Annotated in this window: 55 protein-coding genes and 1 tRNA gene (2 of these 56 cut by a window edge); 19 read left to right on the top strand and 37 right to left on the bottom strand. The window is 56.2% G+C overall.

Annotated features, from left to right (window positions below; all coding sequences use genetic code 11):
- From DPF_RS11095 to greA, 20 genes are all read right to left on the bottom strand, one after another.
- A protein-coding gene (locus tag DPF_RS11095; RefSeq protein WP_069859706.1) for an amino acid ABC transporter ATP-binding protein crosses the window boundary here: on the bottom strand, positions 1–34 show its start. Its footprint begins 701 nt before the window's first position; the window shows 34 of its 735 coding nt (coding positions 1–34); the start codon lies at positions 32–34; its stop codon lies beyond the left edge, outside the window.
- 16 nt (positions 35–50) lie between these two features.
- Positions 51–710: an amino acid ABC transporter permease gene (locus tag DPF_RS11090; protein ID WP_069859705.1), complete on the bottom strand. Its 660-nt coding sequence runs from the start codon at positions 708–710 to the stop codon at positions 51–53.
- Positions 711–714: 4 nt separating this feature from the next.
- Complete coding sequence (locus tag DPF_RS11085; RefSeq protein WP_069859704.1) at positions 715–1374, bottom strand: amino acid ABC transporter permease; 660 nt, start codon at positions 1372–1374, stop codon at positions 715–717.
- 75 nt (positions 1375–1449) lie between these two features.
- Positions 1450–2256: a substrate-binding periplasmic protein gene (locus tag DPF_RS11080; RefSeq protein ID WP_069859703.1), complete on the bottom strand. Its 807-nt coding sequence runs from the start codon at positions 2254–2256 to the stop codon at positions 1450–1452.
- An 84-nt stretch (positions 2257–2340) separates the two neighbouring features.
- On the bottom strand, positions 2341–3180 hold the full coding sequence (locus DPF_RS11075; protein WP_083254661.1) for a MurR/RpiR family transcriptional regulator: 840 nt from the start codon (positions 3178–3180) through the stop codon (positions 2341–2343).
- 577 nt (positions 3181–3757) lie between these two features.
- Positions 3758–3833: transfer RNA gene (locus DPF_RS11070), tRNA-Lys, on the bottom strand.
- Positions 3834–3984: 151 nt separating this feature from the next.
- Positions 3985–4791: a metal ABC transporter permease gene (locus DPF_RS11065; RefSeq protein ID WP_069859702.1), complete on the bottom strand. Its 807-nt coding sequence runs from the start codon at positions 4789–4791 to the stop codon at positions 3985–3987.
- Complete coding sequence (locus tag DPF_RS11060) at positions 4784–5593, bottom strand: metal ABC transporter ATP-binding protein (protein ID WP_069859701.1); 810 nt, start codon at positions 5591–5593, stop codon at positions 4784–4786. Before DPF_RS11060 ends, DPF_RS11065 begins: the two co-directional genes overlap by 8 nt.
- The gene (locus DPF_RS11055; protein ID WP_069859820.1) at positions 5590–6483 is read right to left on the bottom strand and encodes a metal ABC transporter solute-binding protein, Zn/Mn family; all 894 of its coding nucleotides are present in this window, start codon (positions 6481–6483) and stop codon (positions 5590–5592) included. The genes DPF_RS11060 and DPF_RS11055 overlap by 4 nt, the downstream gene beginning before the upstream one ends.
- A 123-nt stretch (positions 6484–6606) precedes the next feature.
- The gene (locus tag DPF_RS11050; protein WP_069859700.1) at positions 6607–6816 is read right to left on the bottom strand and encodes a heavy-metal-associated domain-containing protein; all 210 of its coding nucleotides are present in this window, start codon (positions 6814–6816) and stop codon (positions 6607–6609) included.
- A gap of 105 nt (positions 6817–6921) precedes the next feature.
- Positions 6922–8373: a protein adenylyltransferase SelO gene (locus DPF_RS11045; RefSeq protein WP_069859699.1), complete on the bottom strand. Its 1452-nt coding sequence runs from the start codon at positions 8371–8373 to the stop codon at positions 6922–6924.
- A 368-nt stretch (positions 8374–8741) separates the two neighbouring features.
- Entirely contained in the window at positions 8742–9515 is a 774-nt protein-coding gene (gene trpA / locus DPF_RS11040) for a tryptophan synthase subunit alpha (RefSeq protein ID WP_176724246.1), read from the bottom strand.
- Positions 9502–10740 carry a tryptophan synthase subunit beta gene (gene trpB / locus DPF_RS11035; RefSeq protein WP_069859818.1) on the bottom strand — a complete coding sequence of 413 codons (1239 nt, stop codon included), beginning with the start codon at positions 10738–10740 and terminating at the stop codon, positions 9502–9504. The genes trpA and trpB overlap by 14 nt, the downstream gene beginning before the upstream one ends.
- Positions 10741–10924: 184 nt before the next feature.
- Positions 10925–11590, bottom strand: a complete 666-nt coding sequence (locus DPF_RS11030; protein WP_069859698.1) for a phosphoribosylanthranilate isomerase — start codon at positions 11588–11590, stop codon at positions 10925–10927.
- A gap of 192 nt (positions 11591–11782) precedes the next feature.
- On the bottom strand, positions 11783–12550 hold the full coding sequence (locus tag DPF_RS11020) for an indole-3-glycerol-phosphate synthase (RefSeq protein WP_069859696.1): 768 nt from the start codon (positions 12548–12550) through the stop codon (positions 11783–11785).
- On the bottom strand, positions 12540–13541 hold the full coding sequence (gene trpD / locus DPF_RS11015) for an anthranilate phosphoribosyltransferase (protein WP_069859695.1): 1002 nt from the start codon (positions 13539–13541) through the stop codon (positions 12540–12542). The genes DPF_RS11020 and trpD overlap by 11 nt, the downstream gene beginning before the upstream one ends.
- A 107-nt stretch (positions 13542–13648) precedes the next feature.
- Complete coding sequence (locus DPF_RS11010; protein ID WP_069859694.1) at positions 13649–14251, bottom strand: anthranilate synthase component II; 603 nt, start codon at positions 14249–14251, stop codon at positions 13649–13651.
- A complete protein-coding gene (locus tag DPF_RS11005) occupies positions 14226–15638 on the bottom strand; it encodes an anthranilate synthase component I family protein (protein WP_069859693.1) in 1413 nt (470 codons plus the stop codon). The genes DPF_RS11010 and DPF_RS11005 overlap by 26 nt, the downstream gene beginning before the upstream one ends.
- Before the next feature lie 662 nt (positions 15639–16300).
- Positions 16301–17290, bottom strand: coding sequence for an Lcl C-terminal domain-containing protein (locus DPF_RS10995; protein WP_069859691.1), 990 nt, complete (start codon positions 17288–17290; stop codon positions 16301–16303).
- Positions 17291–17578: 288 nt separating this feature from the next.
- Positions 17579–18064: a transcription elongation factor GreA gene (gene greA, locus DPF_RS10990; protein ID WP_069859690.1), complete on the bottom strand. Its 486-nt coding sequence runs from the start codon at positions 18062–18064 to the stop codon at positions 17579–17581.
- Positions 18065–18500: 436 nt separating this feature from the next.
- Here greA and DPF_RS10980 point away from each other — a divergent pair, with 436 nt between their 5' ends.
- Positions 18501–19268 (top strand): SIR2 family NAD-dependent protein deacylase, encoded by a 768-nt coding sequence (locus tag DPF_RS10980; RefSeq protein WP_069859688.1) that lies wholly within the window; start codon positions 18501–18503, stop codon positions 19266–19268.
- Between the two features lie 10 nt (positions 19269–19278).
- Here DPF_RS10980 and DPF_RS10975 read toward each other — a convergent pair whose 3' ends face one another.
- The 4 genes from DPF_RS10975 to mutY form a co-directional block, all read right to left on the bottom strand.
- Positions 19279–19863, bottom strand: coding sequence for a VOC family protein (locus DPF_RS10975; protein ID WP_176724245.1), 585 nt, complete (start codon positions 19861–19863; stop codon positions 19279–19281).
- A gap of 3 nt (positions 19864–19866) precedes the next feature.
- Complete coding sequence (locus tag DPF_RS10970) at positions 19867–20931, bottom strand: hypothetical protein (protein ID WP_069859687.1); 1065 nt, start codon at positions 20929–20931, stop codon at positions 19867–19869.
- A gap of 59 nt (positions 20932–20990) precedes the next feature.
- A complete protein-coding gene (locus tag DPF_RS10965; protein WP_069859686.1) occupies positions 20991–22286 on the bottom strand; it encodes an ATP-dependent 6-phosphofructokinase in 1296 nt (431 codons plus the stop codon).
- Positions 22287–22478: 192 nt separating this feature from the next.
- On the bottom strand, positions 22479–23615 hold the full coding sequence (mutY, locus tag DPF_RS10960; RefSeq protein ID WP_069859685.1) for an A/G-specific adenine glycosylase: 1137 nt from the start codon (positions 23613–23615) through the stop codon (positions 22479–22481).
- 293 nt (positions 23616–23908) lie between these two features.
- On the opposite strand from mutY, the gene DPF_RS10955 reads away from it, so the two are divergent.
- On the top strand, positions 23909–24679 hold the full coding sequence (locus DPF_RS10955) for a YkgJ family cysteine cluster protein (protein ID WP_069859684.1): 771 nt from the start codon (positions 23909–23911) through the stop codon (positions 24677–24679).
- 52 nt (positions 24680–24731) lie between these two features.
- Here the strand turns inward: DPF_RS10955 and DPF_RS10950 are convergent, their stop codons facing one another.
- From DPF_RS10950 to DPF_RS10905, 10 genes are all read right to left on the bottom strand, one after another.
- Positions 24732–25637 (bottom strand): F0F1 ATP synthase subunit gamma, encoded by a 906-nt coding sequence (locus DPF_RS10950; protein WP_069859683.1) that lies wholly within the window; start codon positions 25635–25637, stop codon positions 24732–24734.
- 10 nt (positions 25638–25647) lie between these two features.
- Positions 25648–27195, bottom strand: coding sequence for an alternate F1F0 ATPase, F1 subunit alpha (locus DPF_RS10945; protein WP_069859682.1), 1548 nt, complete (start codon positions 27193–27195; stop codon positions 25648–25650).
- Positions 27192–27941: a F0F1 ATP synthase subunit B family protein gene (locus tag DPF_RS10940; protein WP_069859681.1), complete on the bottom strand. Its 750-nt coding sequence runs from the start codon at positions 27939–27941 to the stop codon at positions 27192–27194. Before DPF_RS10940 ends, DPF_RS10945 begins: the two co-directional genes overlap by 4 nt.
- A 209-nt stretch (positions 27942–28150) precedes the next feature.
- Positions 28151–28426, bottom strand: a complete 276-nt coding sequence (locus DPF_RS10935) for a F0F1 ATP synthase subunit C (RefSeq protein WP_069859680.1) — start codon at positions 28424–28426, stop codon at positions 28151–28153.
- A 20-nt stretch (positions 28427–28446) separates the two neighbouring features.
- Positions 28447–29187 (bottom strand): F0F1 ATP synthase subunit A, encoded by a 741-nt coding sequence (locus tag DPF_RS10930; protein WP_069859679.1) that lies wholly within the window; start codon positions 29185–29187, stop codon positions 28447–28449.
- Entirely contained in the window at positions 29184–29471 is a 288-nt protein-coding gene (locus DPF_RS14125; RefSeq protein WP_069859678.1) for an ATP synthase subunit I, read from the bottom strand. The genes DPF_RS10930 and DPF_RS14125 overlap by 4 nt, the downstream gene beginning before the upstream one ends.
- Entirely contained in the window at positions 29468–29797 is a 330-nt protein-coding gene (locus tag DPF_RS10920; protein ID WP_069859816.1) for an AtpZ/AtpI family protein, read from the bottom strand. The genes DPF_RS14125 and DPF_RS10920 overlap by 4 nt, the downstream gene beginning before the upstream one ends.
- 88 nt (positions 29798–29885) lie before the next feature.
- Complete coding sequence (locus tag DPF_RS10915) at positions 29886–30269, bottom strand: F0F1 ATP synthase subunit epsilon (protein WP_069859815.1); 384 nt, start codon at positions 30267–30269, stop codon at positions 29886–29888.
- Between the two features lie 125 nt (positions 30270–30394).
- On the bottom strand, positions 30395–31762 hold the full coding sequence (gene atpD / locus DPF_RS10910; protein ID WP_069859677.1) for a F0F1 ATP synthase subunit beta: 1368 nt from the start codon (positions 31760–31762) through the stop codon (positions 30395–30397).
- Positions 31763–31963: 201 nt separating this feature from the next.
- On the bottom strand, positions 31964–32833 hold the full coding sequence (locus DPF_RS10905) for a universal stress protein (protein ID WP_069859676.1): 870 nt from the start codon (positions 32831–32833) through the stop codon (positions 31964–31966).
- Positions 32834–33244: 411 nt separating this feature from the next.
- On the opposite strand from DPF_RS10905, the gene DPF_RS10900 reads away from it, so the two are divergent.
- Positions 33245–34582, top strand: coding sequence for a UDP-glucose dehydrogenase family protein (locus tag DPF_RS10900; protein WP_069859814.1), 1338 nt, complete (start codon positions 33245–33247; stop codon positions 34580–34582).
- Between the two features lie 86 nt (positions 34583–34668).
- Here the strand turns inward: DPF_RS10900 and DPF_RS10895 are convergent, their stop codons facing one another.
- Entirely contained in the window at positions 34669–34887 is a 219-nt protein-coding gene (locus DPF_RS10895) for a hypothetical protein (RefSeq protein ID WP_069859675.1), read from the bottom strand.
- A 202-nt stretch (positions 34888–35089) separates the two neighbouring features.
- On the opposite strand from DPF_RS10895, the gene DPF_RS10890 reads away from it, so the two are divergent.
- The 11 genes from DPF_RS10890 (at position 35090) to DPF_RS10840 (ending at position 49349) form a co-directional block, all read left to right on the top strand.
- Positions 35090–35563: a chemotaxis protein CheW gene (locus tag DPF_RS10890; RefSeq protein ID WP_069859674.1), complete on the top strand. Its 474-nt coding sequence runs from the start codon at positions 35090–35092 to the stop codon at positions 35561–35563.
- Between the two features lie 352 nt (positions 35564–35915).
- Positions 35916–39377 carry a transcription-repair coupling factor gene (gene mfd / locus DPF_RS10885; RefSeq protein ID WP_231702171.1) on the top strand — a complete coding sequence of 1154 codons (3462 nt, stop codon included), beginning with the start codon at positions 35916–35918 and terminating at the stop codon, positions 39375–39377.
- Entirely contained in the window at positions 39374–40369 is a 996-nt protein-coding gene (locus tag DPF_RS10880) for a peptidylprolyl isomerase (RefSeq protein ID WP_069859673.1), read from the top strand. Before mfd ends, DPF_RS10880 begins: the two co-directional genes overlap by 4 nt.
- Positions 40370–40451: 82 nt before the next feature.
- Positions 40452–41417 (top strand): SurA N-terminal domain-containing protein, encoded by a 966-nt coding sequence (locus tag DPF_RS10875; protein ID WP_176724244.1) that lies wholly within the window; start codon positions 40452–40454, stop codon positions 41415–41417.
- A 188-nt stretch (positions 41418–41605) separates the two neighbouring features.
- Entirely contained in the window at positions 41606–42643 is a 1038-nt protein-coding gene (locus tag DPF_RS10870; RefSeq protein WP_083254656.1) for a helix-turn-helix domain-containing protein, read from the top strand.
- A gap of 52 nt (positions 42644–42695) precedes the next feature.
- Positions 42696–43442, top strand: coding sequence for a DNA repair protein RecO (gene recO / locus DPF_RS10865; protein WP_069859812.1), 747 nt, complete (start codon positions 42696–42698; stop codon positions 43440–43442).
- A 100-nt stretch (positions 43443–43542) separates the two neighbouring features.
- A complete protein-coding gene (locus DPF_RS10860) occupies positions 43543–44418 on the top strand; it encodes a glycine--tRNA ligase subunit alpha (RefSeq protein WP_069859670.1) in 876 nt (291 codons plus the stop codon).
- A gap of 27 nt (positions 44419–44445) precedes the next feature.
- Positions 44446–46536: a glycine--tRNA ligase subunit beta gene (glyS, locus tag DPF_RS10855; protein WP_069859669.1), complete on the top strand. Its 2091-nt coding sequence runs from the start codon at positions 44446–44448 to the stop codon at positions 46534–46536.
- A 231-nt stretch (positions 46537–46767) separates the two neighbouring features.
- Positions 46768–47031 (top strand): 30S ribosomal protein S20, encoded by a 264-nt coding sequence (gene rpsT, locus DPF_RS10850; protein ID WP_069859668.1) that lies wholly within the window; start codon positions 46768–46770, stop codon positions 47029–47031.
- A gap of 232 nt (positions 47032–47263) precedes the next feature.
- Positions 47264–48622: a TrkH family potassium uptake protein gene (locus tag DPF_RS10845; protein WP_069859667.1), complete on the top strand. Its 1359-nt coding sequence runs from the start codon at positions 47264–47266 to the stop codon at positions 48620–48622.
- Positions 48623–48704: 82 nt separating this feature from the next.
- Complete coding sequence (locus DPF_RS10840) at positions 48705–49349, top strand: potassium channel family protein (protein ID WP_069859666.1); 645 nt, start codon at positions 48705–48707, stop codon at positions 49347–49349.
- A 301-nt stretch (positions 49350–49650) separates the two neighbouring features.
- On the opposite strand, the gene DPF_RS10835 is transcribed toward DPF_RS10840, so the two are convergent.
- On the bottom strand, positions 49651–50493 hold the full coding sequence (locus DPF_RS10835) for a menaquinone biosynthetic enzyme MqnA/MqnD family protein (protein WP_176724243.1): 843 nt from the start codon (positions 50491–50493) through the stop codon (positions 49651–49653).
- A gap of 112 nt (positions 50494–50605) precedes the next feature.
- Positions 50606–51277 carry an adenylate kinase gene (locus DPF_RS10830; RefSeq protein WP_069859665.1) on the bottom strand — a complete coding sequence of 224 codons (672 nt, stop codon included), beginning with the start codon at positions 51275–51277 and terminating at the stop codon, positions 50606–50608.
- A gap of 430 nt (positions 51278–51707) precedes the next feature.
- On the opposite strand from DPF_RS10830, the gene DPF_RS10825 reads away from it, so the two are divergent.
- The 5 genes from DPF_RS10825 to cas4 form a co-directional block, all read left to right on the top strand.
- Positions 51708–53891 carry a CRISPR-associated helicase/endonuclease Cas3 gene (locus DPF_RS10825; protein ID WP_069859664.1) on the top strand — a complete coding sequence of 728 codons (2184 nt, stop codon included), beginning with the start codon at positions 51708–51710 and terminating at the stop codon, positions 53889–53891.
- Positions 53892–53904: 13 nt separating this feature from the next.
- Positions 53905–54573, top strand: a complete 669-nt coding sequence (gene cas5c / locus DPF_RS10820; protein ID WP_069859663.1) for a type I-C CRISPR-associated protein Cas5c — start codon at positions 53905–53907, stop codon at positions 54571–54573.
- On the top strand, positions 54570–56339 hold the full coding sequence (gene cas8c / locus DPF_RS10815; RefSeq protein ID WP_069859662.1) for a type I-C CRISPR-associated protein Cas8c/Csd1: 1770 nt from the start codon (positions 54570–54572) through the stop codon (positions 56337–56339). The genes cas5c and cas8c overlap by 4 nt, the downstream gene beginning before the upstream one ends.
- Positions 56340–56341: 2 nt before the next feature.
- Positions 56342–57214 carry a type I-C CRISPR-associated protein Cas7/Csd2 gene (gene cas7c / locus DPF_RS10810; protein WP_069859661.1) on the top strand — a complete coding sequence of 291 codons (873 nt, stop codon included), beginning with the start codon at positions 56342–56344 and terminating at the stop codon, positions 57212–57214.
- A gap of 74 nt (positions 57215–57288) precedes the next feature.
- On the top strand, positions 57289–57671 hold the 5' portion of the coding sequence (cas4, locus tag DPF_RS10805; protein ID WP_069859660.1) for a CRISPR-associated protein Cas4. It continues 244 nt past the right edge of the window; 383 of the gene's 627 nt are visible here — the first part of the coding sequence; it begins with the start codon at positions 57289–57291; its stop codon lies beyond the right edge, outside the window.

The following is a 57671-nucleotide window of genomic DNA, read 5'->3' as shown; positions in this document are numbered from 1 at the left end:
TTTTATGCAGATCGTGAACAGATACTATGGGCATGATAGGATCCTTGAAACTAGGTTGTCTTGTGTTTGAGCCGTTTTTCCAGATTCGCGGAAAGATGGAGAATGGGGTAGCAGAGCGCAATGTAGAAGACGGACAGGACCGCAAAGGTGATGAGCGGTTCCAGGTTGGACTGCATCTGGACCCGGGCCACGCGGGTCAACTCCGTCAGGGCGATGACGGAAACCACGGACGTGTCCTTGATATGCAGGACGATCTGCCCGGAAAGGGGAGGCAGGGTCAGCCTGATGGCCTGGGGAATGATGACGTACCGCATGCGCTGATAGGTGGTCATGGCCAGGACCTTGGCCGCTTCGTGCTGGACCTTGGGGATGGACTGGAGGGCGCTGCGGATGATTTCCGAGACATAGGCGCCCGAATGCAACGACAGGGCCAGGATACCCGTTGTCAGGGCCGAAAGCCTGAGGCCAAAGAACGGCAGCACGTAGAACAGGAAGAACAGGATCATGAGGAAGGGCAGCCCGCGCATGAAATCCACATAGACACGAAGAAGCTGGGAAAGAACCGGTATCCTGAGAAATCGTACCAGACCGGTGATGGTTCCCAGGAGAATGGCAAAGGCGAACCCGGCCACGGCCAGAAGAACCGTTACGGGCAGTCCGCGCTCTGCAAGAAGAATGAAAAGATTGCCGGTCATTGAAAGAATATCCATTATCTTACCATCTCCTCATGCGTTTTTCGAGAAACGAGGTCCCGTAAATGAGAGTGAGGATGATGACCAGGTAAAAGGCCATGGCAGGCAGGAATGCTTCCAGCGGACGGAAGGTAACGGCCTGGGTGACGGCGGCAGCCTTGGTCAGGTCGACCACGCCCATGACAGAGACCAGGGCCGAGTCCTTGACCAGATAGGATGCCTGTCCGATGAGCGGGGGAAAAATGTTTCGAAATGCCTGGGGCAGGATCACGTAGCGCATCTTTTGCCCATAGGACATGGCCAAGCAGTCGGCGGCTTCATATTGCGTGGTGTGGATGGATTCGATGCCCGCCCGAATGATCTCGGCGGCATAGGCTCCCGAGTTGAGCATCAGGGCAATGACGCCCACCAGAAAGGCGGGCAGGATGATGCCGAATTCAGGCAGACCGAAAAAGAGGAAATACACCTGCACCAGAAGGGGTGTTGAGCGGATGAATTCCACGTACACGGTTGCCGAACGCCTCAGCCATGGTTTGTGCGAGAGGCGGGCCAGGGCGACCAGCACTCCCCACAAGACGGCGAGCACGATGCTGATGAGGGAGATGAGGATGGTGTTCTGCAGGCCTGTGAGGATGGCCGGCAGATGATTGACCATCATCTGGTAGTTGAAATCGTAGTTCATGATATGATCGTTTTGACGGGTGAAAAAACGGGGCAGAGAAAATTCTCTGCCCCGGTGACGTGTTGCGCCAAGTGCTTACGGGTGCATGTTCCAGTCGGGCTGCCAGGGCTTGCCAAGCCATTTTTCGTAGATTTCACCATACTCGCCGGTACGCATGATAGTGGCAAAGAACAGGTCCAGCCAGTTCTTCATGCGGTAGGATTCAAAGTCCGGACGGACCGCATAGGCGTAGGCGTCGGGCTGAATGTTGCCCTCGAGCATGGTCAGCCCTTTGACCTTCTTGGCAAAACCCATGACGATGAGCTCATCATTGAGAGCTGCGTCCACCCGGCCGTCCTTGAGGGCCTTGAGCTGGTCGCCGTCCAGCTCATAGGTGACCAGTTCCGCATTGGGGATCTTGGCCTTGGCCACGGTGGCGCCAATGGCCCCTGCAATGGCACAGACCTTTACGCCGGGCTTGTTCAGATCCTGCCAGGTTTTGAAGCCCTTGCCGTCACGGGCAACCGCAAAGGTACCTGTCATGAGCCAGGGGTGGGCAAAGACCACTTTGGTGGCGCGCTCCATGGTGGCTGACATGCGGGCACCAATCAGGTCGATGCGCTGGGAAAGCAGGGCAGGGATGAGACCGCCCCATGCCATGTCGGCGACCTCGACTTCAACGCCCATGTACTCGCCGAGCTTGTTCATCAGGTCGATTTCAAGGCCTTCGGGTTCGCCCTTGTCATTGCGGTAGGCAAAGGGCGGGGCAGCCAGGGTGGTACCGATGACGATCTTGCCGTCGCTTTTGATCTTGTCCAGCAGGTCGGTCTGGGCCGAAGCCACAGATCCAAAGCCAAGGATGGTGACGAGGGAAAGGATAGCCAACAACCAGATTTTACGCATGGAATTCTCCTGTGTTAGATGGTTGAACCGTAAGTGGTGGAACCATAGCTATTGTTTTCATGCGAGACCGTGGGACCGGCATGATCAAACAACTTTTCCGAGAAGGGCACGCTTCACCTTGTCCAGGCGGTCAAAGCCCTCCTTATGCACGATGCGCATGGCAACCGCGAGAAACAGGGCGTCGAGCAGGGCAAGCTGCATGATTCGGCCTGTTTTGGGGGCGAGTCGAAGCGCAGTTTCCCGTGAGAAAACACATAAGGGGATGTCACAGTGTTTGGCCAACTCGGAGTTTTTCTTGCCCAGAATACCGATGAGGGTGGCGCCTGCGTTTTTGGCGATATCAGCGGACTCGATGATATCCTTGGTGGCACCCGAGTGGGAGATGACCACGGCAACGGCCTGTTTATCGAGCTGGGCCGCGCTCATGGCCTGCATGTGGGAATCGTTGTAGGCGACACTGGGTACGCCAAGACGAAAAAATTTGTGATGGGCATCAAGGGCAATGATACCGGAACCGCCCATGCCGTAAAACTCCCAGCGGGTGGCCGCGACCATGGCGTCCACTGCCTGTTCGAGCATGCGACGATCCATGCCGCGTTCGGTGCAGCTTACGGCCTCCACGGTTGAGCGCATGACATGGGTGAATATGGACTCTACCGAATCGGTCTCGGTGATGTCTTCCAGAACCTTGGTTTCAACGGGATGAGCACTGGCAAGACGCAGTTTGAGCTCCATGAATCCTTTGAGACCCAGTTGCTTGCAAAAACGGACAACAGTGGGATCGCTGACTCCGGCCAGACTGGCTGCCTCGGATATGGAGCCGTTCATGACAACGTCTGGCGATGTGAGAACAAGATCGGCAATCTTTTGTTCCGATTTTCTCATCGTCGGCATTTCTGAACGGATTTTTTCAAAAATATCCACTGGTTTCTCGTGTGTTCAACGGTCTGTACCAATGCAGGTCATGGGAGGAGATGAGCCCTTGGATGACAGGTTTCCTGGCTCTTGCCCGCAACCCCTTGTTTCCATCTGCCAAGGGTGCGTTAGACCTTGCCTTACCATGATAACCTTTGTTCTGGTAAAATTACAACATTATTACAGTTTCATGTCAATGGAGTTTCCTTTTTTGAAAAATTGAAATAACTATTTCAAATTAAAGGAATAAATTTTAATTATAAAATGGAAAAATACTACAAGCTATCTAAAAAAATAAAATTACCGTTCTATTTTCAGGTAATTTGAGAATTTTGTAGTTTTTTTAGGGATGGGCAGAGAAAGGGATTTCCCTCCAGGCTGTTCCAAACCTGGTTGTCTTCGTGAAAAGGGGGCAGGTGCACGTTGGAGGGAGCACAAGGACGAGGTGTCCTTTGTTCCTGGAGTGATGATTGAGACCGGCAGGGGATGGACCCTGTCAGGGAAGACGGTTGTCCCGGCATTGTCACGACAGGGGGCCGGACATAAAAAAAAGAGGTTAGATTTTCATCTAACCTCTTGATTTCTTTGGTGGGCCACCAAGGAATCGAACCTTGAACCTCCTGATTAAGAGTCAGCTGCTCTGCCAATTGAGCTAGTGGCCCCGCTGGGGTTGCCTGGTCTCCCCGCTGGGGTTGCCTGGTCTCCCAGGCAGCGAGAACGTCTCTTTAGGGAGTTTGAAGGGGGGTGTCAAGAATATTATTTGAAAGAATGCATTTTTTTGCTGCGCCCACCATGCGCCTGCATGTGGTGGTTCTATTTGGCCAGCAGGGCCCGGATGGACAGGACAATGAAAAAGGTCACCGTTGCCACGGCAATGATGGTCGCCCCGGTGGTCAGGTCGAACTGGTAGGAGAGAATCAGGCCGATGGTGCAAAAGGCCATGCTCCACAAGGAGGCCATGATCATCATGGTGAACAGGGATCGGGCCCGTTGTCCGGCCAGGTACGGGGGAATGCTCAACAGGGCGATGACCAGGATGAGCCCCACCACCTGAATGATCATGACTACGGAAACAGCAACCATGGCCAGCTGGACAAAATGGAGCAGGGCCACGGGCACCCCTTGGGTGCGGGCAAATTCCGGTTCAAAGGACAGAAGCAGAAACTGTCGGTAGAGCAGGGTAATGACCAGAAAAATGACCACGATGAGTACCAGCATGATCCAGAGATCATTTTGGGGTACCGTCAGGATGCTCCCAAAGAGATAGCTCATGAGATCCACATTGTATCCCGGGGTGATGTCTATGAGGATGATTCCGGTGGCCATGCCCGCAGCCCAGAGAACGCCGATGATGGTGTCGCTTTGCTGGGGCTTTTTCAGGGTGATGAGGGCCATGATGCCAGCAGCGGCCAGGGTGAATCCCAGAGTGGTGGGCAGTACCGGCAGGCCCAGAAAAAAGGCCAGCCCAATACCGCCGTAGGCCGAATGGGCAATGCCTCCGGCCAGAAATACCTGGCGGTTGACCACCACCAGAGAGCCGATCATGCCGCAGGCAATGGACGCCAGGATCCCGGCCATGAGGGCGTTTTGCATGAATTCAAGGGAAAAGGCTTCAATCATGGGCAATGTCCTGGGGTGGAATGTTGAGGACCGTGGACACATCCTGCAGGTAATCGGCCATGGGACAGGTGTGCTCGTGGGCTCCGTACAGGAGGGAGAGCATCTCCCTGGTAAACACCCCCTGGGTACTGTGGATGAGTCGTTTGTTCACGCAGGCGATGTCCGTGACCCGTGAGGCCACAATGCTCAGATCATGGCTGACCACGATGATGGTCAGGGAGCTTTTGAGCCTGTCCATGAGCTCGAAAAAACAGAACCGTCCTTCAGGATCGATGTTGGAGGTGGGTTCGTCAAACACCAGCAGGTCGGGATTGCCCACAAGGGCCCGGGCAATGATCACCCGCTGCCTCTGGCCTCCGGACAACCGGTCCATGCGCCGGGTAAAAAGGCTTTCCTCGATCCCGGCCTTGTGCAGGGCTGCGGCGGCAAGCTCCCGTTCCTTTTGGGAGTAGATGAATCCGTGCAGTCCCGGACGAAGCCCCATGAGCACCACCTCCATGACCGTGACCGGGAAATCCGGCCGTGATGCAGTGTATTGGGGGACATATCCGATGGGGTGGCTGCCATGGCCTGCTCGCTCACCAAAGACTTCCACGATGCCCGTATCCGGGGTCAGCAGGCCGAGGATGAGCCTGATCAAAGTGGTCTTGCCGCTGCCGTTGGGTCCCACAATGGCGGTAAACGATCCCTGGGCCAGGGTGAGATGAATGTTGTTCAGGATGGGCCGCGCTCCGTCATAGGAAAAATTAAGATCCCGGATGGCAACAGCCGGGATCGATTTGTGAGAATCCGGAGATGTCACCGAAGGGCCTCCTTGATGCTTGTGGCCGCATTTACGAGATTGGTCGCCCAGTCCTTGGCCAGCGGATCAAGCCTGACAACCCTGCCATTGATGGCACCGGCAATGACCACTGCGCTTTTCTGGGAGAACTGGGGCTGCACGAATACGGTGTCCAGATCATGGGAGCGGGCCAGTTGGATGAGTTGGCTCAGATCCTTGGGACTGGGGGATTTGCCTTCCATTTCCACGGGGATCTGCCTGAGGCCATAGGCCCGGGCAAAATAGCCCCATGCCGGATGAAAGATCAGAAACCGGTTGTTGGTGGAGGTGTCGCCCAGAATGGCACGAATGCGGGTATCAAGGCGGGTGAGTTCCTGTTCAAATGCGGCCAGATTGGTCTCGTAGATTTCCTTGTGATCCGGATCCACAGCCACCAGGCCCTTGCAGATGTTCCTGGCCTGGATGGCCACCAGATCCGGGGCAAGCCAGATGTGGGGATCAAGAATGGCGTGTGACTCGTGATGTTGGTCGTGGTCCCTGGATGCTTCTAGGTCGTGATGATGCCGGGCCATGGGCACCTTGGTTATCCCTTCCTGGGTGCGAACAATGAGCATGTTCGGGTTGGCCGCACAGATTTTGTCCAGCCAGGTGGTTTCAAAGGGCGCTCCCACGGCAAAATAAGCGGCCGAGGAGGAAAGGGCCTTCATCTGGTTGGGTTTGGGTTCGTAGGTGGCCGGACTTGCCCCGGGAAGAACCATGACCGAGACCTGGACCAGGTCGTGGGCGATCTGGCGGACAAAATAGGCCTGGGGGACAACAGACACGGTAACCTGCAGAGGGGCCGCCGCAGCCTGGCCAAGGGGAAAGATCAGAACACAAACAAGAACGAGCAGGACGCGCAGGCAATACATGATATCCTCCTGGATGACGGCCTGGGAAAGGGAAGGGATGGGTTGAAGAAGGGCGTAGGGCATGGAGGGCAAAGCGCAATGCCCAAGCAAAGGGTTTTGTCCCTGTGACCCACAACCGGGTGGTTATGAATCCATGTCGCTGCTTTCAAATCCGATTTTGCGGATGGCCTGATGGACCAGGTCCATGGAAATGGGGCCTTTGGCAGTGAACTGGGCCTGTTTTTTTTGCAGATCCACATGAATGTTTTCAAGGCCCGGGATGGATTCGAGGGCCTTGGTTACCGACTGCACGCAATGTTCGCAACTCATTCCTTCAACTTTGATGGCTGTCATGATGGTTCTCCTGTATGAGAAGGCTTACCACGATTGGCTAAGATGGATGAAAATAAGTACGCACATCCTGCAAGTCAATGATTATGGAAACTTCGTATGTTCACTTCAGGTGCCGCAAAAGGTATGATAGTTCCTGTCATTGTCAGCGGGCGGATCCTGGTAACGGGATGTGCCTTGTTGTTCCCGGTAGGGAGAGGCAAGAACCTGCAGGAATGATTGGGCCGGATCTGCTCTGCCCAGTTGCGTACACTCTTTGATGACTTTTTCCACGTGATGGTTTCTGGGAATGACCACGGGATTATTGCGTTGCATCAAGGCCTGTATTTTTTCGGGTGCCGGGGATTCCCTGGCAAGTCGTTTTTTCCACCGGGCCATCCAGGGACCAAGATCCTTTTCCAGATCCGCGGCTGCGGTCCGGTCCGTCACCGCCCGGGTCAGGAGCTGAAAGGTGATGGTGTAATCCAGCCTTTTGTCTTCAAGGAGGTGGAGCAGGGAGGTTATGAGGTCCTGGTCTTCGGGCCGGACAAGATGCAGGCCGAGCTTGTGCCCTATCATGGCCATGTAGGCCTGTTCAAAACGTTGGGCAAAGGTCGCAAGAACAGGGCGGATCTGGTCTGCAGCCCTTTTGGGATCGTCATGAACAAGGGGAAGCAGGCACTGGGCGAACCGGGTCAGGTTCCACTGGGCCATGGCCGGCTGATTGCCAAAGGCATACCGGCCGGCCACGTCAATGGAACTGTACACCGTGGCGGGATCATAAATGCCCAGCATGGCGCAGGGCCCATAGTCAATGGTTTCGCCGGCAAGGGAGGTGTTGTCGGTATTCATGACACCGTGAATGAAGCCCACCCGCATCCAGTGGACAATGAGGCGGATCTGCATGTCCATGCATTGCTGGAGCAGGGCCGTATAAGGATTGTCGGCCGTGGATAATGAGGGATAGTGACGCTTCAGGGTATAATCAAAAAGCGCTTCAAGGGCCTTTTTGTTCCCCCGGGCAGCAAAATACTGAAAGGTTCCGATGCGCACATGACCAGAAGCCACCCGGGTTATGACAGCACCGGGCAAGGGTTGTTCACGGAAAACGGTTTCTCCCGTGGTCACCACACACAGGGCCCGGGTGGTGGGTACTCCGAGATAATGCATGGCCTCGCTCATGATGTACTCGCGCAGGGCCGGTCCAAGGGCGCATCTCCCGTCACCTCCCCTGGAAAAGGACGTGGGCCCGGACCCCTTGAGCTGGATATCCCATGGTTTGCCGTTGCGGTCTGCAACATCTCCCAGAAGATGGGCCCGGCCGTCACCCAATTGGGGCACAAAATTGCCGAACTGGTGACCGGCATAGGCCGTGGCAATGGGTTGCGAGCCTGGAAGGAGGCGATTGCCGGAAAAGATCCGGGCCAATGCTGCCGGGTCGTTTTGCAGATCCTTTGGGATCACCAGCTGATCGGCCAGGCTGGAGTTCCACAGGAAAAGGCGGGGATCTCGCACCGGGGTGGGTTTTATTGTTTCGTAAAATTGTTCGCCAAGGCTGGCGTAGGAGTTGGAGAGGTGCATGGGTATCCGTTGGTCATGGGGCAAAAGGTGGGTGTTTCCAGGGAGAAGACACAACAGGTGATGGTGCCGTGGATGTCACCGGGATGGCAGCGTCACAGGGGTTCTGCGGGTTGAAACGCAGAATCTTCTGGTTTTCATGCAAGGCTTCCCCAAGATGGAGAAGGCAATGGTCTTCCATGGATACCCTGCTCCGGCCTGTCCTGCAAGGGAAGGGAAGAGAAACAGGCCCTTTTGCGTGATTGTTTACGGAAAACCCGTGTGGGCAGGGGGCGACATGGCCCCCTGCCTCAGCCCCTGTCTGCAGAGGGGGCTACAGGGACTTTGGGGAAAAGGTGGTGCAGATGGCCGGGGACGTTGTGGCCTGGAAATTAGCTTCCCACGTGTCGGCATTGTTCCAGAAATCGGGCCACGCCTTGTGGGCCCTTTTTTTCATACAGATTGATCACATGGCTGCCGATCACGGCCATGTCGGTTTTGCCCATGAGTTTTTCCACGTGTTCCGGGGAGCTGATGCCGAATCCAGCGGCTATGGGCAGGTCGGTCAGGGAGCGTATCCGGTTCAGAAAGGCGATGCCCTGGTCGTCGATATCCGTGCCCGCACCGGTGATGCCCACCTTGAGGGTGGAATAGATGAACCCTTCCGCAATGGAGCATACCTTTTCCAGACGCTTTTTGTTTGTTGACGGCGAGGTCACCTGGATGACCTTGAGGCCTGCCTTGTGGGCCAGAGTCAGATGATCGTCGGTCTCCTCGTCAAAGGGGAGATCCGGGATGATCAGTCCCTGAATGCCTGCACCGGCGCTGCGGCGCATGAACCGTTCCATGCCCATGGCAAAGGGAATGTTGCCGTAGGTCATGAACAAGAGGGGAATATCCACCTTGTTTGCCATGTCCTCGGCCAGCCTGAAGCAGTCGTTGGTGGTGATACCGTTGTCCAGGGCGTGCTGGCTGGCGCGCATGATGGTGGGGCCGTCGGCCAGGGGATCGGAAAAGGGGATCTGGATTTCAACCAGGTCCACGCCCGAGTCCGCCATGAGCCGGATGAGGTCGGCTGTTGCCGCAAGATCGGGGTACCCGGCCACCACATGGGTCATGAGCCCGATTTTTTTGTTGGTCGCAAAGACCTGATCAATGGTTTTCAATGTCCTGTACCTCCGATTTGAGAAATTCGACCCATCGGGTTTCATCCAGATGCTTGGCCGTGATAAAGATGTCCTTGTCGCCCCGGCCCGAGATATTGATGACCATGATGTGATCCTTGGGTAGTCCGGGAGCAAGCTGCATGGCCCGGGCAACGGCATGGGCTGATTCCAGGGCCGGGATGATTCCTTCCTCCCTGCACAGGATTTTGAAGGCCTCAAGCACCTCCGAGTCCAGAACACTGGAAAAATGAATGCGTCCTTCATCGTGCAGTTGGGCCAGTTCCGGGCCTATGCCTGCGTAATCAAGACCCGCGCTGATGGAATGGGTCTCCTGAACCTGGCCGTCGTCATTCTGCAGGAAGTAACTCTTGTAGCCCTGGACAATGCCTATTTGAGGATTTTCGCCGAACCGAGCCGCGTTTTCTCCGGGCTTTGGCCCGGTGCCGCCTGCCTCGGTGCCAAAGCATCGGACCGAAGGTTCGTCAACAAACGGGGCAAACAGACCGATGGAATTGGAGCCTCCGCCCACGCAGGCCACCAGGGAATCGGGCAGTCGGCCTTCGGCCTCCATGATCTGGGTTTTCACCTCGCGGCCGATAACCGACTGGAAATCCCGGACCATGGCCGGATAGGGTGCCGGTCCCAGGGCCGAGCCGATGAGATAATGGGTGTCATCCAGGTGTTCGATCCAGTGTTTCAGGGCCGCGTTGACCGCGTCCTTGAGGGTTCTGGTGCCAAAGGTCACGGGAACCACCTCGGCTCCCAGAAGGCGCATGGCATAGACATTGGGGTACTGACGCTGGATGTCCACTTGGCCCATGAACACGGTACACGCCATGCCCAGTTTGGCGGCCACCGTGGCCGTGGCAACCCCGTGCTGGCCCGCACCGGTCTCGGCAATGAGTCGGGTTTTGCCCATTTTCCGGGCCACCAGTCCCTGGCCCAGGGCGTTGGTGATCTTGTGGGCCCCGGTGTGGTTGAGCCCCTCCATTTTCAGATAGATCTTGCAGCCGCCCAGACGTCTGGTCAGGTTGGCCGCATAGGTGAGCGGGGTGGGGCGTCCCGAATAGGTGGTGAACAGGTCCGAGAGTTCCTGCTGGAATCCGGGGTCATTCCGAAGTCCTGCATAGGCTTCGGTGAGTTCATCCAGGGCCGGGATGAGCATTTCGGGCACATACCGGCCGCCGTAGGGGCCGAAGCGTTGTTCAATGGCTTTGGTAGTCATGGGAAATCCTTGATTCAAGATATGGGATAAAAGGAAACCGGAGACCGGAAAAAGCGTCATCCGGGCGTGATCCGGGATCTCTGAAAATATGATCGTTTGTAAGGGCGGGTTCCTGTGCTCGCCCTTTTTGCGGCATGTCCTCTTGGTTTTGATGAGCGGAAAAAGGGCACGGCGCACCGTGCCCCTACGGGTTGGCGTCGGGTCGGATGATGCGCATGACCTGTTTTATTGCCTCTGCATCCTTGATGCCGGGGGCGGATTCCACTCCGGAGTTCAGGTCCACGCCATCGGGTTCACATTGCAGGGCATGGGTGATGTTGGCCGGGCCAAGGCCCCCTGCCAGGATCCAGGGCCGGGGGGGAGCCATGCCCTGGAGAGTCGTGAAATCCAGACTGGTCCCGTGACCTCCGGATTGTATGCCCGCATCCAGGAGAAAGGCCGTGCATACCGGGGCGAATCGGTCCATATCCCGGCACAGATCGTCCATCTGTTCATAGCGCATGGGCCAGAAGACCTTGATGACCCGCGATGCACCCAATGTCCGGCAGGCCTCGACAGTATGATCCCCATGGAGCTGGGCCAGATCAAGCTTTGCCGTGTCCATGATCCGGGCGATCTCCTCTGCTCCCTGGTTCACGAACACGCCCACCTTGCGCACCGGTGATCCGGAAAGGTCGGGCACGTCCTGGGGGTTGGTATTTCGCGGGCTTTTGGGGTGGAAGATGAATCCCAAAAGGTTCACGCCCAGGTTGATACAGGTCCGGATGTCCTGGCTTCTGGTCATGCCGCAGACCTTGACCACGGGTTTGCGGGAAAACAGGGGTGATGTGTTGTGTTCGGATATCTTCATGGCTGGTATCTGGTTGCAATCAGATCTGACGAATTTCCGCCGATTACCGTCATCCCGGCGCAGGTCGGGACCTTGAACACCGGGATCATGCAGGAAACCGCAGGCTCGGACCGAGCCTGTTGCGTTCCCGGATCACCTCCGGGATGACGTCTTGTTTCCATATGCAGGCCCTTGGCTCCGGGGAAAATGATCCTATGATCCATTTCGAGTGAATCTCTCGACCATCCTGCCGGGATGATCCGACGCCATCAGGGCCGTGCCCATGAGTAACGCGTCGAATCCCGCCTCGAACATTTTTTGTCCGGCTTGCGGGGTGGTGATGCCACTGGCGCTGATCCAGGTCTCGTGTTTTTGTTTTCTTGTAACGAGTTCGTAGGATCGGTTCAGATCGATACCCAGGGTGGCCAGATCCCGGTTGTTGATCTGGATGATCCTGGCGCCAAGAGACTGAGCCCTTTGAAGATCGTGGGCGTCAAATGCCTCCACCACGGGTTCCAGGCCGAAAGTCTGGCATTCCCGCAGGACTGCGTTCAGTTCCGCGTCGGTTTCAAAGAGCCGGACAATGACCAGAATGGCCGATGCCGGGGTGGAAGCGGTCATGGCCACCTGCAGGGGATGGGTGATGAAATCCTTGCGCAGCAGGGGCAGGCCGGTCTTTGCCATGATGTGCAGATAGGAGAGGTCGCCCTTGAAGTAGGTTTCTTCCGTGAGCACGGAAATGGCCGATGCTCCTGCCCGGGCATACATGGATCCCACCTCCTCCGGAGACATGGTCAGGTTGATGTCTCCTTTGGAAGGGGAAGCCCTCTTGTACTCGGCAATGATGGCTCCCGGCATCTGTCCCCGGATGGCCTCGGCAAACCCGGGACGTTTTCCCCGGTAGGGAGCGGGCAATTGTTTCAGGCTCCGAAGCCTTGTCAGTTCCTCTTCCTTGGCCTTGACAAAACGGCTAAGAGGCATGGGAAAGCACCTCCGTGACTCCTTCATGCACCTTGGTCCGGGCCTGATGCATGGCCTCGGCCATGGATACGCCTTCTTCCAGAATGTGGATGGCCATACCCAGATTCAGGGCAACCATGTCCTGCATGGCTTTGGGCCCGGTTCCCGCCAGAATGAGTTTCTGCTTTTCCAGGGCGTCCTCCGGTCCGCTGCACTGCAGATCTTCGGGTGCGCACCGTTCAAAGCCCAGGGGCATGGGGTCGAATGAAGAGGTGGTTGTCTTGCCGTTGGCAACCATGATCACCTGGCAGATCCCGCAGGGAGTGAGCTCATCGAATCCCCCGGCACCGTGGACAACAGCCGCTTTGATGCCCCGCTTGGCCAGGACCGTGGCCATGAGGGGGGCAAAATCCGGCGAGGGAACTCCCATGAGCTGGTGGGTGGGCAGGGCCGGATTGATGAGGGGGCCCACCAGATTGAACAGGGTGCGTATGCCCAATGCCTGACGGATGGGAGCCACGTACCTGAAAGCCGGGTGGAACTGGGGAGCGAACAGGAATACGAAATTGCGTTTGGCCAGTTCCGCATGTGCCTCTTCCGGAGAACTCACAAAAGGAAAGCCCAGGGCCTTGACGATATCCGCACTTCCGCATTTGCTGGAAACACCCTTGTTGCCGTGTTTGACCACCTTGTAGCCCATGTCGGCCAGGAACAGGGATACTGCGGTGGAGCAGTTGAAACTGTTCTTGCCGTCCCCGCCCGTGCCGCAGGTGTCGATGCGTTTTTCCGTGAGATCCGGAATGATTCTGGCTTGCTCAAGAGCCATATTCACGGCCTCGCCCAGTTCTTCGGCGGTTTCCCCCTTCATGCTCAGGCCAAGGAGCAGGGCGCCTGCCTGGGCCGGTTCCAATTCTCCCCTGAGCAGGGCGCCAAAGGCCTGTCTGCCCATTTGGGGCGTGAGATCGTTGCCGTTTTTCAGATGGTCAAGAATGGTATGTATGGTGGTAGCCATTGTGGTCTCCTGTCTGTGAAAGTATGGTATGATATGAAGTGGTTCTGTGGATCTGCGGACACGGCGCGCCGTGCCCCTACGGGTTCGGTTTCCTGTATCCCTTTTTTTCAGGCCACATTTTTTGTACCGTCTGCCTGATCCTGGCAGATCCTGATGAAATTGTTCAGCAGCCGGGGGCCGTCAGGGGTAAGCACGGATTCGGGATGAAACTGAACGCCCATCCATGGTCTGTTCGTATAGGCAAGGCCCATGATGGAGCCGTCCTGGGTAGCGGCCGTGACCGTGAAGGACAGCCTGGTGGTGCCCGGGAAGACGATCAGTGAATGATAGCGGCCAATGACCATGGGTTGGGGCAGGCCGGCAAAGAGGCCTGTATTGGTATGTTCAATGGTGGATGTCTTGCCGTGCATGATGCGGTTGGCCCTGGACACGTGGGCTCCGGCAAAATATCCCAGGATCTGGTGACCCAGGCATACGCCAAGTACGGGGATGTGACGGGGCAGCCTGGTAAGCAGCTCCAGGCACAGTCCGGCATTGACTGGATGGCTGGGACCGGGTGACAGGACGACCCCTTGCAGATCCGGGCTTGTGGCCAGATCCAGGATTTCGGGTTCGTTGTTCCTGTGCACCAGGGGATTGCATCCCTGGGTCTGGAAGGTCTGCACCAGATTGAAGGTAAAGGAATCAAAGTTGTCCACGAGTAAAATCATCACCGCCTCCACTGGTTTGTATGGCCGCAAACAGGGCCCCTGCTTTGTTTTGACATTCTTCCCATTCCCTGACCGGTTCGGAATCAAACACAATGCCCGCTCCGGTCTGCCAGGTGAGGACCCCGTCCCTGATCCACATGGTTCTGATGGTCAGCCCCATGTCCAGGTTGACCGGTCCCTGACCCACCCCGATCCAGCCGATGGACCCGGCATAGGGTCCCCGTTCCAGGAGTTCCATGTCTGCGATGATCTGCATGGCCCGGATCTTGGGGGCTCCGCTCACGGTTCCTGCCGGAAAGGTGGCTGTCAGGACGTCCAATGCGTCCCGGCCCGGCAAGAGGTCGGCGGTGATGGTGGAGGTGAGGTGCATGACGTGGGAAAACCGTTCCACATCCATGAACCGGGTCACCTTGACGCTGCCGGTGGTGGCCATGCGGCCCAGATCGTTGCGGCCCAGATCCACGAGCATGACGTGTTCGGCCCGCTCTTTGGGGTCTTCGATCATCTCTGCGGCCAGTTGCTTGTCCTCTTCATCGCTAGCTCCCCTGGGACGGGTGCCGGCAATGGGGCGGAGCAGCAGGTGGTTGTCCGTGCTTTTGACCAGCAGTTCGGGAGACGATCCAATGAGGGTGATTTCAGGGAAATGGATGTAAAAGGTGTAGGGCGAGGGGTTGATCTGTCGGAGTCGGCGATACAGGGTAAAGGATGATCCGGTAAAAGAACATTGTCGTTTGGACGAGAGCACGATCTGAATGGCCTCGCCATGGGTAATTAGTTTCTTGGCCCTGGTCACGGCATCCATGAAGGTTGATCTGTCCGGGGTGGCTGTGATCCTGCCGCACAAAGGTTCTTCTTCAACCGGCGCGGCAGAGAGAGGTCCGGGATTCGGATCGTTGGTAATGCTCAGATAGCAGCATCTGGAATGGAGATGATCAAAGAGGAGAATCTTGCCGGGCAGGGCGTAATACGCCTCTCCCTGCTCGGGTGGAAGCCGGTCGGCCAGGGCCGGTTCAAAGATGCCGCCCATGGTGTAGCCAAAATAGCCGCAGATGGATCTGGTCATGGGGGGAAGTTCACTCAGTTCCGCAGGAGGAATGATGTTCAGTTCCCGTGTCAGCTCTTTGATACCCTTGAGAAACGGGGTGTCGTGAAATGTTTGCAGGGGAGCGAGCCGGTCGTCCAGGACCGTCACCTTCAGGTTGCCGTTGAAGCATTCAAGCAGGAGCTGAAAGTCCCAACCCATGAGACTGTACCGCCCCAGGCGGCCGTCCACCTCGGTACTTTCCAGAAGAATACCCGGTTTGGTCCCCACCAGACTGAGATACAGGGAAACCGGAGTCTGGGTATCCGCCTGCATCCATTGACCGTGTTGTTCCAGATTGATCATTGTTTCTCCGTAAGATTCCAATTGGTTTGCCGTTAAAGGCGTTGAACAGTGTGAGTTGATTTTGTCGGGGTTTGACTGGTTTGCAAAAAAAGCCGCCGGATTTTCACGGGGAAAATCCGGCGGCTTACATGATGGTGGTGTGCAAGATGCGTCACCATGCAGCAGGATCTCCCCTGACACGGGAAAAAAGCCACCACCACAGCCATGCAGTCAGGACAACATCTGCCTGTTCCCGTCCGCAGGAAGAGAGCGTGTGTTGGGTGGAGCACATGGTTGTGGCAAAGGGGGAGAAGGTCATGGTTGGCAAGGGGTTGAGGTTATAAAAAAAGGGGCCGCAGGATTATCTCCTGCGGCCCCTTGGTATGCGTGGCGTCTGATTGAGATCCACAGCGAACACTATCGCTGCATGCGCAGGATTCCATATGACAAACCGTGCCACCACCAGAGGTTGGAAGCTGTACAATGGGTAGTCTGGAAAACTTGCGCGATCATGATAACAGTATCCTGTGAAAACGATGTTCAAATGTGTAGGATCAATGTCTAGGTGATCCGTTCCTCCCTGTCAAGGACAGAGACGATGTTGCCTCCAACGGATTCTGTCCGTTTGTCAGCATGGTGCTGGGGCGTGCAGACGCGGGAATCCGGCACATTGACCCTGTTATTCAGCAGCTCACGGGCCAGACGTGAAATTCGGGTTTGGGTTTCCAGCCCACGCCCACGGCACCCTTGTGCAGATACAGGACATGGGCCCAGTCGGGTTCAAAAAAGCTGGATGTTGACGACCAGTAGGCCTGCTGCACCGACAGGAAGGGATGATGGGCCGGCAAAGCCGGGCTGAAGGTGGAGGCATCCACCAGGGATTCCAGCTCGTTGATGGTTGGCAACCGCCAGGATCGACCCGCCGTGGTGAGGCCTGCCACGCTTGCAAGGGCCTGTTCCCAGGTCATGGTTTTCGGGAACGCCCGGGCATTCCGAAGCCAGACCAGCCCGGTCAGGTTGTCGTGAACAACGTCCCCCTGGAGCGTGAAACGGGGATGTGGCCAGGGCAATCCCTGCCGGAGCGCGCCATCCTGACCCGAATCAGTACAGGGGATGTTCCGACCGGCGCTGTCATGACACAGGGTTTGTCCGGTTTTTGGCAGGTTGATGGATTGTCCGCAAACAGGCCATGTGAGGGCGAACTGGTCCTTTTTGCCGTAGAACATGCGCCCCCCTTCAAGATGGACATACCAGGCATGGTCCGGGGCAATGGCTGCTGTGGTCGAGGACCAGTACCACCCCAAAAAGACTTCTTCAAAGGGATGGGATGCGGGCAGGGCAGGGTTTTTGTTCCCGTAGCTGATGAGGCTGCGCAATTCCCTGCGGTTGGGAAGTCGCCAGTCCCGGTGATGGGCGTACCCGTCCCTGTTCATGGTTCGGACCAGGTTCAGCGCATCCTGCCAGGTCATGGGGAACTGGCCGAAATTGGCTGTTTGCGTCCATATGAGCCCGGTTGCCTGATCACGTACAAGCCCGTTTCCTTCAGGCATGAAACGGTTTGAGAACGTGTGGCTTCCCCTTGTTGCCGCGTCCTGTCCCGATCCCTGGCAATCAATGGGTCTGCCCGAGGCATCGTAACAGAGTTGTTGCCCGGTCCACAGAACATGGGGCATGGTTGCCGCTCCCGGATATGCCTGCATGGTGCAGGCGGATTGAGGTTTGAGGCTGGTATCTATCGGAAAACCGAACCGCTAACAATTGAGATTGCCCCTGTCGGGAACAGGTTGTCAAAGGGTTTTGGGCAGGAACAGTGCTCGTAACATTACGGTCCTTTTGGCCTGTGCCATCCATTCCGGGATATCCCTTCTGCTTCACCGAAGTACGGCATTCGCCAGATCACGAAAAGCCGGGTTTCCCCTGTGCAGGAAACCCGGCTTGAGTCACTGGTGTCTGTACAGCAGCTATTTGGTGCCCGATCCCTTGAAGGTCACGGATATGATTTCGTATTCGATTTTGCCCCGGGGAGCGTCCACAATGACCTCGTCGCCTTCTTCCTTGCCCAAAAGGGCCTGGCCAACGGGCGAGAGAACAGAAATGATACCCCGGTCAACATCGGATTCGTCCGGACCAAGCAGGGTGTAGGTCTTTTCCTCGCCGGTATCCAGATCTTCGAGTTTGACCGTTGCCCCAAAGGTAACCACATCGCCATCCAATGTATCCAGATCAATGACATTGAAACGCGGAATCCGCGATTCAAGATAGTTGATCTTGGCCTCCAGCAGTCCTTGACGTTCCTTGGCTGCGTCATAACCGGCGTTTTCCCGCAGGTCGCCTTCTTCTCGGGCTTCCTTGATGGCCTGAACAACGAGAGGGCGCTCCTTTTTGAGCTCCTCAAGTTCCTTGTGCACTTTTTCCAATCCTTGAACGGAAATGGGGATGCTATCCATGGTTTCTACCTCGATTTTTCTGAACGTTCCTGAATGTACGAAAATAGAGAACCGCTCCTCGTCCCGTGTGGACGAGGAGCGGCAGGTTTTCTGATGAGCAACGATGTAATGCTATGTATAGAGGATCAATGAACGATGGTCAAGAGGTGATTGCAACTTGGGTCATTCATATGTGGGCGGCCTCAAAAGACAATGCCCGGCCGGAACCTGTCTGTTACTCCAGGCCTTCCAGCCTGTGAATGGTGCGCTGGATGGCGGATCGGGCGAGGGCACACAGGGCGACTCTGTCCGGCAGACCAGAACAGAGCCGGGGCAAAGGTTCTGCTGGACATGCTGTTTTGATTTTCATGAAAACAGGGTATGCATCCGTGGCGTATCCGGGATGACGGAATGACTTGAGCTTGTACCGCAGATTGCTGCTGCCAGGGAGGGCGTTATGAACACTCATCAGATCGAACGGGTTGCCGAACGCATGAGCAGATCGGCACATTGTGTGGTTTTTACCGGAGCGGGCATTTCCGTGGAAAGCGGTATTCCCCCGTTTCGGGGGGCAGACGGGCTGTGGTCGCGATATGATCCCGCCTGCCTGGACATCTCCTTTTTTCACAATCATCCGCGCGATGCCTGGAAGGCGATCCGGGAAATCTTCTACGATTTCATGGGCAGGGCCGAACCCAACAGGGCCCACCAGGGAATTGCCCGGCTGGAACAGATGGACATTGTCAAATCGGTGATCACCCAGAACATTGACAACCTGCATCAGCAGGCCGGCAGCCGGGTGGTCTGCGAGTATCACGGAACCACCAGAACGCTCAGTTGCACCGGGTGCGGAAGAACCATTGAAGCGATCAAGGCCGACCTGACAACCCTGCCTCCTGGATGCGCGGATTGCGGCGGGGTCATGAAGCCTGATTTCGTGTTTTTTGGTGAACCCATCCCCGAGCAGGCGGCCCAGTTCTCCAGGGAAGAGGCGGGCAGGGCCGATTGCATGCTCATCATCGGCACTACCGGCGAGGTTATGCCCGCCAGTCTGCTTCCCCCACTGGCCAAAGACAATGGGTGTTTCATGGTGGAGATCAATACGGAACCATCCGCCTATACCAAGGATATCACGGATGTGTTTCTGCAGGGAACAGCAACGGACATGGTCTCGGCCCTGGTGGATGCCGTGGAAAGGGGGAAGGAAACCCTGCCGGGCCCATGAGGGGGAGAGTCTACTTGCCAATGGGTTTTCTGAAGACCATCCCTTCACCGGGATAGATCATGCGGTCTTTGAGAGGAGTGGGCCTGTCTGGCTGCTTCCACATGTCGGGCCGGGGGAGGGAGCCCTCCCTGCCCCGTGGTGTGGGCGTTTTGTCATGCATCTGGGGTTGGGCGCGAAGATCCACTTCCCTCACCGGGGTGCTGAATTCAATGGGGATGTTGTTGGGGTCAAAGGTGTAGATGGACAGGATGAATCCGTGGTCAACAACCTCGGAAACCCAGATGTCGTTGGCCTCCAGCCGGTCCTTGAGCAGCCACAGATCCTCTTGTGCATCCACCTCCAGGGCGATGTGATCAAAGGCAAAGGGTCCCTTGACCGGAACGCCGTGGTCCTTTTCGGGAAGGTTTTCCACCTGGGGCCACTCAAAAAAGGCGATCATGTCATGGTCCGAGATGGAGAAAAAATATTGCCGGTAGCCCTCATGGCCAAGCCCGGCGACCAGGGGCATCTCCAGAAGATCCCTCCAGAATCGGATCGTGGTGTCCATGTCTTTGGTGGCCATGGCCAGGTGGTTGATGCCCGTATAGTGTATCATGTCTTACTCCAGTTGATCGCCGTGGCGTGCAAAATCATCCCCCAGGGTTGTCAGGTTCTTGCCCAGGGCCTCAATGATGTCCATGGGTACGGATTGCGTGCTGATTCGCCGAAATGCCCATTGGGCCATGTACAGGATATCCCCTTCCCGGGTCATCAGGGGATGGGCCTTGGTGGTGATGCTGGCCACCAGGGCCCGTTTGTTCCGGTCAAAGGCAAGGATCGCGTTTTTGATGTCCGTGGCGGCCTCATCAATGCGCGCCTCTGATGCATTGCTTTCGTTGAGCTGCCAGAAGGTATAATAGGCCGTGTTGAGCTCCGTGCGCAGGCGCAGATGGTTGGTCATGGTGTCGGCAAAATGGTCCATCGTGCCAATGGCCTGGAAGATGTTGCCCATGTCACGGAGTTTTTGCCCGTACAAATGAAAGAACTCCTGTTTCTGTTTTGTTGTCAGGGGCTTTTCAACCGGGGTGCCGGATGTGCCGGGAAAGGGTTTGCGCACACGGCCCAGTTTTTCGTCGGCTCTCAGGATACATTCCTGGCCGTACAGCTGAAACAAAAGATCCAGGGTGCGGGGAGAGAGCACGTGGGCCAAAATGGCCTTGCGCACCGCACCCATGTCCTCTCCGTCCTGATCCAGGCCCTGCAGGGAAAGCCCGTAACGCATGTTCAGCATTGTGCTGGTCAGGTCCAGGCGTCCCTTGGGACCGGGATTGGTCAGGGAGTGTGCCGGATGGTAGTGCTCAAGAGCCAGATCCACCAGATCGTCGATGAAATCCAGGGTGACACGGCTGTCCTCGGTGGGAGCAGGACTGGTGGTGTTTGATGCTTCCCGGGACAGGGTGGGCGTTATCTGTGTGCCATCGGTGGTAGCATTGTTTACCGGGTTTTGAAGGGTGATCTGCCACCGTTGGGGATCAGTCATGGCCCCGCGGGTCCCGTTGGATGCGGCTGGCCTGGGCTGGGGCGAGGGCGCGTTGCTGGTTGCCTTGTGCAGGAAGAAGATCCCTGCAGCAACAAGCATTCCCGTGACCAAGGTGAGGCTGATGATCAAAATCAGTTTTTTCATGTCTGCCCTGTGGAATGTGCGTGGATACAGGCTCGACAGGCTTGTTCTGCCGGGTCATGTCATTGCTTGAGAAATTGGGGTTGCCCCGTGGATTCAAGCACGGAACGCCAGTACATGGATTGGATGTTCAGTTTTCGTCGTTTCTGGGTGACCAGGTTCAAGGGCAGGTAGACATAGCGGTCCTGCAGTCGGGTCACCACCATGTTGGTTTTGCCGGCCATGCCGGCATGCACGGCGTGCTGGCCCAGAAATCCGCAATATACGCGATCATGGGCATTGGCCGGAATGGATCGGATGATGTAGCTTGGATCAATGTATTTCAGGGTGATGGGCAACCCCTTTTTTTTGAAGTGTTTTTTGATTTCCGTGCGGAGCACGTCACAGATATCCCCGAGAACCGGATTGCCCGAGGCATCTTTTTTTCTGCTCACGTTGCACAGATGCTGGCCAGCCCCTTCGGCCACCACGATAACGGCGTGCTTGCGACTGATCAATCTGTTTTCCAAAGCCTGTAAAAAGCCGTTTTCTCCCTTGAGTTCAAAGGATTGTTCGGGGATGAGCACAAAATTGACATCCTTGAGGGCCAACGTGGCCTCGGCAGCAATAAACCCCGATTCCCGGCCCATGAGCTTGACAATGCCAATGCCGTAGGGAGCGCCCTGGGCCTCCACATGGGCGCACCTGATGGCCTCGGTCGCCTTGGCCACGGCTGAATCGAATCCAAAGGACTTGGGCACGAAATGAATGTCGTTGTCGATGGTTTTGGGGATGCCGATGACAGCGATCTTCAGGTTTCGGTTCCTGATCTTCTGATTGATGGCTTTGGCCGCCCGCATGGTGCCGTCCCCGCCGATCATGAACAGGATGTTGATGTTCATCCGTTCCAGTGCATCGACAATTTCTTCGGGAGGCTGGGGGCCCCTGGACGAGGCCAGAATGGTTCCCCCGAATTCGTGGATGGCGGTCACGTTTTCCGGGGTCAATTCCATGATGTCGTGACAATAGTCCGGAATGAACCCTTGCAAACCATAGCGAATGCCTATGGTTGCGGCAACATGGTAATGATGATGGGCTTCCATGACAATGGACCTGATGACATCATTGAGCCCGGGGCAGAGACCGCCGCAGGTTACCAGAGCGCATTTGGTCTTGGGCGGATCAAAATAGATGGTTTCCCTGGGCCCGGCCTCTTCAAAGGGAAGGAGCAATTGTTCGTTGCCCGCTTCGTCAATGACATCGGGTCCCACATGAATGACGACTTTTTCTTCGGGAGCCACAAACGGGCCAAAGGGAAGGGTGCTCTTGATTTTGGGGGTCCCGAGAACATCAATGGATGTGTTGATCTGTATGGACATGTGTCAATCCCCTGTGGATGCTCTGTGCAGGATGGTCAGTGGAAGAAACAACCGGCAGGGTCTGCAGGAGCACACCCCGTGTGGTTGTCCGTGCCTGAAAGGTAGCGTGAATTGTGGCAAAGGTCCATGAAATTGTCCATATGGCGTGCCTGTCGGGACCTGCCATTTCTCCAATGTTCCATGGCAAGGGCGTTATGGGGCGATGTCCGGCCCCTGTTCGGGTATGGGAACGGATCCGCTTCCGGGGTGCAGACCGTGCTGGCTGCTGCCAAAAAGCAGGCGGATCAGCTTTCTGTGACTGGTGGGAAAGGCCAGCTGGTTCAGCGTGTCCGGACGGACCCACCTGTACTCCAGAGCCGTGTGCAGAACCGGATGGACGGGGGGATTGGTGGAGCAGCAAAAGGCGTGCAGGGTGATCCTGTATCGGGTGTAGCTGTGTTTGATCTCGGCCACCTTGCGGCCGGGTATGACCGACAACCGGGTTTGCCGGAAAAATTCCCTGGCAACCGCTGTTTCAAGGGGTTCCCCCGGAATAACCTTTCCACCGGGAAACTCCCACAGGTTGGCCCACACGGCATTGTCAGGTCGTTTCTGGATAAAGACCTGACCCTGGTGGACAAGCACCCCGGCAACCATGGTCAGGGGAATGGTTGTGGGGGGCTTTGGCGTGACCGGACGTTCAAGCATGTTCCCCTTTTCCAGGGACGCGCACAGGGATTGCAGGGGGCATTGTATGCATACAGGAGATTTTTTGCAGACCAGAGCGCCAAGTTCCATGATGGCCTGGTTGAAATCCCTGGCCCGTGAGGCAGGCAGAAGACGGGCCGCCTGGGCAGTGATGAACGAGCGGGTCTCCCTGGCGGTGATCAGGGTATCGACATCAAAGATCCGTGCCAGAACCCGGGATACATTGGCGTCAACAACAGGGACGGGTTTTTCAAAGGCAATGCTGGCAATGGCGGCAGCCGTGTAGGGACCAATGCCGGGCAGGGCGGCCAGTTCGTCGGGCTGTCGGGGAAAGACGCCGTTGTGGTCGGCAACAATGATCCTGGCCGTCTTGTGCAGGTTTCTGGCTCTTCTGTAATACCCGAGACCTTCCCATGCACGCAGGATTTCATCCTCGTGGGCCAAGGCCACGCTGCGGATGTCCGGGAAGCGTGCCATCCACCGGTTGAAGTATTCCACGCCCCTTTCCATCTGGGTCTGCTGGAGCATGATTTCGGAGATCCAGACCTTGTACGGGGCGTAGTCCCTCCGCCAGGGAAGGTCCCGGCGGTGGGTGGCAAACCAGTCGAGCAGGGCGTTTTGAAACAAATGCGCGAAGTCCATGGGGCACCCATCCGGGAAAACCGTTCAAAAGGCAAGCCCCGGACACGGGGGGCATCATGCAACAGGTGCCCTGCTGCCGGGCCTTTTCAAGGCAGACGCGGGGTATGTCGAATTTTTTTTGGGGGATATTTCTTGTATGCGGTCGGGAATCCACGTAGATCTTATCCGTTTGTGCTCTGTTCACGGCTTGCCCCCTTTTCCACGTTGGTGTGGATTGGCAGGACAGGTTCCCTGCGGAAGAGCTGATCTGAAACCTTTGCGGACGGCAACAAGCCGCCTCAAGGATACATACCATGTCTACCAATGATCGTACGGATGCCTTTCTGGACCAACACTCGCAGCTGCAACCCCTTGATCCCTTTACCTTCAGTTGTCACCCCGGGGTGTGCTGTTTCAATGCCTGCTGCAGCAGACTGCGTCTCATTCTGACCCCTTATGATGTCTACAGACTGCATTGCTCCCTGCACCTTCCTTCCGACCAGGTTCTGCACGAGTATGCGGATTTGCACATTGCCCCGGACACGGGCCTGCCCTGTTTTCATCTCCGGATGCTTGAAGACGAAAAGGGATCGTGTCCCTTTCTTGGGGAAAAGGGGTGTTCGGTCTACACCAACCGCCCCGGGGCCTGCCGGGCCTATCCCCTGGGCCGGGCGGCCCGGATTGATACTGACGGGCACAAGGAGGAACGGTTTTTCTTTATCCGGGAAAACCATTGCAAGGGATTTGGGGAACACCAGACTTGGACCCCGACCACATGGATGGCCAATCAGGGACTCATCCCATACAACGCCAGTAATGACAGGTACATGAGTCTCATGACCAGGCAGCAAAACGCCGCAGTCAGGATCACTCCCCAAAAGCTGGGCATGGTCCTCATGGCCCTGTACAATGTGGACGGATTCCAGGATTTCATCTCCCGCATGTCCCTGCTGGATCGTCTGGACATGACCTCTGCACGCAAGCAGGCCATTTTGCACGAAGAAGAACAAACCCTGGCGTTTGGATTTGATTGGGTGGAAATGATCCTTTTCGGATCCAGCAGCAACATCCGGCCCCTGCATTGATTGATGGGTCCATGGACGCGGGGTTCATGACCGGATGCTGTCTGTACGCGTGTTACTGGCGGGACGTTTTGGGCATCTCTTCCCGGGGATGGTGCTGTTTGCGGATGGTTGCAAAGCCCACGATGATGTCCAGGAGCTCTTCGGTGATCCGGTTCTGGCGTTCCCTGTGATAGTGGCTGGTCAGTTCGCCCAGAAGTTCCTCAATGTTTCTTTCGGCCGCCTGCATGGCGGCCAAACGGGCGCTGTTTTCCGCCACCATGGATTCGGCCATGATCCGGTGGAGGGAAGCAAACAGGTACTGGCTGCTGAACCGGGAAAGGAGCACGTCCAGTTCCACGGTAGTCAGGGGGATCTGTCTGGAAGGCCATTTTCTGTGGGCCAGCTGCTCGTACCAGGTCTGGTCCATGGGCAGCAGTCGGGTTGTGGTGGTCTTGAATCCCGTGGGATGGACAGGCTTGTTATGCACGATGACAATGGTGCGGATGCCCTGTTCCTGCTGCCAGCGATCCATGACGGCCAGGATTTCCTGGGCCCTTGTGGTGATGCCCCGTATCTGGGTCGGCAGGGAAAACGCGTGATACACCCTGCCGGCAAGGTCGTGAACCAACCGTTCTCCCACGGTGAGCACGCTCATGTTCTGTTCCTGCTGCCTGGCGTGTTCCCAGTGGGTGCGCGTGGCCTCGGTCACCTGTTCATTGAACGATCCGCACATGCCCTGGTCGGATCCGAACAGAATATAGCCGCGGGTATCCCGCCCCTGCAGCCTGCTGCCGGCCGGACGTTTGGGGACCCGGGCAAGCACGGCCTGCAATCCGGTTTCCACTGTTGCAAAATACTCCTGCAGGGACGCCAGTGCGGTCTCGTACTGGCGCATGTTCACCGCAGCCAGGGCCTTCATGGTCTTGACCAGGGAAAAGAGTTCGCCTGCGCTGTGGATCTTTTTTTTCAATGCTTCCATGGCAGGTCCGTCATGTTGTTGGCAGGTCCGGAGGCTGGATGCCGAGGTGCTCGGCCATGCGGGCGAGCAGGGTCCCCTGCTGGTCGCTGGAAAGGGGGGTGTTGTCCTGGATGGCAGCGCTGATTTCGGGAAGCTGGGGCATGAATTCCCTGATGCGTGTTTCCATGGCCGGGATGTCTTCCAGGGGCACGGTGTCGAGAAGATTGCCGGACACGGCCAGAAGCACGGCTATCTGTTCGGCACTGCTCAACGGAGAGAACGGTTTCTGCTTGAGTACTTCCCTGACCCTGCGGCCGTGTTCAATGGTTGCCATGGTGGCGTCATCCAGTCTGGTTCCGAATCGGGAAAAGGCCTCCAGCTCCTCGAATTGGGAGTAGGAAAGCCGGAGCTGCCCGGCAACCGAGCGAAATGCCGGATACTGGGTCTTGCCCCCGACCCGGGACACGGATTTGCCCACGTCCACGGCAGGGAGAACCCCTTTCTGAAACAGGTCCGGCGAGAGGTAGATCTGGCCGTCGGTAATGGAAATGAGGTTGGTGGGGATGTAGGCGGAAATGTTCTGGGCCTCGGTTTCAATGATGGGCAGGCCCGTCAGGGAACCGCCTCCATACTCCTTGCGCAGATGGGTTGAACGTTCCAGAAGCCGGGAATGAACATAGAATATGTCTCCGGGAAAGGCCTCGCGTCCGGGCGGGCGTTCCAAAAGCAGGGACAGTTCCCGGTAGGCCTGGGCGTGTCGGGTCAGATCGTCGTACACAATGAGCACGTCATGTCCCTGTTCCATGAAATGTTCGGCAATGGACGTGGCTGCGTACGGGGCAATGAATTGCAGCCCCGGGGGATCGTCACCGTCGACCACCACCACGGTGGTGTACTCCATGGCTCCGTGTTCGCGCAGGTCGTGAATGACCGTGGCCGTACCTGCTGCCCGCTGGCCAATGGCGCAATACACGCACAGGACATCCTTGTCCTTCTGGTTGATGATGGTGTCCACGGCAATGGATGTTTTGCCGGTCTGGCGGTCGCCGAGGATGAGTTCGCGCTGTCCCCGGCCGATGGGGATGAGGGCGTCCACGGACTTGATGCCGGTTTCCAGGGGCGTGGTCACCGGATCCCGGTGCATGATGGGGGGTGCTTCCCGCTCAATGGGCAGCCGGTCGGTGGTGACAACCGGTCCCAGGTCGTCCAGGGGAAATCCTGTCGGGGCAATGACCCGGCCCAGCAGTTCGTTGCCCACGGGAACATCCACCACCCGGCGGGTGCGTCTGACTTCCTGGCCCGCTCCGAGATGGCCGTAATCTCCCAGAAGAACCACTCCTGCACCGTCCTTGTCCACATTCAGGGCCATACCGTAGAGATCGCCGGGAAAAACGAGCAGCTCTTCGGAACGGACGCCCGACAGTCCCGTGACCATGGCCACACCGCGGCCAACCGTGGTCACGCGGCCCACCTCCCTGGGATCAAGGGTGGGCCGGGCCGCCTCAAGGGCCTTGTTCACGCTGTCGCGCGTTGTCTGGATGCTCGTCTGAAAATGGGTGTCATAGTTGTCTGGTGTCACGATTCCTGCTCCAGAAGACCGGTTTTCAGATCCTCGAGATAGCGGTGGATGGTCCAGTCCAAACGGTGGCCGTTGCCGCTCAGGGAAACCCCGGCCAGAAGTCCGGGATCAAGGTGAGACACGATCCTGCCGCTGAACCCGAAGTCCCTGTCCAGGATGGCGCGCAGCCGGTTGGTGGTTTCCCCTGTCAGCTCAAAGGGCGTGCTCACGGTCAGGGTGTCCTGGCCGGTAAAGAGGTTGGGGAAGCGGTCCTTGTGGGCTCCGGGATCCTGTTCGAGCATGTCCAGAAAATGGGCAACCATGGATGCGTGCAGGGAGATGCCCGCCAGATCGTGCAGGGCCGTGTTGGCCACAGTGAAAAGCTGGGTGGCCATTTCCTGTTGCAGCGTTTCGATCCGGCGGCGTTTTTCCCGTTCAAAGGATTGGATAAAGGCGTGCTCCCTGGCCCTGACCGCGGCCTTGACCGAGGCGGTGAGCTCTTTTTCCAGGGTTGCTGCCCGGGTTTTGATCTCCTGGAGCATCCGGGCTTCCTCGTCCTTGAGTCGGGCGTTGCGGGCCTTGATGTCCGCAAGATGCTGTTCGGCTTTTTCCTTGGCCTTTTGGGCTTCGTCCAGTTCCCTGGCCAGGCGTTCCTCCCGTTGGGCCATGGCCCGGGTGATGGGACGAAACAAAAAGCGTTTCAGGATCAGGACCAGGATCAGGAAATTGAGCACCTGGACGAAAACGGTAAAGGGATCAATGAGCACGGTTCATCCTTGGTTGCGATGCACAAAGCTGCTTGGGCCCCGGGGTTCATGTCCTGCCTGGCATGGAATGGCAGGCAGGTTTGGTGAGACCCTGCTGCAGGGGCGTTCGTGTTTGGGGAAGGGAAAATCCTGCACGCCTCCGGGCCTGATCATGGCCGGAAACAACCGGGCGTGATGGCGCTCACCTGGCTGCGTGCGCTGCCCGGCCCCTACTTCACCTGGGAAAGCAGGTAATTCCAGAAGGGGTTGGCAAAAAGCAGAATCATGGAGACCACAAAGCAATAGATGGCCGTGGATTCCACCATGGCCATGCCCACGAACAGGATGCGGGTGATGGTGTTGCCTTCGTCGGGTTGCTGGGCCAGGGAAGCCAGGGCCTGGGCCAGTGCCCGGCCTTCGCCAATGGCTGAGCCGATGGAACCGATGGCGATACACAGGCCCGATGCCAGGGCCGAGGCCATGCCTATCAGTGCAAGATCACTCATGGGGACTCCGAAAAAGATGGTTACAGGTGGTGTTTCAGTTCCTGGTTGTCAGTTTGTGTGTTTGGGGTTGTTTGAGGTTGCGGGTTGGACGTGGATTGCTGGGTTTCCATGCCCGAGGCAATGTACACAATGGCCAGGACAGCAAAGATATAGGCCTGGATCACCCCGGTGAGCAGCCCCAGAAGCTGCATGAGGACCGGAAAGACCAGCGGGATGACCAGAAGTAGAATCGCCCCGATCATGGTGCCGCTCATCATGTTGCCAAAAAGACGGACCGCCAGGGCCAGGGTCCGGGAAAGCTCGCCGATGATGTTGAAGGGGAGCATGACCCAGGTGGGATGGAGATAGTTGGACAGGTAGTTGCCAATGCCCACCTGGGAGATTCCGAACCACGGCACGGCCACGAACACGCACAGGGCCAGGGCCGCCGTGGTGGACAGCGACCCTGTGGGCGCGGTGTATCCCGGAATGACCGAGAGGATGTTGGCCGTGGCCACGAACAGAAAAATGGAACCGGCGAAAACCAGAATGGCATCCACCTTGTGGTGGGTGGTGTCTTCAATGATCTCGCGCACGAAAACAACAATGACTTCCAGGCCGCTGCGCCAGAAGGAAGCGGGTTTGCCCCGGGCAATGCGTTGGCCCGTCCACCCGGCAAGCACCCCCAGAAGGGCCATGACGATCCATGTGCCCACCATGGTCTCGTTGACCTTGATGAACCCGTATTGCCAGAAGATGGTCAGATCCGGGGTGATGTTCATGTTCTCTTCCTTTTCATGCCTGCCTGCTGTCTGGTGATCAGCAGGGTGCGGATGACCAGAAAACCGATCATGGCTGCTGCCCAGCGTTCCCACTGGTCACGGCATACGAAAACCATGGTGGCAACCGTGATGGTCTGGCGCACAACAAAGCTTGTCCAGACCAGGATCTTGGGACGGGCACAACCGGGAATCCGCCTGACCGTCCACAACAGCCCCCCGAAAAAGAACAGTCCGGTTGCAAGCCCGGCGAGCAGGGCCCGGGTGATGTCTGGCCACGGGTTCATTTCTGGTCGTCCTTGGTTTGGGATCGTGCCTGATTGTGCTGCTGGATTTCCCGCTGCTGCCTGGAAATCCAGACCCAGGCATTGCCGCAACCGGCCATGATCCCCAGGGTCAGGAGGATGAGGGTCCATGAATACCGGCTGGGGAAGGTCTTGTCGATCCATATGCCCAGGGCGATGCCTGCCACCGTGGGGATGACCACGCTCCACCCCACAATGCCAAAGGTTCCCAGTCCGAACCATACCGGGGGATCGGGATGCTTGAGGGAGGCGAGCCGCTTTTGCTCCTTGCGGGCGATTTCCTTGCGAAACGGGGAGTGGATGTTCATGGTCTTGTCCCTGCAAGGCCCAGGGAACGTCTGTTTTCGTCCCTGCTGCATTGTCTGGTGCGCATATCCTGCACGGGTTGGGTGTGCCTCATTGTTCCATGTTCAGAAACTGGCGAATAAAGCCGGCCTCAAGTCGGGCCACGGCAGAACGGGCCGTGCGTTCCTTGTCGTCGAGCACGCTGAATTCTTCGTCAACGGTCCGCTCCAGAACGCCCAGGCTCGGGCCGATAACCGCGTTGCCAACAGCCATGTTCACCTTGTCCATGCATTTGACCAGCACCCCATGGTCCACGCCCATGTGGATGGCCGTGCCTGTGGTGTCCGTGACAGAGACAATGCCCGGGACCAGAGAGGTCACAAAATCCTGATGCCGGGGAAGGATGCAGAAGCAGCCGTTGTCCCCCTCGGCCGTGATCTTGATCACCTGGCGGTCGAAAAAGATCTCTGTGGGCAGAAAGATTCTCAGATGCATGGCAGGCTGATTCCTGGTTTGCAGTGTTTGGGGCTCCATGGGTGCACGGGTACAGGACCGGATTGAGGACATCCTGCCGGGGTCCGGCCCGGAACGCCGGGAACAGCCGGAGACGCTCCCTGTTCCTACGCCTCATCTATGGTGCCGATCATGTACAAATCCTTTTCCGGACGGTCGGAGAAGTCGCCGTTTAAAATGCGTTCACACCCTTCAAGGGCTTCCTCAATGCTCACCTGTTTGCCGGCGCGCCCGGTAAAATGCTCTGTGGTGAAAAAGGGCTGGGTCAGGAACCGTTCCAGCCGTCTTGCCTGAAACACGGTGGCCTGATCCTGCTTGGAAAGCTCTTCAAGGCCGAGCATGGCGATAATGTCCTTGAGCTCCTCGTATGTGGCCAGGGTCTTTCGGATGGCCTGGGCAATGTCGTAGTGCCGCTGGCCCACAATGCCCGGAGTGAGCATCTTGGAATTGGATTGCAGGGGGTCAATGGCCGGAAAGAGTCCCTGACTGGCCCGCTTGCGGGACAGGACAATGGAAGCGGAAAGGTGACCAAAGATGTGCACGGCCGAGGGATCGGTAAAATCGTCAGCCGGCACGTACACCGCCTGGATGGAGGTGATGGCCGCATCCCTGGTGCTGCTGATGCGTTCTTCAAGGCCTGCCAGTTCCGTTCCCATGGTGGGCTGGTAGCCCAGGCGTGAAGGGATCTGCCCCATGAGTCCGGATATTTCCGAACCGGCCTGGATGAAGCGGAAGATGTTGTCCATGAGCAGGAGCACGTCCTGTTTTTCCGTGTCCCGGAAGTGTTCGGCCATGGTCATGGCCGTGTGTCCCACCCTGAACCTGGCGCCGGGCGGCTCGTTCATCTGGCCGAAAACCATGACCGTGTTGTCCAGAACCCCGGCGTCCTTCATTTCCCTGTACAATTCCTCGCCTTCCCGGCACCGCTCGCCAATACCGCAGAAAATGCTGACCCCTTCGTGCCGGCCCACCATGTTGTGGATCAGTTCGGTGATGACCACGGTCTTGCCCACACCGGCGCCACCAAACAGCCCGGCCTTGCCACCCCGTTCCAGGGGAACCAGGACATCGATCCCCTTGATGCCCGTCTCAAAGATCTGGTTGCCTGTTGTGCGTTGCGCCAGGGCAATGGGTTTGTTGTGGATGCTGGCCATTTTGCTGCCTGATATCTCGGGCAGCCCGTCAATGCACCGGCCAAAGACATTGAGCATCCTCGAGCGTGTTTCCCTGCCCACGGGCACACGCAATGGTTCGCCCGTGGTTACCACCTGCTGGCCAATGGCCAGTCCCTGAGTCGGTGTCAGGGAGATGGTTCTGGCCACGCGTTCGTTCACGTGGGTGCTCACCTCGAGAATCACTTCCGGTTTCCCCCTGGTGGTGGCAATGGACCACAGGGGCGGAAGGAGGTCGGGAAACATGAGGTCCACAATGCTTCCCCTGATGGAGATGACAGTGCCAATGGTTTCTTCAGACATGGTAAATAAGTACGCAGTACACAGTACGCAGTGCGCAGAGTTTGAGTACACAGAACGCAGTGCGCAGTGCTCAGTTTATAATGCATCATTAATTGTTTTTATTGCCAATTTTACGTAATGTTACTGCCATATATGTGACTATATATGATGTATGATATTGGTCTTTTTCTGCGCACTGAGTACTGCGTACTGTGTACTTTTTTATCTACTGACAATCAATGTCACTTTCCGAAGGGACTTGAAAATGGCCATGCACACGGAGCCCATGAAAATGCTTTTCAGATATTTCTGGCCGGCTCCGGTGGTGCCCATGGCAATGGCCGCGTAGTTGTTGGCCAGGGCGTGGTTCAAAATGGCCTGGGGAACATTGCCGCAGCGGTCCACCTTTTCGTGGATTTTTTCCGGGGGGAACCCCGCGGCAATGAGGGCGGTTCGGGCCGCATCAAACGAAACATCGATTTTTTGCTGATCCTTGTCGCACACATGGAACAGGGTCACCTCGTGGCGGTCCGATTCGGCAAGCATGAATCCCACATGGTCGGCCACGCGCAGACTCTCTTCGGACCCATCGGCGCACAGGAGCACGTTTTTGCGTCCTGCTTCGGGCTCCTTGCAGATCCACAGGGGAAAATCGATCTCTTCACGCAGGATGTGCTTGCTGATGCTGTCATCCACCAGCTCCTCAAACATGGACAACCCACGGCGTCCCAAAAGCACGGCATCATAGTACCCTTTTTCCGCTTCCTGGATGATGTCCATGGCCGTGCCGTAATGCTTGAGCTGCAATTTGGTCTCGATCTTGTCGGGGGGAAACCCGTTGTCAATGAGCAGTTTTTTGGCCACGGCCAGGGCCTGATTGCCCTTGCGCTTGTAGGTTGCCGCCAGGGTGTCGGCCTCGTTGATGTTGCTCAAGGCGTCCCGGGTGAGATCAACGTTCATGTGGGGATTGGGAGCAACATAAAAAAGGGTCAGCCGGGTGTTGGTGTCCCCTTTGAGAAAATAGTTCACGAAACGGGAGGCGTGCTGGTGTGTGTGATAGGCGTTGACCGTGAGCAAGAGGTGTCGTTCCATGGTTGTCTCCTTGATCCCTGTCTACATTTTCTGGTTTTCATGGCATGAATACTCGAAAGTTTTCCCTAAAGTAAAGGGAAAATAAACAGGATATGGCCAAACAGGCAGTGGACCTGCCAGGAGCAATCCCCTGCCGGGCAGGTTGGATCAACAGGGATGAGGCCTTGTGTTTTCGGTCCGGGCAAGGGCCAAGCCCCCTGTTTCATGGGCATTATAAATCTTCTGCAGGTCGTGGGGGATGGTTTTGCAGAAATCCCTGCAAAGACTTGCAAGGGGCGTGGCTTGTCTGATAGCCCCTGCGGATCAAAAGTTGCAGAACAGCCCGGCGTACCATGACAACAAGGAGAGCTGCCGGTGCTGAAAACCATGACGTCATCCGGGCCACATCTTGATCGAGGAGTGAATCATACCATGAATATCTGTATTGTGGGTACGGGATATGTTGGTCTCGTATCTGCCGCATGTTTTGCGGAAATGGGAAACAATGTCTGTTGCGTGGATGTCAACCCCAGGGTTGTTGAAAAACTCCGTTCCGGGGAGGTGCATATTTTTGAACCGGGACTGGAGGAGCTGGTGACCCGCAATTATGCCGAAGGCCGGCTGCAGTTCACCACGGAACTGGAAGAAGGGCTGGAAGATGCCCTGTTCGTGTTCATCTGTGTGGGCACGCCTCCCCGTGAGGATGGCTCGGCCGATTTGTCCTATGTCTTTCAGGTGGCCGCTACCGTGGGGCAGAAGATGAAGGGCTACAAAATCGTGGTGGACAAATCCACGGTTCCTGTGGGCACGGCCGACAAGGTCAGGGAGATCATCTCCGAGGAATTGCACAAGCGCGGCGCATCCTTTGAGTTCGATGTGGTCTCCAATCCCGAATTTCTCAAGGAAGGGGATGCCATCAATGATTTCATGAAGCCCGACCGGGTCATTGTGGGCACGGACAACGTCAGGACGGCCGAGCTGCTCAAGACCCTGTACGGACCCTTTGCCCGCAGCCGGGACAAGCTCATTGTCATGGGCGTGCGCAGTGCGGAAATGACCAAGTATGCGGCCAACTGCATGCTGGCCACCAAGATTTCGTTCATCAACGAAGTGGCCAATATCTGTGAACGGGTAGGGGCTGATGTGCGCGACGTACGCAGGGGCATTGGATCGGATCACCGTATCGGGTATCAGTTCATCTATCCCGGTGTGGGATATGGCGGATCCTGTTTTCCCAAGGACGTCAAGGCCCTGGTGGGCACGGCCGGTGAATATGATTACGAACCCCAGCTGCTCAAGGCCGTGGATGATGTCAACAATCGGCAGAAAACCGTGCTGGCCAAGAAGATCCGCAACTATTTTGCCAACCAGGGCGGGGTGCAGGGCAAGACCCTGGCCCTGTGGGGACTGGCGTTCAAGGCCAATACCGACGATGTGAGAGAGGCCTCGTCCCTGGAGATGATCCGGGAATTGACGGCCCAGGGCATGCGCATCAGGGCCTTTGATCCGGTGGCGGGTACCAGAGCTGCGGCCGAGCTCGGGGACAACCCGCTTGTTGCCATTGTTGCTGACGAGTACGAGGCCGTAAAGGGTGCCGATGCCCTGGCCGTGGTCACCGAGTGGAACCAGTTCCGCAATCCGGATTTTGATCGCATCAAGAGATCCCTGGCCGCGCCGCTCATCTTTGACGGCAGAAATTTGTACTCGCCGTCCCTCATGGCCGGTCTGGGGTTTGCCTATTTTTGCATTGGGCGGCCTGATCCCGACTAGGCCGTTGGAATCCTCAGTTGCATAGGCATAAAAAAATCCCGGAATATCCGGGATTTTTTTATGTCGTAACGTTCACGTAAAAGGGCTCAAAGGGCCTTTCTGGGCTGCCGGTATCGGCGAAGCTGGAGTTCCTGGAGGATGACCTGCTCGTATACAGTGGTGCGGACCTGATCCATGGGTTCGCCTTCCATGAAGGTGTCCACGAATTGGGTTTGCTCCCAGCAATCGAGAAGTTCGTCGTTGCCCAGGGTTTTTACTTCGTCCCGGAAATCGGGTTCCGGGTTAAAAGGAAGGGATTGTGCCATAAATCAGGATGCCTCCGCAAAATAAATGTCATGATGTGTTCAAAAGTATGACCCAAGAGGGCTCCTTTGGCAATAGATTTTCCCCGGGAACAAACGGTTCATTCGGTTTGGACCGCTTTATTGCGTGTTGCTTAAAACCTGTTTTACTTCTATAGGCAGACGGATTGCCGTAAGTAATGAGCTTAAACAGGAGGTAAACTCCATGGCAGAAGACGTGCGAAAGGACGAGGAACTCCTTCAACTGGTCACTTTCAGCATCGGGGAGGAGGAATTCGGGGTCGAGATTCTCAAGGTCCAGGAAATCATCAGGATGCTTGAAATCACCCGGGTTCCCAAGGCGCCTGATTTTGTGGAAGGGGTCATCAATCTGCGAGGCAAGGTCATTCCGGTCATTGACCTGAGGCTTCGTTTCGGACTGCAGACCAAGGGACACGACAAGAAAACCCGGATCATTGTCATTGAGATCAATCAGATGATCGTGGGCTTTGTGGTTGATTCCGTTTCCGAAGTCCTCAGAATCCCGGCCAGCACCATTGAGCCGCCGCCGCCCGTGATTTCCGGCCTTGATTCCGAATACATAAGTGGCGTGGGCAAACTTGATGACCGATTGCTGATCATGCTTGACCTCAACCGTCTGCTTTCCAGGGAAGAGAAATCCGCTCTTGGCGATGTCTGACCGGTACAACCGCAAGGAGGGCAGGGGGCATTGATTTGCTCCCGGTCTTTGCTGACTGGTGAATCCATGTTTCCCCTGCTGTCCTGGCGGTTGCAGGCGTTGTGAGTCGCTGGTTTGCCAGAACACTTCCATGGGCCTTGGACGGCACGGGATGGTTCCCTGGCGTCCGGGTCCGGATCATGCCCTGGTGAATGCCATTTTGGATGATGCGTAGCCAAGGATCCCGAAACAGGGAACCGCGCATCTTTTTGAGTTTTTCCTGCCCATTGCTTTGCATCTGAAGGCCGTCGTGCAATAATTCATGGCGGCCCATGTCTGTTTGTTTGCTTTTCCAACCTTTTTGTATTCCATCGTGTCCATACTATCCATACTCAACGAGATTCTCGACCCTTCGGGCATCCACCGGGTCTACAAGAGCGGACCGGCCAGCCAGGTCTTCATGGCCCAGGAACTGATCGCCCGTGGAAAGACCGTGGTCATCCTGTTGGCCTCGGCAGCGGAAATGCCTTTGTACAAGGCCCTTATCCGTCTGTTTGCGCCTTCTGAGGACCAGGATGCCTTTTGGGAGCGGCAGTGGATCACCTTTCCGCCGATAACGCCCGGCAAGGAGCAGCGCCGATTGTGGGGCGAACGGTGGTCCGGGCTCTTTTCCCTGACCCAGGGGGGGCGTGGCCGGGGGATTCTCTTGCCCCTGGAAAATCTTCTGCCCAAGTGGCCGGCACCACGTGTGGTCGAGGAGCAGTACCTCCATCTTGTACCTGGCGAGGATCATGCGCCCGAGCCCTTGCTGGAAAAGCTTGTGGAACGGGGATACACGCGCGTGTCCATGGTTTCCAAGGTTGGCGAGATGGCCCTGCGAGGCGATATCCTCGACATTGCCTGTCCGGGATACGACTTTCCCGTGCGCATGGAATTTTTTGGCGACACCCTGGAAAGCCTGCGTCTGTTCGAACCCCTTTCCCAGCGGTCCCAAAGGGAGCTGGAGCAGGTAGTGCTTCTCCCCTGCACCCCGGCGGTACAGGATTTTGCCTATCGTCAGGATACCCTGGAAAAGTGGGAGGATCTCAAGAATTCCGGTGAACTGCCCGCCCAGGCATTCAATGAACTGGTGGCTTCCCTGGAGACCAATGACCTCCACATCCCGCCGGGACTGTACTACAAGAATCCCGTGGGCATCGGCCATTGGCTGGGCCAGGACACCGTGTTTCTTGTCACCGGGGCCACGGATGCCCGGTCCCGTCTGGAAGAGCACGCCTGGGCCTGGAAGGATTATCTGGAACAGTCCGGCCATGCCTGGCCCCTGCCTTCCATCCTCCAGACCATGGGTCAGGCCAGGCAGACCTGGCTCGAACACCACCATGTTCTGTTTGAATCCCTGGTCATGGGCAAACGGGAAAAGGGGCTTGAACTGCTTGAGGAGCCCATTCACTCCTTTGATGAAATCTTCTGGGAGCCTGAAAAGCGCAAGCGTCCCCTGAAAAGCCTGGTTGAGGGCCTTGGCCAGTGGAAACGGACGTATCGGCAGGTGCTGGTGTGCTTTCATTCCGCGCATTCCCGCAAGCGGTTTCTGTCCTTTGCCCACCAGGAAGGTCTTGCTTTTCATCTGGACTATGACCCCGGCGAAAAGGGGCTTTTTGCCTTGGTTGCTCCCCTGACCAGGGGGATGAAGCTTGTCTGGTGCGATATCCTTGTGCTGGCCGAAGACGTGCTCCAGCCCAGGGAAACCAAACGGATTACCCCGGGCAAGGGCAAGGATTTCAAGGGGCTGACCAGTTTTGACGAGATTTCGCCCGAGGATTTTCTGGTGCACAGGGATTACGGGCTGGCCCGGTTCGGCGGACTGGTACACATGCAGGCCGGTGCCGTGGCCAATGACTATCTGGTTCTGCTCTATGCCAATGACGACAAGCTCTATCTTCCTGTTGACCGCATGGGCATGGTCCAGAAGTACAAGGGGCCTGAAGGCCGTTCCGTGGCCCTGGATCGCCTTGGCGGGACAGGATGGAAAAAGAGCAAGGCCCGGGTTCGCAAGGCCATTGAAAAGATCGCCCGGGATCTGGTGGAGATGTATGCCCTGCGTACGGTGACCAAGGGGTATTCCTATGGTCCCCGGCCGGAAATCTACTGGGAGTTCGAGGCCAGTTTCGGGTTCGAGGAAACCAGGGACCAGGAACAGGCCATTCGGGACGTCATCAGGGACATGGAGAGTTCCAAACCCATGGACCGGCTTGTCTGCGGGGATGTGGGTTTCGGCAAGACCGAGGTGGCCCTGCGCGCCGCCTTCAGGGCCGTGGTTGACGGCAAGCAGGTGGCCCTGCTCTGTCCCACAACCGTGCTGGCCGAACAGCACTATCAGAATTTTCGCCAGCGTATGGAGGATTTTTCCGTGCGCGTGGCCATGCTTTCACGGTTTGTTCCCAAACAGACCCAGAAACTTGTTGTCCAGGCAGCGGCCCGCGGTGAAGTGGACATCCTCATTGGCACGCACCGGTTGCTGTCCAAGGACATTTCCCTGCCCCACCTGTCCCTGCTCATTCTTGATGAAGAGCAGCGGTTCGGAGTCAAGCACAAGGAACGCCTCAAGAGCCTGAAACAGAATATCGACGTCTTGACCCTCACGGCAACGCCCATCCCCAGAACCCTGCAGCTCTCTCTGTCCGGAATACGCGGGTTGAGCGTCATCGAGACCCCGCCCCTGGAACGCAAGCCGGTCAAGACGGCACTCATGGAACGGGAAACCCCGGAACTGCGGGCCATTCTCGAGCGTGAGCTAGGCCGGATGGGCCAGGTTTTCTGGGTCTACAACCGGGTTCAGGGGCTCGAACGGGTGCGTGACTATGTCCAGTCGTTGGTGCCCGAGGCACGGGTGGCCACGGCCCATGGCCAGATGCCGGCCAGCGAGTTGGAAGAGACCATGCACAGGTTCTGGCACAGGGAGCTTGATGTACTGGTGTGCACCTCCATCATTGAATCCGGTCTGGATTTCCCCAAGGCCAATACCCTGATCGTGGACCAGGCCCAGCTGTTCGGACTTGGGCAGCTTTATCAGCTGCGTGGTCGGGTGGGGCGTTCCCGGGAACAGGCCTATGCCTATTTTGTCATTCCCTCCCTGGAGGATCTGCAGGAACAGGCCCGCAAGCGGCTCAAGGTCATTCTGGACATGGACTATCTCGGGGCCGGATTCCAGGTGGCCATGGAGGATCTCCGCCTGCGGGGAGCCGGGAACATTTTGGGCGAGGTCCAGTCGGGAACCATCGGCAAGGTCGGTCTGGACATGTTTCTGGACATCCTGGAAGAGGAGGTCCAGCGCCTCAAGGGCGAGCCCGTGGCCGAGGTCAGGGAGCCCGAACTGCACATGGGCGTGCCCGCGCACATTCCCGAGGGGTTCATTGTCGATGCCTCGGAACGGCTGCACTATTACCGGGTGCTCTCCATGTGCGTGCGCACCCATGAAATCGATGACATCATACAGGAAATCAGGGACCGTTTCGGCCCCATACCTCCTGCCCTGGAAACCTTTGCGGAAATCCTGAAGCTCAAGTTCACCATCAGGGAGCTGGGGGCCGTACAGGCCGATATTTATGCCAACAAGATCGTTATCAGCTGGGACGCGAATGATCCCCGCATCGATCCCCTCAAACTGGTGGGCTGGGTGAGCGCCAACAAGGAGCTGGCCCGCCTGATCCCTCCGGGAAAATTGGAGTTGCGCTGTGAGGACAATCCATCTATTGCCCTTTCCATGCGTCAATTAAAGCAACGTTTGGAAGAAGTGCATACGTCACTTGTCATGACGGACGAGGAGGCTTCTTCATGATCCCTCGTTCGCGCGTCCTGTCTTTTCCCGGCAGTTCCCTGGTGACCGGGGTCCTGCTTGCCCTGTCGGTTGTGGTGCTTGCCGGGTGTTCTTCGGAGCCCGCGCCCACCGGCATTGTGGCCAGGGTGAATGGTGAGCCCATTTTCTTTTCCCAGGTTCGGGCCGCCCACGATCTCCACTATATGACATGGTCCTCGAACAATGAATTCGATGTCCGTTCCCTGCAACACGAATACGGGACGGTTCTGGCCGATCTCATTTTGCAGCGGTTGATCGCCCAGACTCTCAAGGCCGAGCATCTGGCCGTGAGCGATGAGGATGTGGCCCGAGAGGAAGCCCGAATTCGAGGCGATTATCCGGATGATGCCGCATTCGAACAGACCCTGATCGAAGAGTACATTGATCAGGACCAATGGCGGGATCGGCTGCGTTCTCGTCTGAACATGCAGACCTTTGTCAGCAGGTTCCTGCGCCCAAGGGTAACGGTAACCTACGAAGACGCTCTTGCTTATTATAAGGACCATGGCGCGGAATTCGTGACTCCGGAACGTTTTGTGTTCACGGTTTTCAAAGGCACGGATCGCGATGTCGTGCGCCATGCCGTGACTTCATACCGCAAGGACAGCAATGGAACCAGGAACAATCCTCCCCAAGGGGTGAGTATCCATGAAATGGATGCCTTTGAGCAGGCCCTGGCAAAATCCTGGTATGACAGTCTTTCGCAACTCGCACCGGGTGAGGTTGGCAGGCCCATTGTGAGTCAGAACGTGGTGACCATGCTGTTGTTGCACCGCCGGGTACCCCGGTCGTTTCTTTCGCCTTCGGCAGCCTATCCTCTGGTGGAGCAGCAATTGGTGGCGCAGGGTCTGCAGGACGCTTTTGCCAGGTGGATGCAGAATGTTCTTGCCACGGCCAACATAGAGATCACCGGGCTGTTGCGTGCAAACGCCTCGGGAACCCCTTTGGAGTCGGAAGACTCCGAAGAAGAATAGATCCCGGCCCTGGTGCATTACCAAACGGGTTTTGGACCGGATGACAGGGTCACCCATAATCATGACGCAAGGATACTTTGGTATGAGAAGTCGTTTTCAGCAATATTTGCAAGGGGTATGTCAGTGTTGTGTGGGGCTTGTGCTCTGCCTAGTGGTTTGGAGCTCTGCGGCCCATGCCGACGAACTGGTTGATCGCATTGTGGCGGTTGTCAACGGGGAGATCATCACTCTCTTTGAGGTCAATCAGCAGATTCAGGGGTATCTCAGACAGTTTGAGGGAAGAACCATGACCGGGGAGGAAAAAAAGGCCCTGGACGTGTTGCGCAAGAAGGTTCTCAACCAGATGGTTAATGATCTGCTTTTGGAGGCTGAGGCCGAGCGGTTGCAGATGACGGTTTCGGATGTGGAGATCAAGAATCAGGTGGAAGCCTTCAAGCGGCAGCATGGTATGAACGAAGAGGTCTTTCTCAACCAGCTCAAGCTGCAGGGGATGACCCGCAAGGATTATGAGAACACGGTCAAAAAGGATATCATGCGTCAACGTCTCATCGGGGCCATGGTTCGCCGCAAGGTCGTGGTCACCGAGGACGAGATGCGCGCCTATTATGAAGAGCACAAGCGTGACTTTTCCCGGGACAAGAAGGTGGAGCTTTCCCTGATCATTGTGGATCCGGGCTTTGACATCCAGGATTTGCGCCAGCGTTTGATCAACGGGGAGATATCCTTTGCCCAGGCGGCGGAACGCTATTCCATTGGTCCCGGAGCCAAACAGGGCGGTGAAATCGGTGTGGTGCGCTGGGCCGATGTGCGCGAGTCCTGGAAAGAGGTCTTGCAGGGGCTGGGCAAAGGGGATACCTCAAAGCCTTTCGACCTGAACGGCAATCAGGCCCTGCTGCACATTGTGGATCTGGTTCCCGGTGAAGTGGAGCCTTTTGAGAACGTCAAGGCCAAGATCAGGGAAACCCTGTACCGCCCGCGCATTGAAAAACGGTACAGGGAATACATGGAAAATCTCAGAAGCAAGGCGGTTGTGGATATCCGCATGTGAGACCGGCCTTGCACGGTGTATATGTTCAGTTTGAAGTTTAAGGTTTCAGACTGTTGGGTTCTTAATAAAACCATGGAATCCCATGATGTTTGATGTTCCGGCGATCAGGGGGCGTTTGCAGTCGAAGCATGGAGCAGGGCGCAACAGGCATAATCGCAACTATTAAGTAGAGGCTGGGGGGCAGTAGCATGACAATGCAGGAATTGGGCGAAATGTTCCGGTCCGCCCGGGAGAATGCAGGGCTGAGTCTGGACCAGGTCAATGAAAAGACCAAAATCAGTTTGTATGTCCTGGAGTCTCTGGAACGAGGTGAAGGCGCTAGGTTGCCCCATCCCGTATATACCAAGGGATTTATTCGCAGTTATGCCAAGCTGCTCGGGCTGGACACGGACATGGTGGTCCAGGAATACTTGGCAGCTGTGGGCCCCCTGGATGACCTTGAAATCGAAACCGGACACCCCGAACTCAATGTGCGCAGGCGTCGTGGTGGCAAGGGCGGCAACGTGTGGCTGTTTATTCTGGCCATGGCCGTGCTGGCCGCAGCGGCATGGATGGTTGTTTCCTATGTCTCCCGCGAGATAGAACCTGTTTCCCCGGTGGTCATGGAAGACAACAATACGGCATCGGTCGACCCAGAAGTCGATACCCAGGATGACGGTTTGCCCATCGGGGAAACCACGGAACAGGAAACATCCTCGTCTGAACAGGCCCTTGCCGCAACAGGTGCTGCAGCAGAAGCTCCCCAGGGGACCCTGGTTTCCGGGCAGGATGATTCCCGGGAGCCGGAAGAGCAGCCAGCCGGGGTCCCGGATGCCTCCCGGACCGATGAGACGACATCTGAAGGCCTGAACAAGGACGCTGTCGACCAGACTGGTGCGCAGGCGACCACAAACACTTCCCCGATTATTGCCGATCTTGAATCCGGTTCTGCAGCTGACACCAAGGCTTCAGACGTTGCCCCGAATGCGCCTAGGGAGCACATGTTGCGCATCGAGGCGACCCACGACTGCTGGATACGGGTGGTTGCCGATGCTGATACGGCTCCCAATAAGACCGTGCGTCTACTCAAACCAGGGCAGGTGGTGTATGTATCCTTTGATCAGAACGTGGACCTGCGCCTGGGCAATGCCGGCGGGGTCCGTTTGTTCGTGGATGATACACCCTATGCGTTTGAGGCTGTTCTTGGTGGCGTGAAAACCCTGGAGATCACGGCTCCTGCCAACTAGGCCTCATGCCGGGCCGGGAGGTTTCACCACCCCCTTGCCTGCCGGTGATTTCATGGAGTTCACGGAAAAGGTTGTCATATTTCGGGTTGGAACCTTTCGGGAGAATGATTGCTGGGTCCGGTTCCTGTCCCCGTCCCGAGGCATTGTCACCGGATTCGCCTTTGGCGGTCGCAAGAGCAAGCGGCGGTTCTGCGGCTGCCTGGACCACCTCAACCAGGTGCTCTTCCGGGTCAGTTCGGGCAAGCGCAATCAGTATTTGAGCCTTGAAGAGGGAACCCTTCTTCAAGGCTTTGCAGGTTTGAAAAAAGACCCGCTCAAGGTGGGCATGGTGGGAAACTGCCTGCGGTTTCTGGAGGCCGTGCACACGGGAGAGGCCGGTTCTGCCGAAGCCTGCGATCTGGTCTTGTCCATGCTTGGCGGGTTTGATGGTCTTGCCGGACCGCCTTCCCCCTTTTTCCCGATCATCTTCCGCATTGCCCTGGCCTTTGGGCAGGGATACGATCTTGATGTTGTGCATTGTGCGTCCTGCAAGGCTGTTTTACAGGAACATGCCTGGGCAGGGTGCGCCATTGAAGAGGGGGTTTTCCTGTGTCCGTCATGCACGGGAAAGGCTGGCTACATCCGGCTTTCCTGGCAGGCATTGGCCGTGTTGCACCATCTTCGGACAACCGAGATCGGCAAATGGGTCGACTGGGTGCCTGGCACGTCCCTGCAGCGCTCGTTGTATACCTTTGCGGATCGGTATATCCGCTATCATCTGGGGGTTGCCGACGAGGAAAACCGGGTCGTGAGGTGCTAGGTGAGGTGGAAGATGCGTCCCGGGCAGGTCTGACGGCACCAGGATGGTTGTCCTTGTCCGGATTGTTGTTTCAAACGTTGGATGTTCAATGGAGAACAGGATGAATTTTCAGGATGTCATTTTCAATTTGCAAACATTCTGGGCTGATTACGGGTGCGTGATCCAGCAGCCCTATGATATTGAGACCGGTGCCGGAACCTTCAATCCGGCCACCTTTTTCCGGGTGCTGGGCCCGGAACCGTGGAAAGCCGCCTATGTGGAGCCTTCCAGACGTCCCACTGACGGACGTTACGGCGAGAATCCCAACCGGATGCAGCATTTCTACCAGTTTCAGGTGGTGCTGAAGCCTGCCCCGGCCAATGTGCAGGATCTCTACCTTCAGAGCCTTGGCGTGCTGGGTATTGATGCCCACAAGCACGATATCCGGTTTGTGGAAGACGACTGGGAATCCCCCACCCTTGGGGCCTGGGGCCTGGGCTGGGAGGTCTGGCTCAACGGCATGGAAATCAGCCAGTTCACCTATTTCCAGCAGGTGGGCGGTCTGGAGCTGGAACCCATCACCGTGGAACTGACCTATGGCATGGAACGGTTGTGCATGTACCTGCAGGAAAAGGAATCCGTGTACGATATCATGTGGAACGACACCGTGACCTACGGGGATGTGTACCACCAGAACGAGGTGGAACAGTCCCGGTACAATTTTGACGAGAGTGATCAGGATATGCTCTTTGCCCTGTTCGAGGCCAGCGAAAAGGAAAGTCGCCGGGTCTGCGAACTCGGTCTGGCCCTGCCTGCCTATGATCATTGCCTCAAGTGTTCCCACGTCTTCAATCTTCTGGATGCCAGGGGGGCCATATCCATTACCGAGCGTGCCAACTACATCGCCCGGGTCAGAAAACTGGCCGCTGCCATTGCCCGGGTCTATACCCGGACCCGTGAGGACATGGGGCACCCCCTGCTCAGGCATTACGCATAATTTTTGAACGAACGAGGTTTACGAGATATGGCCCATTTTGTTTTGGAAATCGGCACGGAAGAAATGCCGGCCAGGTTCCTGCCCCTTTTGGACAAGGCCCTGCACGAGGGATTTGCCGAGCGCCTGACCGAGGCCAAACTGGCCCATGGTTCCATCACCACCCTTTCCACGCCCCGCAGGCTGGTGCTCACGTGTACGGACATGGCCGAGGTGCAGGAGAAGGAAGAGATCGTGGTCACGGGTCCCCCGGCCCGCATCGCCTTTGATGATCAGGGCCAGCCCACCAAGGCCGGCCTGGGGTTTGCCCGGTCCCAGAAGGTGGACTTGAAGGACGTGTTTGTCACGGATACGGGCAAGGGCGAATACCTGGCCGTCAACAAGGTGGTGGGCGGCGAACCTGCCGCGCGCATACTCGGGGAAATCTGTCAGGACCTGATCGCCCATCTTCCCTTTCCCAAGAAGATGCACTGGGAAGGGTCCAGGTTCGGGTTCGGTCGTCCCCTGCGCTGGCTGCTGGCCCTGCTGGACAGGGAGATCGTGCCCTTTTCCCTGGCCGGTCTTACGTCCGGCAACACCACCCACGGTCACCGCGTTTTGGGACCCGGCCCTTTTGTGGTCGAGGATGCCCAGGCCTATGAACAGGTGATTCACGACCAGGGCAGGGTGGTTCTTGCCCATGAAGACCGCGTGAACATGATTGTTGCCCGGGGTGATGAGCTGGCCCGGGAAATAGGGGGGAGCATTGCCTGGAACAAGGGGCTCATCCACCATGTGGCCAATCTGGTGGAATACCCCGTGCCCGTGCTCGGTCATTTTGACGAGACCTATCTGGAGCTGCCCGCCGAGGTTCTGCTGACAAGCATGGAAGTGCATCAGAAAAGTTTCGGGGTTCATGGGTCCGACGGACGTCTGCTTCCCCGTTTTCTCACCGTGATCAACCTGGAGCCCAATTCCGTGGACGTGGTCAGAAAAGGGTGGGAGCGTGTGCTCAAGGCCCGGCTCGAAGACGCCATGTTTTTCTGGAAGGCCGATGCGGACACGCCGTTTGACACCTGGCTGGACAAGCTGGAACAGGTCACCTTTCTGGGACCCCTTGGCTCCATGGGGGACAAGTCCCGCAGACTGGCCCGGCTGGCCGGGATCATGGCCGCGGATTTCGCGCCCGAACATGTCCAGGATCTGCAGCGGGCCGGCAGGCTGGCCAAGGCAGACCTTGTTTCGGAAATGGTCTACGAGTTTGACGACCTTCAGGGCATCATGGGCGGCATTTATGCCGCCAAAAAGGGAGAAACCCCGGTGGTTGCCGAGGCCCTGGCCGAGCAGTACCTTCCCAGCGGCCAGGACAGCCCGTGTCCTGAAACCCTTGGCGGGGCCATCCTGGCCCTGGCCGACAAGCTGGATACCCTTGCCGGATGTTTTGGTATCGGCAAGATTCCCACCGGGGCTGCCGACCCTTTTGCCCTGCGCCGGTGCACCCTGGGTGTCTGCCGCATCATTCTGGAACACGGCCTGAGAACGGATATTGCCAGGCTCCTGCAGCAGGCCCTGGAAGGGTATGAAGGGGTGGACTGGAAAACACCTCCTGCCCAAACCCTGGATCTGCTCATGGATTTTTTTGCCCAGCGGCTGCGCAATTTCTGGGGAGGCCAGGGATATCCCACCCGCGTGGTGGATGCGGCCATCCATGCCGGCATCAACGATCTGGTGGCCCTGGAAAAACGCATCAAGGCCCTGGCCGCCTTTGCCCGAGAAAAGGATTTTGATCAGGCTGTCCTGACCTTCAAGCGGGCCGACAACATCATCCGCAAACAGGGTGAGGAATCCGGGGTGACCTTTACCGGCCGGGTTGATCCCGATCTGCTGGTGGAGGATGCGGAAAAACAGCTTCATGCCCATCTGGAAGCAACCCGCCAGACATGGGACGAGTTGTGGAGCAGGGACGACTTTGCCGGTCTGCTCAACGAGCTGTGGACCCTGCGGCCGGTTGTGGACGGGTTTTTCGATACCGTCATGGTCATGTGCGATGACGTTGACCTGCGATCCAACCGGCTGAACATGCTCCATGAACTGGTTCGCCGCCTCAGCCGTCTGGCTGACTTTTCCGCCTTGCAGGTGTAGGGCTCAAAGCGCAGGATAGTGTGGGAGAGGAACAGGGGCCGGAAAACGCGGGCAGGGCAGAACAACCCGGCGTATTGTCTTCTGGTTCCAGGCTTGTTTCCTCTTCCTTGGCAAAAATCTGCTTGACAAGGAACCGGCCTCTTGCCTAGATACTCCTTTTTCCAAGCAGGTGGTGTACATTCCGGGACCGGGTCAACCCGGTTACTTCAATATAGTTAGGAGGATTTACTGTTGGCTAACCACAAGTCCGCACTCAAGAGGCATCGTCAGAGCATCAAGGCCCGCAATCGTAACAGAATGACCAAGACCAGGATCAAGCACAGCGTCAAGGCTGTTCGTCTGGCCATTGAGAATAACGACAAGGACAAGGCCCAGCAGGCCTTGCAGCAGGCCACGTCCGTACTGGACAGGGCTGCGTCCAAGAATGTTGTTCACTGGCGTACGGCCGCCCGCAAGATTTCCCGGTTGAGCAAGGCTGTCAGCGCTCTCGGCTAATTGCTCCCGGTATCAGATCTGTTCCATAAAAAAGCCCGGCACCATGGTGCCGGGCTTTTTTATTGCCTTTTTACATTCCATTGACTAGACATGAAAGGTTCAATGTGGTGCAACCATGCGGCATCACGACATGTTCATGACTTCTTCCGAAGCGGTGGGTGCTGATGGCCACAGGCCTTGACCAACGGTTCCGTGAAGGGTTTTCCTGATCTTTTGCACAGGCTCTTTGACTATGAAACAACGCCTGATAACCCCCTTTGGCCTTCCCATCTATGTTTTTGCGGTGACGATTCTCGTGGGAACGGTGCTGTTGCATCTGGAAGCCAGCTGGGCCCAACCGGGTTCCATCTCGTGGCTGAGCGCCTTGTTCACGGCCACATCAGCCACCTGCGTGACCGGATTGGCGGTTGTTCCCACAAACGGGTTTTCCGCCCTGGGCCAGACCGTGATCCTCTGTCTCATCCAGCTGGGCGGACTGGGCATCATGACCTATACCAGCCTGGTTTTCTACCTCTGGCGCAAGCGGGTGAGCATCACGGATCGCCTGGCCGTGGGTCAGTCCCTGCTCCACGATCCCTCCTTCAATCTCGGCCGTTTTCTGGTGCAGATCGTTGTCCTCTGCTTCAGTATCGAGGCCGCTGGCGCCATCCTGCTCTTTGCCTGTGATCCCCGGGGGTTTGCCCCGTTTTCAGCCCTGTTTCACGCGGTGTCCGCCTTTTGCAATGCCGGGTTTTCCCTGTTTGATGCCAGCCTCATGCCCTGGCGGTCCCATGTGGGGGTCAACGGGGTGATCATGGGATTGATCATCCTCGGGGGGCTCGGGTTTTCCGTGCTCATCGACATGCTGCGCACCATGCGATCCCGCCTGGTTTCCGGCAGCCGGTCCCGCAAGCGTCTTGCCTGGCAGACGGGCATTGTGATCAAGACCTCCCTGTTCCTCATCCTGGCCGGCTGGGTGGTCATCTTCCTGGCCGAATGGCATGGGGGATTCGGCAGTACGGACCACCTGGGAACCCAGGTGCTGTCCGCCCTGTTCCAGTCGGTGACCGCGCGCACAGCCGGGTTCAACACGGTCAACATCGCGGGCATGACCAATATCGCCCTGGTGATCATGCTTCCCCTCATGCTCATTGGCGGGTCGCCAGGATCCTGCGCCGGAGGCATCAAGACCACCACCTTCAGGACAACCATTGCCTTTGCCTGGGCCCAGCTTCTCGGACGCAGACAGGTGGTCATCAACGGGTATGCCCTGGAAGAAAAATCCGTGAACAAGGCCCTTGTTCTCATCATCCTGGCTGTTGTCACGGTGCTCACGGCCACGGTGATCCTGTCGGTGAGCGAAGGCAGGGAACTGGCACACCTGCGGGTTCGCGGGCAGATCGTGGAAATTCTTTTTGAAGTGGTGTCCGCTTTTGGCACGGTGGGGCTGAGTACCGGACTCACCCCACATCTCACCCCCATAGGCAAGGGCGTGATCATTGTGCTCATGTTCGTGGGCCGGCTCGGCCCCATTGCCTTTCTGGCCTTTTTGCAGGGATGGCAGACCAGGGAACGGTTTGCCTGGCCCGAACGGGACATGCTCATCGGGTAAAAGGGGGGGCACATGGTTGGTATCCCCGGGACAAAGGGGCTTTTCTGATTCTTTACTGATCGTACTGGTGCAGGTGATCGTCATGGAAATAGGCATTATCGGCTTGGGCAAGTTCGGCTTTTTTTTGGGGTCGTCCCTGGTGGACATGGGCCACCGGGTCATTGGCGTTGACTCGGATCCGGCCAAGGTGCAGGCGGCCCAGGAAACCCTGACCCAGGTGTACACGGCCAATGCCTCCGACAGCATCGCCCTGGAGCAGCTGGGCATTGCAGATCTGGCCCAGGTGGTGGTGAGCGTTGGCCAGTCCATGGAGGCGAGCATTCTCATTGCCCTGCATCTCAAGGAACTGGGGGCCAAGGATGTCTGGGTCAAGGCGGTGAGCGAGGATCATGAAAAGATCCTCAAGCGCATCGGCATCAAGCATGTCATCTTTCCCGAGCGCGTGGCTGCCGAGGAACTGGCCCGCAAGCTGGTTGACCCGGGATTTCTGGATTCCCTGTCACTGGGCAAGGATGTGGTTTTGCGGGAACTTGAGGTGGACAAGTGGGCCGGCAAGAATCTCATTGAGCTGAACCTGACCAACACCCTCAAGATTCAGGTGGTTGCCGTGAAGCGGGTGGGAAAGCGGGAACCGGATTTCATCCCGGATGCCCGACGACCCCTTAACAAGGGGGAGCTGCTGGTGGTTCTTGGCAAGGACGAGGATATTGCCAAGGCGGAGGCGTAAAAAAAAGAAAGTGCGCAGTACACAGTGCGCAGGGCACAGAAAACATAAGTGCACAGTGCGCAGAACGCAGTACACAGAGGAGTTCAGTAGAGAGTCCATTCGGTGCCTGCGCTCCGGGACTATCTGTTCCGGATAACGGAATCATCAGGAAGGATTTGAAATTTCACGTTGGCGTGGTCGGAAATGATGAACGCAATGCGGCAGATATTCTCCCCTTACCGAAAATAAAAACTGCGCACTGCGTTCTGCGCACTGTGCACTAAAGTGCACTGTGTACTGTGTACTGAGTACTTAAGTGCACTCAAGTGCACTTATTTAATGCCGGACAACCGGGCAAAAGGCCCAGGCGTGTGCACAAGTGGGCATACAGGGCCAGGCTTGCCTGTTCCTGTTCTCCCAGTTCATAGCTCATGATCTGCCAGTATCGGCGCAGCACCTCGCGGGAAAATCCCTTATTGCGGGCTTGATCCAAAAGGTGTTCCAGGTGGTCTGGCACCTGCTTTTTGATGTCGAGAAGGCGCGCGGCCAGGGTGGTGAGCATGGCCTGCCGTTCAGGGAACAGGTTCTTGCGCACGATCCACAGGGCAAAGACAAAGGGGAGTCCGGTCCATTGTTTCCAGGCCTCGCCCAGATCCGTGATATGCCATCCCCTGGGTCGGTCGGCATGGATGCGCAGGGCCCGGTCGCCGATTTCCAGAAAGGGCAGTCCCAGGCCGAGGCCTTCTCCGGGTTCCACGACCTGCCATTGGGGTTGGTCAAACCCCCAGGCCAGGGACCAGAGTACCTTGAGGAGGGCCACGGATGTTGCCGAGGCACCGGTTACATTCACCCGGTTGTGGTGGTGGGCCAGGAATGAAGGGAGATCTTCCCGGGGCACCGGGCTGACCAGAAGCACGCTCTGCACAGGGCCATCGGAGCTGATGCTCAGTCCCGGCAGGATCTGGTACTGTTCGGCATGGAGCAGGTATTCGAAAGCCGATGACGGGGATACGTCAATCTCGCCCCGGGCCAGAAGCTCGTTGAGAAACGAGGGATGCCCCGGCACCAGGGTATGATCAAAATGTCCGTCCTCCGGGTGTTCAAGGAGCTGGAACATGGGCCAGACATTGAGATAATCGATTTTTCCGATGTTAAGGGTAGGCATGGTCATCCGGGTGAAAAGTCTGGGCGGGTTGCCAAAAGAGAGCAAATGAAAAAGGGCGGATACTCCGCCCTTTTTCATTTGTAAACCGTAGATCAATCCGGGTGCAAACCAACTAGTCCAGCTGGGAAATGAGGGTTTCCTTGATGGCGTCGATGGTGCCTTCGCCGTCCAGCTCAATGTACTTGAAACCGGCCTTGGGAGCCAGATCCTTGTAAAAATAGGCGGCAGCCAGGGTTCCGTCTTCGGTGTTGTAGTAGATGTCATGACGCTTGTTGATGGCATCTTCGTCCTGGTCGTCGGCACGGCTCTTGAGGTCGCCGCCGCAGACACGACATTTGTCTCCATCGGGCTTGATGGCGTCAATGTAGATATTGTTGGGATGGTTGTTGTCGTTCACGCAGAGACGACGGCCCATGATGCGGTTCTTGGCCACTTCGCGGGGAAGGAGGATCTCAATGACATAGTCCAGCTTGGCACCGGCTTCCTGCAGGGCGTCCCAAAGCTTTTCAGCCTGGACCTTGTTGCGGGGAAAACCGTCCAGGAGCCAGCCGTTGGCGCCTTTTTCCTGCAGGGTTTCCAGAACCATGGGGATGGTGATCTCGTCGGGAACAAGTTCGCCCTTGTCGATATATGCCTTGGCCTTTTTACCCAGGTCAGTGCCCTGACCAATGTGCTGACGAAAAATGGCTCCGGATTCAATATGAGCCAGATCGTATTTCTTTTTTACTAGGGAACCCTGGGTCCCCTTGCCGCTGCCGTTGGGTCCGAAAATCAAGATATTCAATGCGATAACCTCCTTTAGAAAAATTTCACAAAGTCTTATCCACCAAGATTGACCCTGTCAATAACAGAGGTTGGAAAGATTCGGATACCCCTGTTTGCCTCTGTTTTGTTCCCCTTGTTGCATCCTTCACATGGTCAACGTTGTGAGAGACGGCCGGAACAGCCTGACGGAGCGCTGATTCCCAGCGATCCTCAAAATGTATTACAAAAAAATATCTTGAATCCTCTTTTTAACCTGCTAACATGATGGAACCTTTAATCGAAAATTTCGTATTCCTTGTTGTTTCTTCTCTCGGAGCCCTCTAAACCGTGAGGAGTTCTGACATACTTCCAGGTAATCTAGATCCTCTCTGTATCAGGGAAGCGGGCAAACGAATGTACGAAAGGCATGGGGATGATGTGAATATCTCAAAAAGGGGCGTACGATTGTCATGAAATATTATGCGCATTCATCGGACAACCCGGATAAATCTGACTGGCAGAGGCTTGAAGAGCACCTTCAAAATGTGGCTGCTCTGGCTGCATCCTTTGCAGAGGTGTTTGGTGCTGGAGAGTGGGGGAGAACGGCGGGGTTGCTGCACGATGCGGGCAAAGCCACCCATGCGTTCCAGCGACGTCTTGAAGGTCAGCCTATTCGCGTCAATCATTCCATTTTTGGTGCACGACTCAGTCAGGAGCTGTGTGGTAAACTGGGGCTTCTCATGTCATATATCATTGCCGGACATCATGGCGGCCTTCCTGATGGCGGTATTCAGGAGGGGCAACTCCACTACCGTCTCAAACATGAACGTATCCCGGATGTTACAAAAGTTTTGTCGGCCATGGAATGTCCGGTTGATTTGAGACTGCCGTTTACCCGACGTCCTGAACGTCCCGGTTTGAGTCTTTTCTTTTTTGTCCGCATGATTTTTTCCTGCCTTACAGATGCGGATTTTCTCGATACTGAAGCCTTTTGTGATCCAGATAGAAATGCGGCACGTACACGTACCATCATTCCCCAAAGTGACCTTGGTTCACTGCAAAAAGCATTGAACGAACGACTCCGCATGTTGGAAAAACAGGCTGTCCAGTCCAAGGTCAACATGCTCCGTCGTTCTGTCTTGCATGATTGTCGTATTGCAGCCGAAAAAAAACCTGGATTTTTTTCGTTGTCAGTACCGACTGGGGGAGGAAAAACGCTCTCCTCCATGGCCTTTGCCCTGGATCATGCTGTGACACATGGATTGCGCCGTGTCATCTACGCCATTCCCTTTACCTCCATCATCGAGCAGAATGCCCAGGTCTTTTGTTCCGTGTTCGGCAGGGAAAACGTGTTGGAGCATCACAGCAATTACAAGGACAAAGATACTCCCGAGAAACAACAATATGACCGGTGGCGCGGCTTGGCCGTTGAAAACTGGGACGCACCAGTGGTTGTCACTACCAATGTACAATTCTTTGAATCCCTGTTCAGCAACAAGCCTTCTCGATGTCGCAAACTGCACAATATTGCACGGAGTGTCATCGTGCTCGACGAGGCCCAGGCCATCCCTACAGAGTATCTGGAATCATGCCTTTGCGCCCTGCGTGAGCTGGTTGATCATTATGGTTGTTCCGTGGTGTTGTGCACGGCCACCCAGCCGGCGTTAGACGATGAAAGTCTTTGCAGTCGTTTGCAACATGTTCGTGAAATTGTTTTTGATTCAAAAAAACTTTACGCGGAACTTAAGCGTACTGAGGTCAAATTTGAGGGCGCATTGACAGATGATCAATTGTCCAAACGTATTGCCAGATTAAAGCAGGTATTGTGTATTGTCAGCACCAAGGCGCAAGCCAGAAATGTGTTTGAATTATTGCCAGAACAAGAGGGCACGTTTCATCTGTCCACCAACATGTATCCTGTGCATCGGCGACGTGTGCTGGATACCATCGGCCATCGGCTCGAAAAAGGCTTGCCTTGCAGGGTAATTTCTACGTCACTTATTGAAGCCGGAGTGGATGTGGATTTTCCCGTGGTTTACAGGGCCATGGCCGGGCTTGATTCCATTGCCCAGGCTGCAGGACGTTGCAATCGAGAAGGCAGAATGAATGGTCTTGGGCGGGTTGTTGTTTTCGAGCCGGAAAAGCCACCTCGAATGCCTTGGCTGCAACGTTGCGCCAGTCGTGCTGGCGAAACGCTGCGTACCCTGCCAGCGGAAGATCCCCTGGGACTTGTAGCCATGCGTCGTTATTTTGAATTGCTTTACGATGTGCAGGACCTGGACAAAAAACAGATCGTCAAACGGTTAGACACGCCGGTAAACAAAGATTTAAATTTTCCTTTCAAGGAAATCGCCCAAGATTTTCGCTTCATTGAAGATGAAGGAACCGCAGTGATCATTCCAGGAGAACCCGAAACAGAATCCCTGCTCCAGCAGTTGCAGTTTATGGATAATCCGCGTTCCGTTTTGCGCAGGTTGCAACAATATGTGGTCACGGTCAGGTCCAGGGAATTGGCCAAGCTTTATTCGGATGGGGCAGTTGAAATGATTCGGGGTACCTATCCTGTGTTGCGCAATATGGCCGCCTACAGTGAACATGTTGGACTGTGTGTGGATGGCGGTGATGTATGGCACGTTGATGAATTAATTCTCTGAAAAGGAGGAGCTTATGGCATTTGGCATTAAACTGCGTGTCTGGGGAAAGTATGCCTGCTTTACCAGGCCGGAAATGAAGGTGGAGCGAGTCTCTTATGACGTCATGACTCCGTCTGCCGCCCGGGGCATCCTGGAGGCCATACATTGGAAACCGGCCATTCGTTGGGTGGTGGACAGGATTCATGTGCTCAAACCCATTGTTTTTGACAATGTACGGCGCAATGAAGTCAGCTCCAAGATTGCAAAACCAAATCCTGTCACGGCTACAAAAAAGAAGAAACCGCTTTATTTTCTGGTTGATGACGGTGGAAACAGGCAGCAGCGGGCTTCGACCCTGCTGCGCAACGTCGAATATGTCATTGAGGCCCATTTCGACCTGACCGGCAAGGCCGGACCAGGAGACAATGTTGGCAAGCATTTGGATATATTCAACCGTCGGGCCAGATCGGGCCAGTTTTTTCATCAGCCCTGCCTGGGATGCAGAGAGTTTCCGGCGTTTTTTGAGCTATTGGAAGATGAGGATATTCCCGTCTCCTGCTATATGGGTGAGGATCGTGAATTGGGCTATATGCTTCTGGACATCGACTTCGAGCACGACATGACTCCGCTTTTCTTCAGGGCTGTCATGAAAGACGGTGTGATTGAACCCCCTTCGCGTTTTTCGTCGGAGGTACGGGCATGATTCTCCAGGCACTGCATAACTATTACGAACGCATGCGCTCAGATTCGGATTCGGGCATGCCGCCTTATGGCACAAGCATGGAAAATATCTCTTTTGCCTTGGTGCTTGATGCTAACGGCAATTTGCGAGGTATCGAGGACTTGCGGGAACAGTACGGAAAAAAGCTCCGTCCTCGCAAAATGGCTGTGCCCCTGGCAGAAAAAAAAGCCAATGGTATCAAACCCAATTTTTTGTGGGATACGACAAAATATGTGCTGGGTAAGGACAAGGAAAATGACAAGGATAATGAGGAAAAGAAGCGTAAAAATCAGGAACGAACAGCCAAATGTCACGATTCTTTTGTTGAAAACATGAAGACGTATTGTGATGAGTCCGATCCCGGACTTGCGGCTGTGCTCAAATTCCTCTCTGGCAAGGATAAAGATATCTCCGACTTTCCCAATGCCGAGGAAGTCATCGGAACCAATGTTGTTTTTCGATTGGAAGGAGAACGGGGCTTTGTGCACGACCGTCCGGCCGCCCGCAAGGCCTGGGCATCATGTTTGCGCCAGCGAGAACAGGGCGTTCTTGGTCAATGTCTGGTGACGGGAGAGACATCCGTGCCTATTGCCCGGCTTCATCCATCAATCAAAGGAGTGCGCGGTGCCCAGCCGTCAGGAGCGTCCATTGTTGCCTTTGAGCTTGCCTCTGTTAAATCATACGGCAAAGAACGTTCTTATAACGCGCCTGTCAGTCAATATGCAGCTTTTAGCTACGTTTCGGCACTGAATTTCCTTTTGAGTGGAATCAATCGTCAAAGAATTATCCTTGGTGATGCCACCATTGTTTTCTGGGCCGAGCGTATGAGTCCGGCCGAGGATTTTCTTGCCGATTTCTTTGATCCGCCATCCGAGGTGGTTCAACCCGCTACCTCTGTAGACCGTCAAACCACAACCAAAATTTACGGCCTGCTCATGGCCATACGTTCCGGCAGACGGGCCGTGGATATCATGCCGGATCTTGATGAGTCAGTGCATTTTTATCTGCTGGCTTTGGCTCCCAATGCAGCCCGCTTGTCCATCCGCTTTTGGGAAGTCGATACCGTGGGTGGTCTGTTGAAAAAAGTCGGTAAGCATTTTCGGGATCTCGAAATCGTCCGTCAATATGAAGACGAGCCGGAATTTCCACCCCTCTGGCGTTTACTGTGTCAGACAGCAGCTTTGGGCAAAAGTGAAAATATTTCTCCTGTTCTTGCAGGAGGTATGGCAAGGGCCATGCTTTCCGGGGTAAGATATCCCCAAAGTTTGCTTGTAGCTGTGCTGGGTCGCATACGATCCGAGCACGCTGTAACGTATTTTCGTGCAGCGCTCATCAAGGCATTCCTTATACGAAATAAACAAATGGAGGTTCCCGTGTCACTTGATCCAGCAAGGACAGACCGTCCTTATTTACTCGGCAGGCTTTTCGCTGTCCTGGAAAAGGCCCAGGAAGAAGCTGTGCCCGGGGCCAACGCGACCATCAAGGATCGTTATCTCAGCTCTGCATCGGCTACTCCGGGGCAGGTCTTTCACATGTTGCTCAAGAATGCGGCCAATCATACGGCCAAATTGCGCAAGGATCCGGAGAAAAAAAAGCTGGCGTTCCACTATGACAAAATAATCCAGGACATAATGGATGCCTTCAGCGATTTCCCGACAACCATGTCCTCTGAGGAACAGGGGCTTTTCATGATCGGCTATTACCATCAGCGTAAAGACTTTTTTACCAAAAAGAACAAGGAGAACTAATCATGACCGCCATAGCCAATCGTTATGAATTCGTGCTGCTTTTTGACGTTGAAAACGGTAATCCCAATGGTGATCCCGACGCAGGCAACATGCCACGTATTGATCCGGAAACAGGGCATGGTTTGGTCACGGACGTGTGCCTGAAGCGCAAGATTCGCAACCATGTTGCTCTCACGAAAGAGGGGGCAGAGGGGTTTAAAATTTACATTCAGGAAAAAGCTGTACTGAACGATACCAATGAATGTGCGTACAAGGCGCTTGATTTGAAGCCTGTATCCAAGAAATTACCCAAAAAAATCGAAGATGCTCAAAGGGTAACAAGCTGGATGTGCTCAAATTTTTACGATATCCGCACTTTTGGGGCTGTCATGACTACCGAGATCAATTGTGGTCAGGTGCGCGGTCCTGTGCAGCTGGCTTTTGCCAAAAGTGTTGACCCCATTGTTCCGCAGGAAGTGAGCATTACCCGCATGGCCGTAACAACAAAAGCTGAAGCTGAAAAACAGCAGGGAGATAACCGAACCATGGGCCGCAAGCATATCGTGCCTTATGGTTTGTATGTGGCACGAGGTTTTGTTTCGGCACCATTGGCCGAGAAAACAGGGTTTTCCGATGATGATTTAAATCTTCTTTGGGATGCCCTTATCAACATGTTCGAGCATGATCGTTCTGCGGCCCGTGGACTCATGAGCAGCAGAAAGCTCTTTGTTTTTAAACATGAGAATAAATTCGGAAGTGCTCCAGCGCACAATCTTTTCGATTTGGTGCAGGTCAGTCGGGCAGATGGGTCTACCGGTCCAGCCAGATCATTTGCCGACTATACCGTTACGGTTGGGCAGGCTCCTTCCGGCGTGGAAATTATCGAAAAATTGTAGTTGATGTTCTTACTGGTTGCAGTGGCTTCGACACTGCAACCAGTCTTGTTTTCTGAAATTGACATGAGATATCTATGTATCAGGAATCCGAGCTCTTCCAACTTTCTGCATTGCAGCATTATCTCTTTTGTCCCCGGCAATGTGCTCTTATCCATCTGGAACAAATCTGGAAGGAGAACAGGTATACTGTCGAAGGGCAGCTGATGCATGGGCGGGCCGACAGTGAGCGTGTTGAAAAGCGTGGCAATCGTAAGATTGTCTGCAGTCTCATGATTCGTTCCTTGCGGCTTGGTGTTTCTGGCAAGGCGGATGTGGTAGAGTTCTTCAAGGAAGATGGGAAATGGGTTCCATTCCCCGTGGAGTACAAGCGGGGACGGCCCAAGGAAAATGATTCTGATCGTGTGCAGTTGTGCGCCCAAGCCGTGTGTCTGGAGGAAATGCTGGGAACAGAGGTTCC

Source organism: Desulfoplanes formicivorans (assembly GCF_001748225.1).
Lineage (GTDB): Bacteria > Desulfobacterota > Desulfovibrionia > Desulfovibrionales > Desulfomicrobiaceae > Desulfoplanes > Desulfoplanes formicivorans.
The sequence above is the reverse complement of the archived record's forward strand: the minus strand, read 5'-3'. Positions and strand labels throughout refer to the sequence as shown.

Coding starts and splice junctions, on each gene's coding strand:
- DPF_RS10950 (WP_069859683.1), bottom strand. CDS start 25,637: ATGGAAGCATTGAAAAAAAAGATCCACAGCGCAGGCGAACTCTTTTCC.
- DPF_RS11045 (WP_069859699.1), bottom strand. CDS start 8,373: ATGCACCTCTCCAACTCCTACGCCAGCCTTGGCGAACAATTTTACGAA.
- DPF_RS10900 (WP_069859814.1), top strand. CDS start 33,245: ATGAATATCTGTATTGTGGGTACGGGATATGTTGGTCTCGTATCTGCC.
- DPF_RS11030 (WP_069859698.1), bottom strand. CDS start 11,590: ATGAAGATATCCGAACACAACACATCACCCCTGTTTTCCCGCAAACCC.
- DPF_RS10935 (WP_069859680.1), bottom strand. CDS start 28,426: ATGAGTGATCTTGCACTGATAGGCATGGCCTCGGCCCTGGCATCGGGC.
- recO (WP_069859812.1), top strand. CDS start 42,696: ATGGAGTTCACGGAAAAGGTTGTCATATTTCGGGTTGGAACCTTTCGG.
- DPF_RS10965 (WP_069859686.1), bottom strand. CDS start 22,286: ATGTCCATACAGATCAACACATCCATTGATGTTCTCGGGACCCCCAAA.
- DPF_RS10905 (WP_069859676.1), bottom strand. CDS start 32,833: ATGGAACGACACCTCTTGCTCACGGTCAACGCCTATCACACACACCAG.
- trpD (WP_069859695.1), bottom strand. CDS start 13,541: ATGGCTACCACCATACATACCATTCTTGACCATCTGAAAAACGGCAAC.
- DPF_RS10840 (WP_069859666.1), top strand. CDS start 48,705: ATGGAAATAGGCATTATCGGCTTGGGCAAGTTCGGCTTTTTTTTGGGG.
- DPF_RS10845 (WP_069859667.1), top strand. CDS start 47,264: ATGAAACAACGCCTGATAACCCCCTTTGGCCTTCCCATCTATGTTTTT.
- cas8c (WP_069859662.1), top strand. CDS start 54,570: ATGATTCTCCAGGCACTGCATAACTATTACGAACGCATGCGCTCAGAT.
- DPF_RS10975 (WP_176724245.1), bottom strand. CDS start 19,863: ATGATACACTATACGGGCATCAACCACCTGGCCATGGCCACCAAAGAC.
- DPF_RS11020 (WP_069859696.1), bottom strand. CDS start 12,550: ATGCCTCTTAGCCGTTTTGTCAAGGCCAAGGAAGAGGAACTGACAAGG.
- DPF_RS10895 (WP_069859675.1), bottom strand. CDS start 34,887: ATGGCACAATCCCTTCCTTTTAACCCGGAACCCGATTTCCGGGACGAA.
- DPF_RS10980 (WP_069859688.1), top strand. CDS start 18,501: ATGAACACTCATCAGATCGAACGGGTTGCCGAACGCATGAGCAGATCG.
- DPF_RS10875 (WP_176724244.1), top strand. CDS start 40,452: ATGAGAAGTCGTTTTCAGCAATATTTGCAAGGGGTATGTCAGTGTTGT.
- DPF_RS10915 (WP_069859815.1), bottom strand. CDS start 30,269: ATGCATCTGAGAATCTTTCTGCCCACAGAGATCTTTTTCGACCGCCAG.
- DPF_RS10860 (WP_069859670.1), top strand. CDS start 43,543: ATGAATTTTCAGGATGTCATTTTCAATTTGCAAACATTCTGGGCTGAT.
- DPF_RS14125 (WP_069859678.1), bottom strand. CDS start 29,471: ATGAACCCGTGGCCAGACATCACCCGGGCCCTGCTCGCCGGGCTTGCA.
- DPF_RS10870 (WP_083254656.1), top strand. CDS start 41,606: ATGACAATGCAGGAATTGGGCGAAATGTTCCGGTCCGCCCGGGAGAAT.
- DPF_RS10995 (WP_069859691.1), bottom strand. CDS start 17,290: ATGCCCCATGTTCTGTGGACCGGGCAACAACTCTGTTACGATGCCTCG.
- DPF_RS11090 (WP_069859705.1), bottom strand. CDS start 710: ATGGATATTCTTTCAATGACCGGCAATCTTTTCATTCTTCTTGCAGAG.
- DPF_RS11005 (WP_069859693.1), bottom strand. CDS start 15,638: ATGATCAATCTGGAACAACACGGTCAATGGATGCAGGCGGATACCCAG.
- DPF_RS11080 (WP_069859703.1), bottom strand. CDS start 2,256: ATGCGTAAAATCTGGTTGTTGGCTATCCTTTCCCTCGTCACCATCCTT.
- DPF_RS11085 (WP_069859704.1), bottom strand. CDS start 1,374: ATGAACTACGATTTCAACTACCAGATGATGGTCAATCATCTGCCGGCC.
- DPF_RS11050 (WP_069859700.1), bottom strand. CDS start 6,816: ATGACAGCCATCAAAGTTGAAGGAATGAGTTGCGAACATTGCGTGCAG.
- DPF_RS10970 (WP_069859687.1), bottom strand. CDS start 20,931: ATGAAAAAACTGATTTTGATCATCAGCCTCACCTTGGTCACGGGAATG.
- DPF_RS11065 (WP_069859702.1), bottom strand. CDS start 4,791: ATGATTGAAGCCTTTTCCCTTGAATTCATGCAAAACGCCCTCATGGCC.
- mutY (WP_069859685.1), bottom strand. CDS start 23,615: ATGGACTTCGCGCATTTGTTTCAAAACGCCCTGCTCGACTGGTTTGCC.
- DPF_RS10920 (WP_069859816.1), bottom strand. CDS start 29,797: ATGAACATCCACTCCCCGTTTCGCAAGGAAATCGCCCGCAAGGAGCAA.
- DPF_RS11010 (WP_069859694.1), bottom strand. CDS start 14,251: ATGATTTTACTCGTGGACAACTTTGATTCCTTTACCTTCAATCTGGTG.
- DPF_RS10835 (WP_176724243.1), bottom strand. CDS start 50,493: ATGCCTACCCTTAACATCGGAAAAATCGATTATCTCAATGTCTGGCCC.
- DPF_RS11055 (WP_069859820.1), bottom strand. CDS start 6,483: ATGTATTGCCTGCGCGTCCTGCTCGTTCTTGTTTGTGTTCTGATCTTT.
- glyS (WP_069859669.1), top strand. CDS start 44,446: ATGGCCCATTTTGTTTTGGAAATCGGCACGGAAGAAATGCCGGCCAGG.
- DPF_RS10930 (WP_069859679.1), bottom strand. CDS start 29,187: ATGAACATCACCCCGGATCTGACCATCTTCTGGCAATACGGGTTCATC.
- atpD (WP_069859677.1), bottom strand. CDS start 31,762: ATGTCTGAAGAAACCATTGGCACTGTCATCTCCATCAGGGGAAGCATT.
- cas5c (WP_069859663.1), top strand. CDS start 53,905: ATGGCATTTGGCATTAAACTGCGTGTCTGGGGAAAGTATGCCTGCTTT.
- DPF_RS10880 (WP_069859673.1), top strand. CDS start 39,374: ATGATCCCTCGTTCGCGCGTCCTGTCTTTTCCCGGCAGTTCCCTGGTG.
- greA (WP_069859690.1), bottom strand. CDS start 18,064: ATGGATAGCATCCCCATTTCCGTTCAAGGATTGGAAAAAGTGCACAAG.
- DPF_RS10955 (WP_069859684.1), top strand. CDS start 23,909: ATGTCTACCAATGATCGTACGGATGCCTTTCTGGACCAACACTCGCAG.
- cas7c (WP_069859661.1), top strand. CDS start 56,342: ATGACCGCCATAGCCAATCGTTATGAATTCGTGCTGCTTTTTGACGTT.
- DPF_RS10890 (WP_069859674.1), top strand. CDS start 35,090: ATGGCAGAAGACGTGCGAAAGGACGAGGAACTCCTTCAACTGGTCACT.
- DPF_RS10825 (WP_069859664.1), top strand. CDS start 51,708: ATGAAATATTATGCGCATTCATCGGACAACCCGGATAAATCTGACTGG.
- trpB (WP_069859818.1), bottom strand. CDS start 10,740: ATGACTACCAAAGCCATTGAACAACGCTTCGGCCCCTACGGCGGCCGG.